This window comes from Arenibacter arenosicollis (assembly GCF_014397245.1).
GTDB lineage: Bacteria > Bacteroidota > Bacteroidia > Flavobacteriales > Flavobacteriaceae > Arenibacter > Arenibacter arenosicollis.
Genome location: NZ_JACLHY010000012.1, coordinates 57,672 through 115,342, shown reverse-complemented (window position 1 = coordinate 115,342; position 57,671 = coordinate 57,672). Strand labels below are relative to the sequence as shown.

48 protein-coding genes (2 of these 48 cut by a window edge) are annotated in these 57,671 nt (G+C 37.9%); 16 read left to right on the top strand and 32 right to left on the bottom strand.

Annotation, left to right across the window (positions count from 1 at the left end):
• Positions 1–735, top strand: the 3' portion of a protein-coding gene (locus H4O18_RS13000) for a sterol desaturase family protein (RefSeq protein ID WP_187585259.1). The gene continues 141 nt to the left of window position 1, outside the view; the window shows 735 of its 876 coding nt (coding positions 142–876); the start codon falls outside the window, past its left edge; it ends in the stop codon at positions 733–735.
• Between the two features lie 68 nt (positions 736–803).
• On the opposite strand, the gene H4O18_RS12995 is transcribed toward H4O18_RS13000, so the two are convergent.
• From H4O18_RS12995 to H4O18_RS12965, 8 genes are all read right to left on the bottom strand, one after another.
• The gene (locus H4O18_RS12995; RefSeq protein ID WP_187585257.1) at positions 804–3,086 is read right to left on the bottom strand and encodes a TonB-dependent receptor; all 2,283 of its coding nucleotides are present in this window, start codon (positions 3,084–3,086) and stop codon (positions 804–806) included.
• Between the two features lie 239 nt (positions 3,087–3,325).
• Positions 3,326–3,658: a hypothetical protein gene (locus H4O18_RS12990; RefSeq protein WP_187585255.1), complete on the bottom strand. Its 333-nt coding sequence runs from the start codon at positions 3,656–3,658 to the stop codon at positions 3,326–3,328.
• A 51-nt stretch (positions 3,659–3,709) separates the two neighbouring features.
• The gene (locus tag H4O18_RS22210; protein WP_246474257.1) at positions 3,710–4,030 is read right to left on the bottom strand and encodes a DUF6787 family protein; all 321 of its coding nucleotides are present in this window, start codon (positions 4,028–4,030) and stop codon (positions 3,710–3,712) included.
• A gap of 30 nt (positions 4,031–4,060) precedes the next feature.
• Positions 4,061–4,516 (bottom strand): DUF6146 family protein, encoded by a 456-nt coding sequence (locus H4O18_RS12985; protein ID WP_187585253.1) that lies wholly within the window; start codon positions 4,514–4,516, stop codon positions 4,061–4,063.
• A gap of 145 nt (positions 4,517–4,661) precedes the next feature.
• Positions 4,662–5,294, bottom strand: a complete 633-nt coding sequence (locus H4O18_RS12980) for a DUF937 domain-containing protein (RefSeq protein WP_187585251.1) — start codon at positions 5,292–5,294, stop codon at positions 4,662–4,664.
• Positions 5,295–5,379: 85 nt separating this feature from the next.
• Complete coding sequence (locus H4O18_RS12975) at positions 5,380–6,330, bottom strand: D-2-hydroxyacid dehydrogenase (RefSeq protein ID WP_187585249.1); 951 nt, start codon at positions 6,328–6,330, stop codon at positions 5,380–5,382.
• A gap of 152 nt (positions 6,331–6,482) precedes the next feature.
• Positions 6,483–7,547, bottom strand: a complete 1,065-nt coding sequence (serC, locus tag H4O18_RS12970; RefSeq protein ID WP_187585247.1) for a 3-phosphoserine/phosphohydroxythreonine transaminase — start codon at positions 7,545–7,547, stop codon at positions 6,483–6,485.
• 218 nt (positions 7,548–7,765) lie between these two features.
• The gene (locus H4O18_RS12965) at positions 7,766–8,827 is read right to left on the bottom strand and encodes an acyl-CoA reductase (RefSeq protein WP_187585245.1); all 1,062 of its coding nucleotides are present in this window, start codon (positions 8,825–8,827) and stop codon (positions 7,766–7,768) included.
• An 86-nt stretch (positions 8,828–8,913) separates the two neighbouring features.
• On the opposite strand from H4O18_RS12965, the gene H4O18_RS12960 reads away from it, so the two are divergent.
• A complete protein-coding gene (locus H4O18_RS12960) occupies positions 8,914–9,264 on the top strand; it encodes a 4Fe-4S dicluster domain-containing protein (protein WP_103441164.1) in 351 nt (116 codons plus the stop codon).
• A gap of 184 nt (positions 9,265–9,448) precedes the next feature.
• Here the strand turns inward: H4O18_RS12960 and H4O18_RS12955 are convergent, their stop codons facing one another.
• On the bottom strand, positions 9,449–12,124 hold the full coding sequence (locus H4O18_RS12955; RefSeq protein WP_187585243.1) for a TonB-dependent receptor: 2,676 nt from the start codon (positions 12,122–12,124) through the stop codon (positions 9,449–9,451).
• Positions 12,125–12,294: 170 nt separating this feature from the next.
• Between H4O18_RS12955 and ychF the strand changes: the two genes are divergently transcribed.
• Complete coding sequence (gene ychF, locus H4O18_RS12950) at positions 12,295–13,389, top strand: redox-regulated ATPase YchF (RefSeq protein ID WP_187585241.1); 1,095 nt, start codon at positions 12,295–12,297, stop codon at positions 13,387–13,389.
• Positions 13,390–13,538: 149 nt separating this feature from the next.
• Here ychF and H4O18_RS12945 read toward each other — a convergent pair whose 3' ends face one another.
• Both H4O18_RS12945 and H4O18_RS12940 read right to left on the bottom strand, forming a co-directional pair.
• The gene (locus H4O18_RS12945) at positions 13,539–14,657 is read right to left on the bottom strand and encodes a GTP cyclohydrolase (protein ID WP_187585239.1); all 1,119 of its coding nucleotides are present in this window, start codon (positions 14,655–14,657) and stop codon (positions 13,539–13,541) included.
• A 68-nt stretch (positions 14,658–14,725) separates the two neighbouring features.
• Entirely contained in the window at positions 14,726–15,802 is a 1,077-nt protein-coding gene (locus H4O18_RS12940; protein ID WP_425489136.1) for a transporter, read from the bottom strand.
• A gap of 88 nt (positions 15,803–15,890) precedes the next feature.
• Between H4O18_RS12940 and H4O18_RS12935 the strand changes: the two genes are divergently transcribed.
• Genes H4O18_RS12935 through H4O18_RS12920 form a run of 4 tightly spaced genes read left to right on the top strand, consistent with a single transcriptional unit; the run spans position 15,891 to position 21,349 of the window.
• On the top strand, positions 15,891–16,154 hold the full coding sequence (locus H4O18_RS12935) for a DUF4834 family protein (protein WP_187585237.1): 264 nt from the start codon (positions 15,891–15,893) through the stop codon (positions 16,152–16,154).
• A gap of 19 nt (positions 16,155–16,173) precedes the next feature.
• Positions 16,174–18,609 (top strand): YfhO family protein, encoded by a 2,436-nt coding sequence (locus H4O18_RS12930; protein WP_187585235.1) that lies wholly within the window; start codon positions 16,174–16,176, stop codon positions 18,607–18,609.
• A complete protein-coding gene (locus H4O18_RS12925; protein WP_187585233.1) occupies positions 18,609–19,889 on the top strand; it encodes a glycosyltransferase in 1,281 nt (426 codons plus the stop codon). Before H4O18_RS12930 ends, H4O18_RS12925 begins: the two co-directional genes overlap by 1 nt.
• Positions 19,880–21,349 (top strand): lipopolysaccharide biosynthesis protein, encoded by a 1,470-nt coding sequence (locus tag H4O18_RS12920; protein WP_187585231.1) that lies wholly within the window; start codon positions 19,880–19,882, stop codon positions 21,347–21,349. Before H4O18_RS12925 ends, H4O18_RS12920 begins: the two co-directional genes overlap by 10 nt.
• Before the next feature lie 256 nt (positions 21,350–21,605).
• On the opposite strand, the gene H4O18_RS12915 is transcribed toward H4O18_RS12920, so the two are convergent.
• Entirely contained in the window at positions 21,606–22,979 is a 1,374-nt protein-coding gene (locus H4O18_RS12915; protein ID WP_187585229.1) for a hypothetical protein, read from the bottom strand.
• A gap of 343 nt (positions 22,980–23,322) precedes the next feature.
• Positions 23,323–26,106, bottom strand: a complete 2,784-nt coding sequence (gene uvrA, locus H4O18_RS12910; protein WP_187585227.1) for an excinuclease ABC subunit UvrA — start codon at positions 26,104–26,106, stop codon at positions 23,323–23,325.
• 243 nt (positions 26,107–26,349) lie between these two features.
• On the opposite strand from uvrA, the gene H4O18_RS12905 reads away from it, so the two are divergent.
• Entirely contained in the window at positions 26,350–26,931 is a 582-nt protein-coding gene (locus tag H4O18_RS12905; protein WP_187585225.1) for an RNA polymerase sigma factor, read from the top strand.
• Between the two features lie 739 nt (positions 26,932–27,670).
• Positions 27,671–28,252 (top strand): RNA polymerase sigma factor, encoded by a 582-nt coding sequence (locus tag H4O18_RS12900; RefSeq protein ID WP_187585223.1) that lies wholly within the window; start codon positions 27,671–27,673, stop codon positions 28,250–28,252.
• Between the two features lie 232 nt (positions 28,253–28,484).
• Here H4O18_RS12900 and H4O18_RS12895 read toward each other — a convergent pair whose 3' ends face one another.
• Positions 28,485–29,150, bottom strand: coding sequence for an endonuclease III domain-containing protein (locus H4O18_RS12895; RefSeq protein ID WP_187585221.1), 666 nt, complete (start codon positions 29,148–29,150; stop codon positions 28,485–28,487).
• Positions 29,151–29,237: 87 nt separating this feature from the next.
• Here H4O18_RS12895 and bcp point away from each other — a divergent pair, with 87 nt between their 5' ends.
• Entirely contained in the window at positions 29,238–29,687 is a 450-nt protein-coding gene (gene bcp, locus H4O18_RS12890; RefSeq protein ID WP_187585219.1) for a thioredoxin-dependent thiol peroxidase, read from the top strand.
• A 72-nt stretch (positions 29,688–29,759) separates the two neighbouring features.
• Here bcp and H4O18_RS12885 read toward each other — a convergent pair whose 3' ends face one another.
• On the bottom strand, positions 29,760–31,220 hold the full coding sequence (locus tag H4O18_RS12885; RefSeq protein ID WP_187585217.1) for a TonB-dependent receptor: 1,461 nt from the start codon (positions 31,218–31,220) through the stop codon (positions 29,760–29,762).
• 88 nt (positions 31,221–31,308) lie between these two features.
• Between H4O18_RS12885 and H4O18_RS12880 the strand changes: the two genes are divergently transcribed.
• Both H4O18_RS12880 and H4O18_RS12875 read left to right on the top strand, forming a co-directional pair.
• Complete coding sequence (locus tag H4O18_RS12880) at positions 31,309–32,073, top strand: MBL fold metallo-hydrolase (protein ID WP_187585215.1); 765 nt, start codon at positions 31,309–31,311, stop codon at positions 32,071–32,073.
• A gap of 65 nt (positions 32,074–32,138) precedes the next feature.
• Complete coding sequence (locus H4O18_RS12875; RefSeq protein ID WP_187585213.1) at positions 32,139–32,633, top strand: hydrolase; 495 nt, start codon at positions 32,139–32,141, stop codon at positions 32,631–32,633.
• On the opposite strand, the gene H4O18_RS12870 is transcribed toward H4O18_RS12875, so the two are convergent.
• The 9 genes from H4O18_RS12870 to H4O18_RS12830 form a co-directional block, all read right to left on the bottom strand.
• Positions 32,630–33,289: an alpha/beta hydrolase gene (locus tag H4O18_RS12870; RefSeq protein WP_187585211.1), complete on the bottom strand. Its 660-nt coding sequence runs from the start codon at positions 33,287–33,289 to the stop codon at positions 32,630–32,632. The genes H4O18_RS12875 and H4O18_RS12870 overlap by 4 nt on opposite strands.
• Before the next feature lies 1 nt (position 33,290).
• Complete coding sequence (locus tag H4O18_RS12865; protein WP_187585209.1) at positions 33,291–33,617, bottom strand: hypothetical protein; 327 nt, start codon at positions 33,615–33,617, stop codon at positions 33,291–33,293.
• A gap of 82 nt (positions 33,618–33,699) precedes the next feature.
• Positions 33,700–34,017 (bottom strand): magnetosome magnetite crystal formation protein family, encoded by a 318-nt coding sequence (locus H4O18_RS12860; protein ID WP_187585207.1) that lies wholly within the window; start codon positions 34,015–34,017, stop codon positions 33,700–33,702.
• 25 nt (positions 34,018–34,042) lie between these two features.
• The gene (locus H4O18_RS12855) at positions 34,043–35,296 is read right to left on the bottom strand and encodes a dihydroorotase (protein ID WP_187585205.1); all 1,254 of its coding nucleotides are present in this window, start codon (positions 35,294–35,296) and stop codon (positions 34,043–34,045) included.
• Positions 35,293–37,215, bottom strand: a complete 1,923-nt coding sequence (locus H4O18_RS12850) for a BatA domain-containing protein (RefSeq protein WP_187585203.1) — start codon at positions 37,213–37,215, stop codon at positions 35,293–35,295. The genes H4O18_RS12855 and H4O18_RS12850 overlap by 4 nt, the downstream gene beginning before the upstream one ends.
• A 132-nt stretch (positions 37,216–37,347) precedes the next feature.
• Complete coding sequence (locus H4O18_RS12845) at positions 37,348–38,355, bottom strand: glycosyltransferase family 2 protein (RefSeq protein WP_187585201.1); 1,008 nt, start codon at positions 38,353–38,355, stop codon at positions 37,348–37,350.
• Between the two features lie 74 nt (positions 38,356–38,429).
• Positions 38,430–39,113, bottom strand: coding sequence for an SGNH/GDSL hydrolase family protein (locus tag H4O18_RS12840; RefSeq protein WP_246474259.1), 684 nt, complete (start codon positions 39,111–39,113; stop codon positions 38,430–38,432).
• Between the two features lie 47 nt (positions 39,114–39,160).
• Complete coding sequence (locus tag H4O18_RS12835; RefSeq protein WP_187585197.1) at positions 39,161–40,864, bottom strand: phytoene desaturase family protein; 1,704 nt, start codon at positions 40,862–40,864, stop codon at positions 39,161–39,163.
• A gap of 49 nt (positions 40,865–40,913) precedes the next feature.
• On the bottom strand, positions 40,914–41,546 hold the full coding sequence (locus tag H4O18_RS12830) for a hypothetical protein (protein ID WP_222942410.1): 633 nt from the start codon (positions 41,544–41,546) through the stop codon (positions 40,914–40,916).
• Between the two features lie 160 nt (positions 41,547–41,706).
• Between H4O18_RS12830 and H4O18_RS12825 the strand changes: the two genes are divergently transcribed.
• A complete protein-coding gene (locus H4O18_RS12825; protein ID WP_187585193.1) occupies positions 41,707–42,153 on the top strand; it encodes a response regulator in 447 nt (148 codons plus the stop codon).
• Between the two features lie 5 nt (positions 42,154–42,158).
• Positions 42,159–45,416, top strand: a complete 3,258-nt coding sequence (locus tag H4O18_RS12820) for a PAS domain S-box protein (protein WP_187585191.1) — start codon at positions 42,159–42,161, stop codon at positions 45,414–45,416.
• 45 nt (positions 45,417–45,461) lie between these two features.
• Here the strand turns inward: H4O18_RS12820 and H4O18_RS12815 are convergent, their stop codons facing one another.
• Positions 45,462–45,899, bottom strand: a complete 438-nt coding sequence (locus tag H4O18_RS12815) for a response regulator (RefSeq protein ID WP_187585189.1) — start codon at positions 45,897–45,899, stop codon at positions 45,462–45,464.
• Positions 45,900–46,461: 562 nt separating this feature from the next.
• Between H4O18_RS12815 and H4O18_RS12810 the strand changes: the two genes are divergently transcribed.
• Both H4O18_RS12810 and H4O18_RS12805 read left to right on the top strand, forming a co-directional pair.
• Positions 46,462–47,751, top strand: coding sequence for a HipA domain-containing protein (locus H4O18_RS12810; RefSeq protein WP_187585187.1), 1,290 nt, complete (start codon positions 46,462–46,464; stop codon positions 47,749–47,751).
• A gap of 86 nt (positions 47,752–47,837) precedes the next feature.
• Entirely contained in the window at positions 47,838–49,055 is a 1,218-nt protein-coding gene (locus H4O18_RS12805; protein ID WP_187585184.1) for a Pycsar system effector family protein, read from the top strand.
• A gap of 115 nt (positions 49,056–49,170) precedes the next feature.
• On the opposite strand, the gene H4O18_RS12800 is transcribed toward H4O18_RS12805, so the two are convergent.
• From H4O18_RS12800 to H4O18_RS12770, 7 genes are all read right to left on the bottom strand, one after another.
• Complete coding sequence (locus H4O18_RS12800; RefSeq protein ID WP_187585182.1) at positions 49,171–49,899, bottom strand: phosphatase PAP2 family protein; 729 nt, start codon at positions 49,897–49,899, stop codon at positions 49,171–49,173.
• Between the two features lie 155 nt (positions 49,900–50,054).
• A complete protein-coding gene (locus H4O18_RS12795; RefSeq protein ID WP_187585180.1) occupies positions 50,055–50,990 on the bottom strand; it encodes a YihY/virulence factor BrkB family protein in 936 nt (311 codons plus the stop codon).
• 3 nt (positions 50,991–50,993) lie between these two features.
• Positions 50,994–52,343: a dihydrolipoyl dehydrogenase family protein gene (locus H4O18_RS12790; RefSeq protein ID WP_187585178.1), complete on the bottom strand. Its 1,350-nt coding sequence runs from the start codon at positions 52,341–52,343 to the stop codon at positions 50,994–50,996.
• A gap of 268 nt (positions 52,344–52,611) precedes the next feature.
• Positions 52,612–54,420 (bottom strand): acyl-CoA dehydrogenase family protein, encoded by a 1,809-nt coding sequence (locus H4O18_RS12785; protein ID WP_187585176.1) that lies wholly within the window; start codon positions 54,418–54,420, stop codon positions 52,612–52,614.
• Between the two features lie 86 nt (positions 54,421–54,506).
• Entirely contained in the window at positions 54,507–55,700 is a 1,194-nt protein-coding gene (locus H4O18_RS12780; RefSeq protein ID WP_187585174.1) for an acetyl-CoA C-acyltransferase, read from the bottom strand.
• Between the two features lie 37 nt (positions 55,701–55,737).
• Entirely contained in the window at positions 55,738–56,118 is a 381-nt protein-coding gene (locus H4O18_RS12775) for a four helix bundle protein (RefSeq protein WP_187585172.1), read from the bottom strand.
• Between the two features lie 35 nt (positions 56,119–56,153).
• Positions 56,154–57,671: the 3' portion of a 3-hydroxyacyl-CoA dehydrogenase/enoyl-CoA hydratase family protein gene (locus H4O18_RS12770; RefSeq protein ID WP_187585170.1), read on the bottom strand. It continues 873 nt past the right edge of the window; 1,518 of the gene's 2,391 nt are visible here — the last part of the coding sequence; its start codon lies beyond the right edge, outside the window — the gene reads right to left on this strand; the stop codon is at positions 56,154–56,156.

Sequence of the window (57,671 nt, the reverse complement as noted above, 5' to 3'; positions counted from 1 at the left end):
GAAATTTTCTTTCCTTGGCGTAAAGAGCAATCTATTTTTAGAAGGGATTTTTGGCTGGACGGTTTTTATATGTTCTTTAATTTTTTCCTTTTTGCCATTGCAATAAGCGGCTTCTATAAGTTATTGGGATTACTATTTGGGGATTTGGGGATTAAGCAAAGTAGCTTGGCCATATTGGATATGTCACAATTTCCTTCCTGGGTGCAATTATTGATCTTCTTTTTAGTTTTGGATTTTGTCCAATGGTTTACCCATATTTTACTTCATAGATATAGGTTTTTATGGAAATTTCATCAAATACACCACAGTGTTAAGGAGATGGGTTTTGCCGCTCACTTAAGATATCATTGGATGGAAAACGTTTTGTACAAACCTTTAAAAACTTTTGGGGTAATGATTCTTGGGGGCTTTGAGCCGGAACAAGCTTATGTAGTCCATTTTTTCGCGATAGCCATTGGTCATTTTAACCATGCCAACATAAAAATTACTTGGGGCCCCTTAAAATATCTTTTAAACAATCCTGTAATGCACCTTTATCATCACGCGCACGATTTGCCGGATGGGAAATACGGCGTAAATTTTGGCATAAGCCTTAGTCTATGGGATTATATTTTTAAAACCAACTATATCCCGGAGGACAGTGGTACCATTGAATTAGGCTTTAAAGGAGATGAAAAGATTCCGAAATCTTTTTGGAAACAAATAACCTACGGCCTAAAAAGGTCTAAGCCGTAGGTATATCTATAATTGGAATAATCGTTGTGCCCAATTTAAAATAAAGACTCCACTTTGGCAAACGTCTTTTACAATAGAATGTTTAGACCTACAACAACCGATCTTCCCATATTAAAAATATCATCACTTTTTAGACGGGACAGATGGGCAATGTATTTTTTATCCAAAAGGTTGTTGGCACTAATGTTGATATTCATAGATTTTTTCAAAAATTGAATGTCCCCCCCTAAGCCGGCATTTAAAAGAGAGTATCCAGGGGTTACTGTTTCAAAAGTGCTTACTTTTCCCTGCTTAAAGTTAGTATTCAAGGAAACAAATGCATTGGATCTAAGCCACCATCCCTTAGCATTGTTAAACTCTACCCTCAAAGTATTGGTCAATTTATTGGCGGGTATCAAAGGTAAGGCATCACCGGTCTGCAATTCACCGAAGACCGTTTGGTAACTACTTTCTATATGCAGCCAATCATACGGATGGGGGTGTAAATGAAATCCAATTTCCCCTCCGTAAAGTGTGGCATCTTGTTGTAGATAGTTGTAAACAGGAGTTTCATCCATAAAGGTTCCACTGGGTGCTATGAAGATATAATCCTTTATACTGTTGCGAAAACCATTTAGAAAAAATTCATAATGTTCATTTTGAAATTCCAAAGCCAGATCAATTTGAAGGTTTTGTTCGTTCTTGAGGTCTGAATTTCCTATTTCAAACCTGTTGGTGCCCTCATGGCTACCATAGGAAGTTAGTTCTGCCAAATTGGGAGCCCGGAAACCTGTAGCAATATTGATTCTACCCGTGAATTGCTCTGAAATATTGTTCTTATATCCCACTGCGCCATTAAAGCTATTAAAATTTCGTTTTAAAGGGGCAATATATCCTTCATCCCCGCTAATACCGTAGGCCTTACCATCTATTTGCCTATGGTCATAGCGCAGTCCCACTTGAAAATCGTTGTTTTGGTCAAGGTGAAAATGTGTGGTTCCCAAAAATCCTATATCTTGGGTAGTTGCATCAGGAATTAAAATTTCTTCCCCAAAATTTCTATTGGTTTGATGAATGCCTTGTATACCTACTACGGTTTCAAACCTATTCCATTCAGGGAAGTGGTACAGCACATTATAATTAAAGGTGTTGAGGCTCATGTCCAAAGCTGCTTCCTCATGGCCTTCTTCTTCTTCTTCTTCTTCATGGGGTTCATGGTCTTCTTCACCTTCCTCATGATGATGGTGGTCCTCAAACTCCTTACGATTATTTCCAATATAACCCAAGGTGATGACCAAGTTAGAGTTGTTGAAGAATATTTTTGTATTGGAACTCAAAATATGGTTGTCCAATTTTTGATAAGGTAAATCGGGTGTTCTGGAGGTGGTCTGTAATCCTACCTCTTCGGGAATCCCTAAATTGGATTGATTGTAATTATACCTAAATTCACTTTTAAAGGAGGTTGCCTGGTAACCCAATCCCGCTTTTAAATCTTTTTCGTTAAATCTGGAATTGGTAACCCTATTGCCATCTCCTCCTAAATAATCCACATGGTTATTGGTTGCCAATCGCAGAAGGTATTTAAATCTTTCTCCTGAAGATCTTATACCAGCTCCACTGCTTATACCTTGAGTATTGCTGTTGTAGTTAAGGTTTATGTCTCCCTCCGTGCTATTAGGGGTGGCAAATTTTTCCGGGTTTAGATAAAGTACCCCCCCCATGGCGTCAGATCCATACAATAATGAAGCAGGCCCCTTAATTACTTCAACACTTTCTATTCCCGCTTCGTTTACTCCCAGACCATGTTCTGCCCCAAACTGCTGGTTTTCTAGCCTAATACCCTGGGTGTACACCAAAACACGGTTGGAAGTAAGCCCTCTGATTACTGGTTTCCCTATTCCCACACCGGTAGAAACTACATCCACCCCGGGAATGGATCCTATACCTTCCACAAGGGTAGGGGCTCCCTGGGTCTTAAGGGATGATAGCTTTGCAAACTCTACCTTCATAACGTTTTCACGTTGCAATTTGTGGAATGGGGTGGATACAATTACTTCTTCCATTTCAATGGCACTTGGAAGCAATGAAATATCCAGGGTATTGCTACCTTTTTCTATTGTGATATTGCCAGAAAAAGTTAAAAATCCGATATAAGAGGCCACTATTTTATAGGTCCCCGTTGGCAAAGCTTCAATTTTGTATTCCCCATCACTATTGGTAATACCACCCTTTTCCATTTGAGGAAAATATATGGTGACCTGTTCTAAGCCTTCTTGGTTCTCTTTATTAATTATTTTCCCCGATAGGGTATTTTGGGAATTTACTGATATATATGTCAAAATGCAGAGCATTGACAGAATTACATTTCTCATTTAATTTTTTTATAGATAAAGGCGGGAACTGCCTGATGGCAATTCACCTCCAAAGTATTGTTTAAAATTGCTTGATGTACTTATATGGTAAGGCTTTAAAACCTACAAATTCCTATAGCTTATGATGTAATACGGCGTATCAACATCTATTTATGTAATGGGCCACCTCTTTATTGCTATAGAGTTTTATGGGCACACAATGTGTATGTCCATGAATATATAAGTCGCGTAAAAAAGTATTAGATGGCCGATGGAGGTCCCCTTCTTGAGAAATGTAGCTTTTGATACTTGCTTAAAAAATTATAAAAGTTTACAATTTTTTTTGATTTAGGTATTTCTGAAAATGTTCTGAATTCTTGTTGTAGATAAGTATAATAGGGTGTGATGTTGAATTTATGATAATCGCAATCCAATTCTACCTCATGTATATGTAGCTTACCTTTTTCTTTACAAATAAAGGTATGGTGCTCAAAGATGGCATGATTCAATTTTATTACTGAAGGAAGTAATATTAAACCGACCAAGAGGGCAGCAATAAAAGAAAATAGGATATTTCTTAAATTTATCTTCACTCTTCAAATCTAGTGGTATGCCAGCAAAATGTTTGTTAAGAAAAATATAATTTATTTAAGCATGAAGCCCAATCCCAAACGGCTTAACATCTTTTTTTCAAATTCCCAAAAGAATTTGAATTGGCCAAATAACCACCCGTATATAACCAATAGGAATTGATATATGGGGAAAATCAATAAAATCCGAAAGAATAAATAAATTAGACCGCCCCAAATAAAATCGGGAGAAAAGTTGTCCCTATTCAATCCTAACCAATTAAGAAAGGGTTTGGCAGCATAAACTGCCGATGAACCTGTAATGGAGAATACTATAAAAATTATCGTTAGCTGCAAATTAGAGCTTACTCCCCAACGTTGTTTTAATTTCTTCATACATTAATAAATCACCACAAAGATAACTTTTTATACGCGAGGAACAAATGGCCCCAATCTTTGATTGTATTTACGCTGGAAATAAATAAAGTAATTATATAGTTTATAATTTACCTCATATCCATAATCTGTATTGGGGTCATAATCGATTTGCAATTCATAAAGATTGGAATTGTATCTATACGGTTGCCTCGCCCTTTGGTTCCACTCCAGGACATAAATTCTGTTTCTATTCTCCAGATAGGATTGGGAATAAAATCCTTCGGGCTTGGCAATGCTCTGCAGCCAAAAGTCGAATCCAGGTTCTATTATAATAATTTCATATTCTGTTTTATCATCCTTGATGGCTATGGTGTCTCCCTGGGTTTGGGAAAAAGCCGCCTTTTCGTCATCCGTAATGGAAATCGCTTTCTTGGAACTGCTACAATTGGCCAAGGACATAATAAACAGGATAAGAATGCCGATAGTGAAAATATTCTTCTTCATTGTATATATTTTTTCAATGGAACTTATTGGAAAGCGAAAAATCAATGCGTTTTGTTTGCACTGTATTTTTTCAGCTTTCTATTTATAAGATACAAAAAAAGCCATTTGGTTAGCAAATGGCTTTTCATAAAATATGTTAAATCTGTTATTTTCCAAAAAGCCCGCCGAGCAAGCCTCCCAGACCACCTTTCTTTTTGCTGGTTCCCATGACCATTCCTGCAACATCATCCAAAACACTCCCATCACCATCGGCATCCAATAGTGTTGTAATTAAGCTCTGATTCTGTTGTGGCTGTCCGCCTAACATACTGCCTAATAAACCATTTAGGCCATTGGCATCATTTACATTGCTTTGGGCCTTTTGTTTTCCCAAATACGCCATTACCAATGGAGCCGCAATTTTTAGTATATCGGACACTGCATCTGCATCCAATCCCGATTTTTGACTTAAAGCATTCTCTACATTGGCTTGTTTTCCTCCAAAGACATGTCCAAGGATTCCGGCACCATCTGCCATAACAGACTGATCTACGCCACCTCCGAATAGACCTCCCAGGTTATCCAATAATCCACCATCGTGTTTGGACGATAGGGCACTCATTAGGCCTTCGGCTCCTTTTGGTGAAGAAACGTTTTTTTTCATGGCACCTAAAAGTAATGGCATGGCCATACTTAATACGTCTGCTGTTTTGTTTTCCGGTTGTCCCGTTTGACCAGCAACCCCACTTATTAATTGTTTACCTAATGGGCTGCTTAATAAATCCAATAATCCTGACATTTTTATAGTTATTACGGTTAGAAACTAATTTTCTTCAAGGTACAAAAAAAAGAGTTTAAAACAGGGAGGTATCACCACTGTACAATTATTTGTAAAGATCTATAATCTGGGATGCAAGATCCAATCCGATCCGATCTTGCGCCTCCTCCGTGGCGGCGCCAATATGGGGACTTAGAGAAATGTCCGGATGCATTAAAATGCGTAATTCCGGGATAGGTTCGGATTCATAAACATCCAAGCCGGCAAAGGCTACCTTCCCGCTTTCCAAGGCATCAACAAGGGCAACCTCATCCAATATGCCTCCACGGGCAGCATTAACGATACCAACGCCATCCTTCATTAACGCAAACTCTCTTTTACCGATGATATATGATTTTTGTGCAGGAACGTGTAAACTAATAAAATCTGCCGTTTTCAACAAGTTTTCCAATGGGGTGCTACTAAGATCAAAAGAAATTGATCGGTTATCAAAAAAAGGTACGGTCACGGTGGCCTCATCCAAAAAAGGATCGGTGAAAATAACTTTCATTCCTATTCCCAAGGCTATTCTTGCAGTAGCCACACCAATTCTTCCAAATCCAATAATACCTAGAGTTTTACCTCTCAGTTCAATGCCTTTGGCATAGGCATTTTTGAGTTTTTTAAAATTACTGTCTCCTTCCAAAGGCATGTTCCTATTGGCATCGTGTAAAAATCTCACCCCGCTGAACAAGTGGGCAAAGACCAATTCAGCAACTGAGGAAGATGAGGCTTCTGGAGTATTGATTACATGTAAACCCTTGGATTTGGCGTAGTCCACATCTATGTTATCCATTCCAACTCCACCTCGCCCTATTATTTTTAAAGTAGGACAAGCATCTATAACCTCTTTGGTGACTTTCGTAGAACTTCTAACCAATAGTACCGAAACCTTATTTTGGTTAATATAGGTAACCAGTTGTTCTTGGGCCACATTGACTGCCAGAACTTCGAAACCGGCATTTTCCAAGGTCTCCTTCCCACTTTTTGATATTCCGTCGTTTGCTAAAATTTTCATTATACAGTCTAATTGTTAAATTCTAAATATTAAGTAATGGAATTAAATTGACCGCGATTGAAAATCTTGGTGACTATTTTATAGATATGCTATATACCTTCTCAATTTAACCAAAATTGGCCGGTAAAAACAGACTTCCATTACCTCCTTTATTATGCTTTCCTCTCCAATTCGCTCATTACGTCTACCAAGGTACCAACACTTTCCAACGAAAGGGCATTATACATAGAGGCTCTATAACCACCAACGGAACGATGTCCATTTAATCCACTTATACCTGCTTCCTTACACATCCCATCAAATACATCTTTCAGCTTTTCTTCGGCCAAGGTGAAGGTGGCGTTCATATTGGAACGGTCCTCTTTATGTGCGTATCCTTTAAACAAAGGATTCAAATCTATTTCTGAGTACAGTAGCTGTGCTTTCTTTTCGTTTATCTCTTCTATGGCAGGAATTCCACCTAGGTTTTTTAGCCATTCCAGGGTTAACATGGAAACATAAACAGGAAAAACCGCAGGAGTATTAAACATGCTTTCCTTATCTATATGCACCTTATAATCCAACATGGACGGGATTTTTCTGGTTACCTTGCCCAGAATATCTTCTTTTATGACCACCAATGTAGTTCCTGCTGGCCCCATGTTCTTTTGTGCCCCGGCATAAATAAGGTCAAACTGGGAGAAATCCAATTGTCTGGAAAATATGTCCGAACTCATATCGCAAACCAATGTGGTACTTGTTTTTGGAAATTTCTTTATTTGTGTTCCAAAAATGGTATTATTGGAGGTAAGGTGCAGGTAATCCAGGTCATTGGGAATGGTATAACCTTTAGGGATATAGCTAAAATTCTCGTCTTTGGATGAGCCAACCTCAATTACCTCTCCAAAAAGTTTAGCTTCCTTAACGGCCTTATCCGCCCAGGTACCGGTATTGAGATATCCAGCTTTTTTTTCCAATAGATTATAGGCTACCATTAAAAATTCCAAGCTAGCGCCTCCCTGTAAGAATAAAGCTTGATAGCCCTTTCCTTCCAAATCCAATAACTCCAGGGCCAAAGACCTGGCTTTATCCATAACGGCTACAAAATCTTTACTTCTATGTGAAATTTCAATAAGGGAAAGTCCCAAACCATTAAAATCCAATACGGCTTCAGAAGCTTTTATGATTACTTCCTGTGGCAATATACAAGGGCCGGCACTAAAATTATGTTTTTTCATTTATCTCTTTTTAAGGTTGTTCAAAGATTAATTTTTATCTCTGGGGTATTAAAATAATTATTGCGATACTTTGGTGATAATTATCTTAATTGATTGATAATCATTAATCTGAGTTGTTGTTGTTATGGAAATATTGTAAAATCCAGTTTTTTATATTTCAAGGGTTAAAGGTCATAAATATTTTAGGAAGTAGGGTACTGCCTCCAAAGATTATTACATTATGTTTTCAACAAAAAATCAACAGTATCAATATTGTCGGCATAATCGTTCAATGATGGTTTCTGGGTTTGGCCAAAAGGTATCTCATCTGCAATAAAGCCTTTGGATACTATGCATTGAATCTTGTCCTGTTCTTGTGATAATCTAATTTTTAAATCTTCCATGGAATCATAGAACTCATAAAAAACGGTGGCAATAGGGGAAGCATAGTTATTATCCTCCTTTAGCATTAGGAAACCATTCTCCAATATCTTGAACAAACTCATTAGGTACACGGCCTTATTATAATCATAATTATTGGCGTATTTATGGTGTTCAATGATGGTATTGTATGGGTAAACAGCTTTAAATAGTGCGTCAAAATTAAAATCTTTGGGCACAAATAATTTGGATACACTTCTACAGCCCAGTCCGTAATACCTGAAAATATCCTCTCCCAAAGCGGTCAGCTCTTCCTTTGTTTCATTACCACTAAGAACGGCCGCCGAATTTCGATTTTTCCTAATGATATTAGGTTTTTTTCCGAAATAGTGCTCAAAATATCGCGAAGTATTGTCGCTTCCCGTTGCAATTACAGCATCAAAATCTTCCAATTTGCCATCTGCAAAAGAAATTTTGTCTTTAAAGGAAGGTTCCATTTCTATTAAATATTGGGCAACAAAGGGTAATAATACTTGGTCGTTTGAGGAAAGTTTCACGATGGCCCTATTTCCAGTAATTAGGGTACTTAAAAAATCATGGAAACCTACCAAGGGAATATTACCGGCCATAATCAGGGCAACCGATTTAGGCTTGTTTTTATCCACTTCATAGGCCATTAACCAGCTTTCGAGCTTCGATGGCGTCAGTAGTTCGGCCCAACTTTCCAAACTAAATAAAATATTTTCAGGGGTAAACCAACCATTCTTGTGTCCGGCCAAGGCTAGTATTTCATCGAATTTTTTTAACCATGCGTGCTGATTATCATCTATTTGAGTTTGGTTTTTTGCATATTTGCAATATTCTTTAAAAAAATCACCAAGTTTAACAAAAGCATCAAGTCTATGTCTAAGGTCAGTCATTATATTTGTAAAAGATTTTATTAGGCTTTACCTTTGTACAAAAGTATTGATACTGAAATTAAATCAGCATAAAGAAATAGAAAAATATGGCAATTATAATAACAGATGAGTGCATAAATTGTGGAGCTTGTGAACCAGAATGTCCAAATACTGCAATTTATGAAGGTGCGGATGATTGGCGTTATAGTGACGGAACCCTTTTAAAGGGTAATGTAGTACTGCCTAATGGTAAAGCAGTTGATGCCGACGAATCACAGGAGCCAGTAAGCGACGAGATATATTTTATTGTTCCGGACAAGTGTACGGAATGTAAAGGTTTTCATGATGAGCCCCAGTGTGCTGCGGTTTGTCCTGTAGATTGTTGTATCCCGGATGACGACCACGTGGAGTCTGAAGAAGTACTTTTGGGCAAACAACGTTTTATGCACCCTGAGTAGGTCATTTAATTATATTTTTCAGCAGTCCCTTTCCAGATTTATGGGTTGATTATTTATTTTTCAATAGGTTGTTGGGGGGGGATTTTGGAATAATTCCTCCTAAGGAGTGAGGGTTGTTGAATTTTATGAAATAAAAAAGGTTGCCTGTAAAGGCAACCTTTTTGCATTTTGGTGTTTTGTTTATCTAAAATGTAAATCCTATTTTGGCATAGTAATACGCTCCTCCAAATCCCATTTGTACGGAGTCCCAGTATCCACCACCTTCTACCCAATCGTCCTGTTGATCTGGATACACATTAAAAAGGTTGTTGGCACCAACATTTAATTTGAGACCATCGCACAATTCATAACCAAAAACTAGATCTGTAATCAGTCTGGCGTCATAGGTATCCGTTGCCTGATTTATTTGGTCAGCAAAACTATCGTAATCCGCGGTGGGTTCCAACATCTGATAATCCAATAATTCTACCTTGCTAAAATGGGTAAAAGCCAGCCCCGCATCAAATTTGTCCTTCTTGTAATTCATATTTAGGGTAAATTTACTTTTAGGGGCCGAGGCTAATAAAAACCCCTTATCCCTTTCTCCAAAAAAGGTTTGCTCGTCCAAATTTCCATTATTAACCTTGTCGATCTTCATGTCATTTATATTACCTGTAAAAGTCGCCGATAGTCTATTGTCATCGAAGTTCTTCTTCCAGGCCAATACAATATCCAATCCAGTGGTTTTGGTATCCACGCCATTGACAAAGAACTGCGCGGCTTCCACGTTGGGAATCTGTGGGGCATCAAAATTACCTGTTAGTACTATCCTATCGTCTACCTTAATATAATATCCATCTACTGTAGCGGTGAAGTCCCCGAAAGTTGCTGTAAAACCTAAACCGGCATTAAGTGCCTTTTCTTCTTTTAATTGGTCTATTCCAAACGAGGCGGTTACTGGACTATTGTTGGGGGATAATAAGGACTCCAATGCGGCGCCTCCCACAAAATTTGTAAACTGTAGGTTGTAATATTTTTGGGCCAAGGAAGGAGCCCTAAAACCTGTACTTACAGACCCCCTAATATTTACGTTGTCGGACGCTTTTAATCTAGCGGCCAATTTCCCGTTCAGGGTACTTCCAAAATCACTAAAATTTTCAAAACGCGCTGCAGCACTTAATAAGAAAATTTCAGTAAGGTCGAACTCGGCATCTGCGTAGAGAGAAAAATTACTTCTACTTCTATCTACTTCGTTTTTAGGACTATATCCTGGGAATCCTTGTGAACCGCCCGGACGTGCATCGCCCGAGTCTGGATCTGTAGGTTGGGTCTGATTGGCAGGGTCTGTTATCAACAGACCATTTACGTCATAAGTGCCCCAAGAACCTTCCTCGCCGGCAAATATGATGAAATTTTCGGTTCTATATTCGGCGCCAAAAGCCAGGTTCATTCCTTCCAAAACATCCTCATAATATTTTGAAAAATCCAAATTCACCGTGTTTTGTGTCAGGCTATGCCCCCCTGCATCAAAATCGGTGGGGGATACATCCTCCAAGGAAGCATTAAGGGTTCCTTGAATGAAATAATGAAAATTGTTTTTCCCATAGGTATTGCTGATATCCACTTTCCAGCCATTAGCCAATTCTGTTTTAAAGCCGGCCGAAAAGGAATTGTCTATGATGTTGGAGGTGATTCTTGGTGTAAAGCCGTTGGGGTATATAGAAGGGATTACCCTATTTCCACCATTTCTTGTAAAGGCGTAGGCATCTGTATCCCTATAGTTCCTGCCACCAAAAGCATATACTTCTGAATTATCGGAAAGGGGGACAGAGGCATTCACCATTAAATTAAATCCATCTATGGCCGCTTCCCCAAAGCCTCTCCTAAAATCGAACCCTGGTCGCAACGTCTTGTTCTTGCTGATATATTCTGTGGTGACATTAACAAATCCACCATCGTTCCCTATGGCCGTTCCAAAATTGACTCCCGCTTTTAAAGAGCCTCCATCAAAACTTTTATCGCTACCAATGGCATTGCCGTCCCTCTCTGTATCTAAACGGTTGCCATCTGTATTGGGTGTTCCGGCAGGAAAATCCCCTTTGGCATTGGTATTGTAAGCTCCATAACTCACAAATCCTGATACTTCATCCGTTTGGTCTTTTAAGACAATATTAATTACCCCCGCTATGGCATCGGAGCCATATTGGGCAGCAGCACCATCGCGCAATATTTCTATTCGTTTAATAGAAGATGCTGGAATAGCATTTAAATCGGTTCCCGTATTTCCACGTCCCCTAGTTCCAAAAATATTGATCAAGGAGGATTGATGCCTTCTTTTTCCGTTTATTAGTACCAAGGTTTGATCGGGTCCCAATCCTCTTAGCGTTGCCGGATCTATATGGTCTGCGCCATCCGATCCGGATTGCTTATTGGCGTTGAAGGAAGGAGCGGCATACTGCAAAAGTTCATTTACTTCAACACGACCAGTTTGGGTTGCAATTTCTGCAATGTCGATTACGTCTACTGGTACCGCGGTATCTGTTGAGGTTCGTTTAGGACTTCTAGATCCCACCAATTGAACCTCGTCCAGCATCATTCCTCCAGCCAATGATACATTGATGACCGATTTCCCCGAAACAACTTCCTCTTGGGTGTTATAACCTATATAGCTAAAGACGAGGATGGCATTATCGAATACGGATATTTGATAATTCCCATCAAAGTCCGTTGTTGTTCCATTGGTGGTACCTTTTTCTACAATGTTTACACCAACTAAGGGTTCGCCACTGTCATCCGTAACGTTGCCCGACACAGAATTTTGTGCAACCAATAAGGTTAGATTGCCCAACAATAGAAGCGTCAATAAATAGAATTTTTTCATATTAATGATTTTAAGTGTTTTACATTTAAATTTAGGTAATTTATTTTTACCTAATTAACATTGGCAATGTATGTTTATAAATGGACATAAATAGTATCTTTGCAGCTGTTAAAAAAAAAGCTGGGAAATAGGTTTTAGTCTACGGTTCCAGTTTGTAATTGATCTTGACCATGAAAGCAGGTATTGTAGGATTGCCCAATGTAGGAAAATCCACCCTTTTTAATTGTTTGTCCAATGCGAAGGCACAAAGTGCCAATTTTCCTTTTTGTACCATTGAGCCCAATATTGGGGTTGTAAATGTACCGGACACCAGATTGCAGAAGTTGGAAGAACTTGTAGTTCCAGAACGGGTATTGCCTGCAACTGTGGAAATTGTGGATATTGCGGGTTTGGTTAAAGGAGCCAGCAAGGGCGAAGGCCTTGGTAACCAGTTTTTGGGTAATATCAGGGAAACAGATGCAATTTTGCATGTGCTACGTTGTTTTGATAATGAGAATATTGTTCATGTCGATGGTTCGGTCAACCCAGTAAGGGATAAGGAAACCATTGATATCGAATTGCAATTGAAGGATTTGGAGACTGTAGATAAAAAGCTTGAAAAAGTAAAACGAGCTGCCAAAACTGGAAATAAGGAAGCGCAGAAAGAGGAAGCAGTTCTATTAAAGATAAAGCAGGGACTTGAAACCGGAACGTCGGTACGGGCTCTAGATATTAATATAGATGATCGTGCGGAGTTTGTGAAGCCCTTACAGTTCATTACCGATAAGCCTGTAATGTATGTTTGTAATGTGGATGAAGATGCAGCTACAACCGGTAACGCCTATGTGGAACAGGTTAAAGCGGCCGTTGCCAATGAAAATGCCGAGGTTATCTTTTTGGCCGTGGGTACAGAAGCGGATATTACGGAATTGGAGAGTTATGAGGAGCGACAAATGTTCTTGGAAGATTTGGGACTTACAGAGCCTGGTTCAGCTAAATTAATTAGGGGAGCCTATAAATTATTGAATTTGGAGACTTATTTTACGGCAGGTGTAAAGGAAGTACGCGCTTGGACAATTCCAGTGGGTGCTACTGCACCACAGGCAGCAGGAGTAATTCATACCGATTTTGAAAAAGGGTTCATCCGTGCAGAAGTTATTGCCTATAATGATTTTGTTTCTTTCGGAAGTGAAGCCAAGGTTAAAGAAGCTGGGAAAATGCGGGTAGAAGGAAAAGAGTATATCGTTAAGGATGGTGATGTAATGCATTTTAGGTTCAACGTATAGTATTGTTCCAAAAGCCGGATGTAAGGCCTAGTCATTGGCAATACTAAAGGCGGAACAAAACTATTTCAACATTTATATAAAAAGCCAACTTATTATTTTAAGTTGGCTTTTATATTTGGGAGAACCTTTGGCAGCTCACGCAAATTAGATTACAAATCTTTTCTGTAGGTCCTTCTTCGCTTATATATTTTTGGGTCGAAATGTTTCCATAATTGGCGAATAGCCACATTTTCCTCCAATTCGGGTGTCCTTACACAATTCTCAATACCCTTTTGTGTGAAAGTTTTGTGATATTCACTGAACATAACGGCTGTAACCCCTTTGTTTTGATATTCTGGATGTACCCCTATCAAGTAAAATATAACCTCTTTACTGTTTTTCTTCGCGTTTAGTAAATGGAATATGCCGAAAGGGAACAATTTTCCGTTAGCTTTCTGCAAGGCTTTGGAAAACGAAGGCATCACTATTCCGAAAGCGATCAAATTATCATCCTTATCCAAAATAAATTTAATATACTCGGGATTTATAAAACTGATATATTTTTTCTTGAAGTATTCTTTTTGAATGTCAGTAATGGGTACGAAGGAAGAAAGGGAGGAATAGGACTCATTAAAAAGATCGAACATTTTATCCGCCATGGGAAGTACATCCTTGGTTTTAGAAAAGTTAAGTGCCTTAACACCGTACCTTTTTTTAACCAAGTCGTTTGCCTTTTCAAAGAATTTGGGTTCCGCATTGCTAAAGGGGAATTTATTTTCCATGTATTCCTTCTCCTTTACAAACCCAAAGCGTTCAAAATGGTTTGCATAATACGGATGGTTATACCAGGTAATCATAGTGCCTATCTCATCAAAACCTTCAGTTAGTACACCAACCTTGTCCAAGTTGGAAAAACCCACAGGTCCTTCCATATAAGATAGCTTATGTTCTTTTCCAATTTCAGCAACTTTATTGAAGAGGGCCTCCGTAACTTCATAATCATCTACGAAATCGAACCAACCAAATCGCATTTTTTTTACTTGCTGTTGTTCTACTTCCAGTCTATTGACAATGGCAGCCACCCTGCCCACAATTTTGTTCTCCTTATAGGCAAGGTAAAACCAAGCATCCGCATCCTTAAAAACGGGATTTTTGCTTTTATCAAAAGACTCCAGCTCATCGTTGATGATAGGAGGAACCCAATATAGGGAATCCTTATATAGTGAAAACGGGAATTTCACGAAATCCTTAAGTTCCGATTTTGTTTTTGCTTCTTTTAGAGTAACCATACTACATTTCTTGTATGGTTCAATATTAGCAATATTAATCTATAGGAAAAAGTACAAATGTTGTTTTGTTAGAAATCTATATCAGAATCGTCCCTATTCTTTTGCTTTTTCTTCAATTTTCTCAATTGTTTCTTTGTGGGTCCTAAGTCTATATCCTCGGCACCTGAGCCTTTGTTTTTTCCTTTTTTCTTTTTCTTCATCGCGTTCTTGCCAATAGGACCTCCATTTTCCCCTGCATCTTGATCTTCAATGGCTTTCACCTTATCCCTGTGCATATCTATCCTATAGGAAAAGCCCATTGCGGCAAAAATCCTACTGGGCGTATTTTTAAAACTGGCCCCTAGGTTCATATCTACCTGCATATTTTCACCCAACAAATGGGCAACGCCACCTCGTAAAAGTACGTCCGAGTACCTATCACTTTTTATACCTTGGTTTTCTACAAAAACACTCCATTTAGGATCCCTAAAGGCATGGGATAAGGACACCGTATAATTCCATTCAGGGAAATCCGTGCCCAATCTGTCATAGGCGATGTTGGAAATAAGGACAAATCTTGGTGTAAGTCTACTTTGGGTCGCCACCATTACCCTTGGGGAGACTATGGGGTCACCACTATAAAAGGGATTGTCGCCGAGAACAAAATTGGCACCTGCGTAGACCGAAATAGCTGGGATCAGGTTTTTCAGCTTAAAACCATAATTGGCCTTCCAACTATAGAGATTAGGCTTATTATTTTCGGGATTCTTAAATGGGTCGTAAATTAAATATTTTAACCCTATCCTGTTTCGGGAGAAATCGGTGTTCTTAATTTCTACCCCAGTGTTGATATATGTTTTATTTTGATTGTCGAATGTACCTTCATAATTCAATTCCAGGGTTTCGAAAAGAATACCATAGCGCAAGGAAAGATCGGCCCCAAAAATATTGGATTCAGTAGCCAGCCTTGTATGGTCCTGTTGTTCATATGCAACACCAAATTCGGCCTGTAAAACGTTGGTGCCAATAGCATATGCACTTACAGATAGGCCTGGTCGGTTGGAGTTGATGACATCGGTATATTGGGAAAAACCTACCAAAGGAATGGTGAAAATTCCAAAAAAGAGCATTTTCATTAGGCGTTTCATTGAAACATTATATTCCATAGGTACTATTTTATTATTATTTTAAGACTTTTGCACTATTATTACAACGTTAGAATTGTACTTTTGATATAAAATTTGTCAACTTATTATGGGTTTTTTAAAAACGATACTAATTGTACTCTTAGTATACTATTTGCTTAAAATTCTAGCTAAATGGTTTGCTCCTAGAATGTTTAGGTATGCCGCAAAGAAGACGGAGGAACATTTTAAGGAAAAGTTTGAGGGTTTTGCCCAACAGAACAATCCAAACGAAGAGCAAATTGGCGACGTTATTATTGAGAAGAAAACGACCAAGAAAAAAAACACCTCAAAAAATGTTGGAGAATATATAGATTTTGAGGAAATTGAATAACCTTTTACCATAACCAAACATGAGAAACGGTCTAAGAGCCTTTTTTATCCATTTTTTTGTCACCGTATTTTTTATAGTTGTCGCACTAGCTTATTTCCATCCTGTCTTACAAGGGAAGGTGATAGAGCAATCCGATATTGTTCAATTTACGGGAATGGCCAAGGAGCAAAATGATTTTCGAAAGAAAACAGGGGAGGAGCCTTATTGGACCAATAGCGCCTTCGGCGGAATGCCTACCTATCAGTTAGGGGCCTATTATCCACATGATTACGTGAAAAAATTGGACCGAATAATCCGTTTTTTACCAAGACCTGCCGATTATCTTTTTATTTATCTTATTGGTTTTTATATTCTGCTCTGCTGCCTTAAGGTTGATTATAAGTTGGCGTTGCTGGGAGCTCTGGCTTTTGGTTTTTCAACTTATATGATTATTATTTTGGGGGTTGGACATAATGCGAAGGCCCATGCAATAGGGTATATGCCTATGCTCCTAGGGGGGATTATTCTGGTTTTTAGAAAGAAATATCTTTGGGGCTTTCTCCTTACCGCAATTGCCATGGCATTGGAAGTGGGAGCCAACCATTATCAAATGACCTACTACTTTATGTTGTTGGTACTTATTCTTGGAGGTGTTTATTTAGTGGATGCCATTAAGGAAAAGAAATTGAAGCATTTTGGCATATCTGTCGGAATCTTAGTTATAGCAGTGTTGATTGGTATTGCTGCCAATGCTACGAGTCTAATGGCTACCAAGGAATATGCGGATTGGAGCACAAGGGGTAAATCCGATCTTACCATAAATGCCAATGGGGAACCCAAGGAAATAGGTTCAGGACTAGATCGGGAATATATAACCCAATTCAGTTACGGTATTGTTGAATCTTTAAATCTGTTCGTTCCAAGACTGTTTGGAGGTTCCGGTGGCAAAGACCTTGGAGCTGATTCCAAAACCTATACTTTTTTAACGGAAAATGGAATATCACGGACCAAAGCTTTGGATTTTACCAGTTCATTGCCTTTGTATTGGGGAGACCAGCCTATTGTTGCCGCTCCGGCCTACATTGGGGCCATTGTGTTCTTTCTCTTTGTTTTAGGATTGTTTTTGGTTAAAGGAAAGGTAAAATGGTGGCTCTTGGGAGGCACTATAATGGCACTGTTACTTTCATGGGGCAAAAATTTTGGACTGCTTACGGATGTAATGATCGACTATTTTCCGCTATACAATAAATTTAGGGCAGTATCTTCCATTCAGGTTATTCTTGAACTTTGCGTACCTGTTTTGGCCATCTTGGCTTTGGCACAGCTTTTTGATAATAAGGTGGACACTTCCAAGAAACTAAAGAATTTAAAACTCACCTTTTTTATTTCTGTGGGAATCGGAGTAGTACTTTTTTTGGTAAAAGGAATGTTCGATTTTGTAGGACAGAGCGATGAAACATATAGACAGTATTATGGTGATGACATTGTTTCCCTAATTGTAGCCGATCGCAAGTCTGTTTATAACTCGGATATATTACGGTCATTGATCTATGTTACTTTAGCAGCTCTGGTTATTTGGTTCTTTCTAAAGGATAAATTAAAACAGAACCTAACGATTGTTATTTTAGGAGTTCTGCTGTTGTTCGATTTGGTAGGTGTTGCCAAGCGTTATGTAAACGAAGATGATTTTGTAGCACAGCGCAGAATGCTGGAACCTTTTCAGGAAACTGAAATGGACAAGCAGATTGCCAAGGATACCACTATATTTAGGGTGTACGACCCTTCCGAGATCGGTGGTGGAGGCCGTACCGCATATTTTCACCAGTCCATTTGGGGCTACCACGCTGCTAAACCGGCAGGTATCCAGAACTTGTTCGACTTTCACATCTCAAAGAACAACGTTCGGGTTTTAAGTATGCTCAATGTAAAATATGTGGTGCAGCAAGACGAAGAGGGTAGAAATTATCCAGCACTAAATCCCGATGCCAATGGTAATGCCTGGTTTATTAATGAATTGGTGCCCGTTTATAATTCCAATGATGAAATAATGGCCCTGAATACTCTGGATGTGAAGCACAAAGCAGTTTTTGATAAATCGAAATTTGCTAATTTGAAAGAGCTTAACTACAAGGCAGATTCTTCTGCTACTATAAAGCTTACTCAATATAAGCCAAATCATTTGACTTATAGTTCCGATAATACCTATCCGGGAATTGCCGTATTTTCCGAAATGTACTATCCCCATGGTTGGAATGCTTATATAGATGGCAAATTGAAGGAGCATTTTGAGGTGAATTATGTGCTAAGGGCATTGGAAATTCCTGCTGGTAAACATAAAATTGAATTTAAGTTTGAGCCGACCCTTATTCAAGTTGGGGGAAAAATAACTATGGCCAGTTCTATAATATTGGCACTCGTTTTATTTTTTGGAATTGGACACACCTATTGGAAATCTAGAAAAAAACCAACGGCTTAATGCAAAAGGTGCTCATCATCACGTATTATTGGCCACCAGCAGGTGGGCCGGGAGTGCAACGATGGTTGAAATTTGTGAAGTACCTAAGGGATTTTAATATAGAACCCATTATTTATACTCCAGAAAATCCCAATTATCCTCTCATCGATGAAACTTTTTTGGATGAAGTACCAAAGGGAATAAAAATATACAAGAAGCCTATTTTTGAACCCTACGGATTTGCCCGAATATTTTCCAAGAATAAGACCAAAAAAATAAGCGCTGGTATAATCAATTCCAAGAATCAATCCGTTTTGGAAAAATTGATGCTATGGGTTCGTGGCAATATGTTTATCCCCGATGCCAGAAAATTTTGGATAAAGCCTTCAGTTGCTTTTTTGACTAATATTATTGAACAAGAAGGTATACGAACAGTAATAACTACGGGACCACCACATAGCATACATCTCATTGGGCTCGAATTAAAAAAAAGTAGCAAAGTAAGGTGGATTACCGATTTTAGAGATCCATGGACCTCTATTGGATATCATAAAAAATTAAAACTTACTGTTTCCTCCCAGGCAAAACACAAACGTTTGGAACAATTGGTGTTAAATGAAGCCGATAAAATTATAGTTACCAGTAATACCACAAAACAGGAGTTTTCTAAAATAACCAATAAGCCCATTATGGTTATTACCAATGGTTTCGATACAGATGGGACAAGTTCGGCTGTATTGGACGTTGATTTTACTGTTTCACATATTGGATCCCTTCTTAGTGGTAGAAATCCCATAAACCTCTGGAAAGCTATTTCTGAATTGATTCATGAAATCCCAGACTTTAAAAAGCATTTTAAATTACAGTTGGCAGGTGTAATTAGTTCGGATGTTTTGGAAAGTATCTATTTTTTTGGCTTGCAACCCTATACTGAGCTATTGGGGTATATTTCTCATGAAGAAGCCCTACAGTATCAAAGAAAATCCCAAGTATTATTATTGATAGAGATAGATTCTGAGGAGACCCAAGGAATTATTCCGGGGAAAGTATTTGAATATATGGCTGCAAAAAGGCCTATATTGGGCGTTGGCCCAGGCAAGTGGGAGGTAGGAAGCCTTATTTCAGAGTCCAATACGGGCAGAACTTATGACTACCAACAGTCCAATGAATTGAAGAACTCCTTGTTGGAGTGGTTTCAAGATTATAAAAAGAATCAATTGTCGTTGCCTTTTGCGAAAGTGGAGCAATATCACAGACGGGAATTAACCAAGAAGCTGTCCAAGTATTTAGCATGGGAATAGTCTTAAAGCAATCGTTGAACAATACATTGATTACCTATGGTGGATTTGCCATAGGAGCATTGAACCTGCTCTTTTTATATACAAGGTTTTTGTCCGATGAGTATTTTGGTTTGGTCAATGTTATACTTTCGGCATCTTCTGTTTTAATGCCAATTTTGGCATTTGGGATTCCAAATACCATGATCAAATACTATTCGGGTTTCCAGGAACTGAAAAGTCGGGATGGTTTTTTGACTCTAATGGTGTTATTACCACTTGTTCTTGTAGTACCTATCGGAATTGTATCCTATTTGGCCAATGAAACCATAGGGAATTTTTTATCCAAGGAGAACCCAATAGTGAAGGGGTATGTTTGGCATATTTTTATTATTGGATTGGCGATGGCTTATTTTGAGGTATTTTATGCCTGGGCCAAAGTTCAAATGAAATCGGTTTTTGGAAATTTTATGAAAGAGGTTTTCAGCCGAATATTGGTTACTATATTGCTTTTATTGGTGTATTGGGACCTTATTTCTGTATTGAGCTTTCTCAATGCACTAGTGGGGATGTATATTCTTAGAACCCTGATAATGCAGGTCTATGCCTTAAGATTGCTCAAATTGAAGTTGGATTTTAACCTTCCCGGCAACACCCGCGAAATTATAAATTATAGCGCCCTTATTATTTTGGGTGGATCGGCAGCAATAGTTTTGTTGGAGGTAGATAAAGTGATGATCAACCAATTTATAGAAATCAAAAATGTGGCCTATTACAGTGTGGCAGGTTACATAGCCACTGTGATTGCCGTTCCGTCAAGGTCCATGCACAATATAACCTATCCGTTAACTGCGGAAATACTTCACAGAAAGGATATCAAAGCGCTAAAAACCCTATATCAAAAGAGTTCCCTGACTTTGTTCATAGTGTCTGGGCTTATATTTATACTGATTATTTTAAACTTAAATGATCTTTATAATCTATTGCCGACTTCTTATCGCGGTGGATATGTAATTGTTTTTATCATTGGCATTGCCAAGGTATATGATGCGCTATTGGGCAATAACAATGCGATAATGTACAATTCCGACTTTTATAGGGCTTTACTTCTTATGGGGGTTGTGTTGGCTATCCTAACTATTTTATTGAACCTGTGGCTTATTCCGAAATATGGTTTGGATGGCGCGGCAATAGCCAGTTTTTTGGCTTTTTTTATTTATAATACGGTAAAATTGTTTTTCGTAAAAATGAAATTTGGTATTCAACCCATTACCAAAGAAACTTTCAAGGTTATATTTCTACTCTTATTATTAACGACCATTTTTTACTTTATATCATTTCCTTTCCATCCTGTTATTAACATGGGCATTAAGAGTATACTTATTGTAATTTGTTATGTCCTTGTTTTATATAAGTTTAGAATATCCGAAGATGTGTTTGGAGCCATTTCATTTTATTTGGAAAAGTTGGGGAGGAAAAAATAGCACAAGCTCAATTTCCTCAGGGCAAGCCCTTTATACGTCGAACGGTAACAACTGTTAATATTCTAACGCCCGCCCGAACGGAACGGGCAGGCCCGTCTGAATGGAACGGGCAGGCCCGCCTGAATGGAACGGGCAGGCCCGACTGAATTGAACGGGCAGGCATGCTTTGGAGCGTTCAAATCTCAATTGAATAGTAAAACCCCGCAGGAACGAATTCACTGCGGGGCTAAACAACTAACCAACCTAAAAACTATTTTTAATTACTTCTAGAACTTCTTCCTCTCGTGGAAGCCGTTGATATTTTTCTTGCACTACTATTGGATGACCTGGCAACTGACCTTTTTACAGTGCTTTTTGACTGTACACTTGGTCGTTTTGCGGAGCTATTCCTTACAGATGAACCGTTATTACTTCTACTTGAAGAACTGCTTCTGACCGAAGTATTTCTTGGGCTTCTGCTAACTTCCTTTTTTACCGTTGTTCTGGTAGTTCCAGAAGGTCTGGATACAACCGCTTTACTCCTTTTTATAGTACTTCCGCTGCCATTACTACTTCTTGTAGTCGTAGTTCTACTTACAGTTCTCTGACCATTTCCTTTGTTGTTGGAACGAATTGAAGAACTTCTGGAAATAGATTTGTCATTTCTAGAACTTGGAGAACTACTTCTAACTGTTGTACTTCTCTTTATAGTACCACTTCCATTACTGCGTTGAGTGGTGGACCTTGAAACATTATTATTTCTACCGCTAACATTATTGCTTCTGGATGTTGTACTTCTTGAGATATTATTGTTCTTTCTGTAACCATCGTTGTTGCTCCTGGATGTGGTACTTCTGGAAACATTATTGTTCTTTCTATAACCATCGTTTCTACTTGCTACAGACCTGTTTGATCTAACGTTACTTTGACTTCTATACCCATGGTCCCTTACAGCAACCCTTTTATCGTTTCGGTAAACCGAGCTTCTCTTGTTATGATGCCCTTTATCGTACTTATAATGGTGACCTATTTTAGCATATGCTTTTCTGTGGTTGTGGTGATATGGCCTATAATAGGTATATCTTACAGGTTCGTAATACCTTCTATAGGGGCTACCAAATACCAGACTAAAGCCTAAAGCCGGTCTTACGAAATAGCTGTGGAAAGGGCTATACACATAATGCCTGTTGTATACGTTTATAAATCCTCTGTGATGGCTATAGTGGCCATTATGGTTATAGTAGACATATAAACCACCAACTCTGGATACTCTACCTCTGTTATAGTTGATATTTACATCCCCAATTTGACTTACCCTTCCGTAATAGTCATAATACACGGGAACATTCTCAACTTGGATAACAGCACCGTAATCGTCATACTGTACATAGGGGTTATAGTCATAACCTGAATTAAAAGTTATATTGGCATTTCCAAAATTTACATTTGCATTTACTCCACCTCTGTTGTCAATATAAAAATCGAATTCCCCATCTGGGTAAACCGAAAATGTAATGCCATCTTCAACAAAAATAAATGAGTTATCATTTCTATAAGTATTGCTTGTGGCAACCTTATTTTCCAATGAAGCAGCCATGGTACTTGTAGTACCTAATATAAGCGCCGTAAAAAGGAGTATTAAATTTCTCATGATATAAGGTTTTAAATTAGAATGCAACTATTCACATTCAGTTTGTATATACCAAACAGCATGCCAAAAAATCGATAACTAGTTTAAGTGATTGACTATTAGATACTTATAAGTTATAAACAATTCTCAGTGATTTTAAGAACAGCCCATAACGAAATTCGAAGTAATTATTTTAAGGACTTAAGTGGGAAAATATTTAGTAACTGGAAATCAGTATTCAGTAAACTGTAAACAGTAAACGAAAAACAGTGGATAGTAATCAGTATATGGTAATCAGTTACCAAAGGTAGCCGATTTTAGGAAATTGAAACTTTAAAACAGAGACTATATCCAATTCCCGTAACTATTGGGGTAATTTTTCTTTTAAATACTTGGCAGTGTAGGAGGTTTTGTTCTTTGCAACGCTTTCTGGTGTACCCTGAACCAAAAGTTGGCCTCCTTTATTTCCTCCCTCTAGACCTAAGTCTATTATGTAATCGGCACATTTGATCAAATCTATATTGTGTTCAATTACAATTATGGAATGTCCCTTGGCTATTAAAGCATCAAACGATTTAAGTAATTTCTTTATATCGTGGAAATGTAGGCCTGTAGTAGGTTCATCAAAAATAAATAAGGCCTTGTCCTTGGTATTTCCTTTTACTAAAAACGATGCCAATTTTATACGCTGGGCTTCGCCTCCGGAAAGGGTAGAGGAGGATTGTCCCAATGTTACATACCCCAAGCCAACATCTTGGAGGGGTTTTAGTTTTGTTACTATTTTGGATTGATTGTTTTTTTCAAAGAAGTCCACCGCATCATCAATGGTCATATTAAGGATGTTGTCTATGTTGGCATCTTCAAATTTTACTTCCAAGACTTCTTTTTTAAATCTTTTACCTTGGCAGGTTTCACATTCCAAATGTACATCGGCCATAAACTGCATTTCCACCGTAATCTCACCCTCGCCTTTACATTTTTCACACCTACCACCATCTACGTTAAAAGAAAAGTGTTTGGGCTGATATCCTCTTAATTTGCTTAATTTCTGACTTGCAAAAAGGTTACGGATATCGTCATAAGCTTTTATGTAGGTGACAGGGTTAGATCTGGAGGATCTTCCTATGGGGTTCTGATCAACGTATTCCACATGCTTTAGGGATCCAAATTTTCCTTCCATGGAGCTAAACTGCCCTGCTTTTTCTCCGTAACCTCCAAGCTCCTTTAAAATTATGGGGTACAATAATTTTTTTACCAACGTACTTTTACCACTTCCCGAAACCCCGGTAATAACCGTTAATATGTTTAAAGGGAAGATTACATCTATATTTTTAAGGTTGTTTTCCCTCGCTCCCTTAATTTCAATATAATTTTTGAAGGGTCTTCTTGTTTTGGGTACGGCAATTTCCATACTGCCATTGAGGTAAGAGGCTGTAAGGGAATCGGATTTAAGAATTTCATCCATGGTGCCATGTGCTACTACCTCACCGCCATGTGTGCCAGCTTTTGGGCCAATATCGATTACCTCGTCTGCGGCATTCATTATATCCTCATCATGTTCCACCACTATAACGGTATTGCCTAAATCCCGAAGCGATTTTAAAACAGTAATTAAGTTTTCGGTATCCTTTGGGTGGAGTCCAATACTGGGTTCGTCCAGGATGTACATGGAGCCTACCAAGCTACTCCCCAATGATGTTGCCAAATTTATGCGTTGACTTTCCCCACCGGATAAGGAATTGGATTTTCTATTTAATGTTAAATAACTAAGTCCTACATTATATAAAAATCCCAATCTACTTTCTATTTCCTTTAGTAATCGCTCTACAATTTTCCGATCATTGGAACTAAGCTTAATCTCCTTAAAAAAGTTGATAAGGTCTTCTATGGGCAATTCTACAAGATCGGAAATTGATTTTCCCGAAACTTTTACATAGTCGGTCTCCTTCCTTAAACGCCTTCCCTTACAGGTGCTGCATTTGGTTTTGCCGCGATATCGGGATAACATTACCCTGTTTTGTATTTTGTAACTCTTTTCTTCCAGTCCCGAAAAGAATTTATGGATACCGGTAAAATAGTTGTTTCCTTCCCAAACCAGTTGTTTTTGTTCATCCGATAACTGATACCAAGGTTTATGGATAGGAAAATCGAATTTGTATGCCACATTCACCAATTCATCCCGGTACCATCCCATACTTTCCCCTCGCCATGGAAATATGGCGTTTTCATAAACGGAAAGTGAAGTGTTAGGAATAACCAAGTCTTCATCTATACCTATAACATCCCCATAGCCTTCACATTTGGGACAGGCACCATATGGGTTGTTAAAACTGAACAGGTGTACATTGGGTTCCAGAAATTGCATTCCGTCCATTTCGAACTTATTGCTAAAATGGGTTCTTTTGCCTGTAGCAAGTTCCTGAACAAGGCATTGGCCCTTTCCTTCAAAAAAGGCCGTATCTATGGCATTGCCCAATCTATTAAAAAAATCCTCGTCGTTTTTATATATGATTCGGTCTACCACTAGTTCAAATTCCCGACCTACGTCCTTTAAATCCTCATCTATTCTGGTAACCTCTCCATTGTGCAGAATTCTGGCAAATCCCTGTTTGGAGAATAATTGTAGCGATTTATAGGGGTCTCTATCTTCACTGATCTTGATAGGGGCAAGCAAAAGCATTTTGGTGCCTTCTTCAAAGGTCTTTATATGTTCCACAACGTCCGAAACCGTATGTTTTTTCACCTCCTTGCCGGATATTGGGGAGAAAGTACGCCCAATACGCGCAAACATTAATTTTAAATAATCATATATTTCAGTTGAGGTTCCAACTGTAGACCTGGGATTGGTAGAGTTTACCTTTTGTTCAATGGCAATGGCCGGAGCTATACCTTTAATATAATCTACCTTGGGTTTGTCCAATTTTCCCAAAAACTGTCGCGCATAGGAGGACAAACTTTCCACATATCTTCTTTGTCCTTCTGCGTAAAGGGTATCGAAAGCCAAACTGGATTTTCCGGAACCTGACAAGCCGGTAATGACCACTAGTTTATTCCGTGGTATTACAACATCTATATTCTTTAAATTATGGAGCTTTGCTCCTTTAATTATAATATTATGTTTGGGATCAACGTCTGTTAAGATGGCCATATGCGTATTTAAGTTTGCAAAGATACGATATGTGAATTTTATTAGCTAGTAGCCTTTGTCTTACATATAAATATTATTCATTATAGGAAAGTGCATTGAATCGAAAGAATTTTTTCTATATTTGATGCGAAATAAACCCTAAATAGCCTATACGTACACAATTACTTTTTTAAAATCCTATTCGCTCTAATGCACTTGTCACAGAAACAGGTATGGCATTTTAGCCTAAAAAAAGTAATTTGTATGGAACTATTAATTGAAGATTCAGTATTAGTAAGAGACTACATGAACGGGGACGAAAAGGCCCTGGAGACATTGATCAACCGTCATAACCAACGACTTAGCAGTTTTATTTATTCCAAAGTCCAAGATCGGGAAACTACCGAAGATATTTTTCAGGATACCTTTATTAAGGTCATAAAGACCTTAAAAAAGGGCAATTACAATGAAGAGGGAAAATTTTTACCTTGGGTAATGCGGATTTCACATAACTTAATTATCGACTACTTTAGGAAGAATAAACGAATGCCTAGGTTTGAAGGCAATAGTGATTTTAATATCTTCTCCATAATAAGTGATGACAAGTTAAATGCAGAAAGACAACTTATTAAAGATCAAATAGATCTTGACCTTAATATATTGATCAAAGAATTGCCCAAGGATCAAATGGATGTCTTGGAGATGCGTTTATATAAGGATATGAGCTTTAAGGAAATATCCGAAAATACGGGAGTAAGTATCAATACTGCCCTGGGCAGGATGCGTTATGCACTTATTAACCTTCGTAAGATCGTAGAAAAGCACAATATAATTTTAACGAATTAATAGGCTTTATAACTGGCTTTAGTTAATTTCTTCATAACACTTGCGTTATTTGTCCATAGACGTATATTATTATGAAGAAATTTACCGTTACTACTAAGAACAAATGCACTATAATGTCCACACGCAGGTCGAAAATAGATTTTTTACTGAATTACTCTAAATCGCTGCACATCATTAAATGTAATGATGAACTGCAGGAACATTGTTTAAACTAGGAAATTCCAATTGTTTGGCCCAGAGTCTTTACTTAGTCGTTAACGTATTGGTTGCTTCTTGGCCATATGTAGTATAGGGAATGGTTATGTAATGGCTTTAAACAGTGCTACAAACACTCCATTCTAGGGTATCATATATTTTTCCAATTACTTTTTGCGCATAAACTCCATAGACAAGGAATTTACTTGTTCGTTACAGTTGGGGTATTCCTACTCCTTATTATATAGGTCTATCTGCCATTAACTGTACCTATAATATTTTATACTCTTTCTGGTAGTCCCTTTAAGCCCATCTAACTTCAATTTTGGCCAATTATTATGTGTAAAATAAGAAAATCGGCATTTGACATCAATTAATGGGGGTTTTACAACATAGTTTTTTTCACACATGAGCATTTATATACTTTTATCCTGTTACTAATCAACAAAGAAGATTTTTAGTCTTCATTTAGAGAAGAAGTAATAAAAAAAAGTCCGAACCGAAAGGGGAGGCCCCCTAGTTTAACCAAAAAACAATAATTTGTATGGAACTGCAAATAGATGACTCAGTATTAGTAAAGGATTACATTAATGGTAATGAAAAAGCTTTAGAGGTTTTGATCAACAGGCACAACCAACGTATTAGTAGCTTTATTTATTCTAAGGTTTTGGACCGTGATGTTTCAGAAGACATTTTTCAGGATACCTTTATTAAAGTAATTAAAACCTTAAAAAAGGGTAATTATAGCGAAGAAGGTAAGTTTTTGCCTTGGGTTATGAGAATTGCCCATAACTTGGTAATTGATCACTTTAGAAGGAACAAAAGAATGCCAATGTTCGAAGGGAATGATGATTTTAATATCTTTTCTGTAATTGGTGATGATAAACTAAATGTTGAAAAGCAGCTAATCAAAGATCAGATTGATTCAGATTTAAATTTATTGATCGAGGAATTACCCGATGATCAAAAAGAAGTTCTGTTAATGCGTATTTACAGGGATATGAGCTTCAAGGAAATTTCAGAAAACACCGGTGTTAGTATTAATACTGCATTAGGGAGAATGAGATATGCGCTTATTAACCTAAGAAAAATCATAGAAAAGAATAATATCGTTTTAACGAATTAACAGGTCATAGGTCGAAGAGTACAATATTTCCAATTTAGTGGCGTTATCTTAACATAACAATACTATAATCCTATGGAAAAAATTTACTCTGAGCATCGAAACAAGTGTAAACTTGCGAAAGCAAGTCCTGAAACTATCAAGTTCCTATTGGGCTATTCCAAATCATTGCAAATAATTGAATATAATAATGTTCAGTTTGAAAATAATTTAAACTAGCACAAAAAATCCCACCTTACGAGTTGGGATTTTTTGCTTTATAATAGGCTTGTAACACTGGTTTTCTGCCAATTTTCTTGGTTATAATGTCTTTTTCCAAATTCCATCCCCTTGCCGGTGAGTATTCCCGTCCGTACCATATAATCTGTAAATGAAGATCGTTCCATATTTCTTTTGGAAATAATCTTTTGGCATCCCTTTCAGTTTGAACCACATTTTTTCCGTTGGAAAATCCCCATCTGTACATGAGTCTGTGTATATGGGTGTCTACAGGAAACGCAGGAATGCCAAATGCTTGGGAAACCACTACGCTCGCAGTTTTGTGTCCAACTGCTGGCAATTGTTCCAATAATTCAATCTCTTTAGGAACTTGTCCTTCATATTTTTCAATTAAGATTTTAGAAAGTCCGTAAATTCCCTTCGATTTCATTGGGGATAGACCAACAGGTTTAATTATTTCCCTAATCTCATCGGCTGTCATTTTTACCATATCATAGGGATTGTCCGCTTTGGCAAATAATAATGGCGTAATCTTATTGACACGGACATCCGTACTTTGCGCAGATAATAATACAGCAATTAAAAGGGTATAGGGATCTTTGTGGTTTAGTGGAACAGGAATGGTCGGGTAAAGTGCTTGTAAAGTTTCAATGGTAAAGTTTACTTTTTCCGCTTTCGTCATTTATTACGTAATTTTATAACTCTAAAACTAAGGAACGCCCATAAAAACGGGTTTCTTTTTCGATATAAATTTAATTAAATTTTAACTATGAACACTTTAAAAGTAGGGGATAAGGTACCCTCGTTTTCAGCCAAGGACGAAAATGGCAACGATATAAAATTGTCCGATTACCAGGGGAAAAAATTAATAGTCTTTTTCTATCCTAAGGCAAATACACCAGGATGTACGGCGGAAGCTTGTAATTTAAGGGATAATTATTCCGAACTAAAAGCCCAGGGTTATGAGCTGCTTGGCGTAAGTGCGGATTCGCAAAAAAGGCAGCTTAGTTTTAAGAATAAGTATCAATTTCCATTTCCCTTGTTGGCAGATGAGGACCATACATTACTTAATATATTTGGTGTTTGGGGACCAAAACAGTTTATGGGAAAAAAATATGATGGTATTCATAGAATGACTTTTGTGATTGATGGGGACGGAGTAGTGGAAAAGGTGATTGAAAAAGTTAAAACCAAAGATCATGCCGCTCAATTACTGTAAAAAGTAGGAAATAAAAAGAGGCTGCCTTAATCTTTATGTTTAGGACAGCCTCTTTATATGCATACTAATAAATTATACTTTTTCCTGTTCTTCCTCTTTGGGTTTACGGATAAATAATTTCTTCTTTTTTATTATTTCCGCAATACCCTCTGGAAGTACAGATTCCCATCCTTCTTCACCATTAATTATTTTTTTGAGAACATCCCTTGAGAAAACATGTAAAATTTCCGGATCGTAATCAATAATATCCATCACCTTTCCATTGTATTTAAAGAATTTGTACAATTCTTTCATTCTCGGATGTACTTTTATGGTATTACTGGTCATGATTTGGCCGGTTTCCTCATTGCGCATGGGATATAGGTACACTTTAAGGTCCTTAAAGAATAACTTACCAAAAGCTTCTAGGATACCGCCGCTCAAATGACGGTAATATTTCTCATCAAAAATATCCACCAAATTATTTACCCCCATGGTAAGACCAATTTTGGACTTGGTATAATTGCTAAAATATTCTACTAGCTTAAAGTACTCCTGGAATTTGGAGATCATTACGGTATGGCCCAAGGAACATAAAAGTTCTGCTCGGTCCATAAAATCCTGTTCATCTATTTCCCCTGAAGCCCGGAGGTTGGAGAGTGTAATTTCAAAAATAACAATGGTATTTTCTTCCTCGACACTAGGTTCCCTAATGAATATTTCATAGGATTTTTTAAACATATCCATATTCACATTGGTCACAGGTCTAAAGCTTCCGCGCAGGGCCAAAATATTCTTTTTGTAAAGAAGGGTCGCCGGTAAAAGATTATTGCCATCGGGACCAAACATTACGGCGTCCGTCATATCATTTTTAACAAGCTGCAAACTCATTAATCTATTATCGACTTCCGCAAAATTGGGACCTGAAAAATTAACCATGTCTATTTCAACCGTATCCTTGTCGATATGGTCGTAAAGGTACTTCAGTAACTTTCTAGGTTTATCGTACTTATAAAATGCACCATAGATAAGATTTACCCCAACAATTCCCAAGGTTTCCTGTTGCAATCTCGCCTCATTCTGTTTAAAACGGATATGAAGGATAATTTCATTTAATTCCTTTTGTTTGGGATCCAGTTGATAACGGATACCAATCCACCCATGACCTTTATACCTTTTGGAGAAATCAATGGTAGCCACTGTATTGGCGTAGGAAAAAAATAATCGGTCAGGGTGTTGTTCGCGGCTGATCCTATTGTCCATGTTTTCCATTTCATGGGCCAACATTTTTTTTAACCTGGACTGGGTTACATATCTTCCGTCTTCCTCTATTCCATATATAGCATCGCTAAAATCTTTGTCATAAGCACTCATTGCCTTGGCAATGGTTCCCGAAGCACCTCCCGACTTGAAAAAATGTCCTGATGTCTCCTGTCCGGCGCCAATTTCAGAAAAGGTGCCATAAATATCAGGATTTAGGTTTATCCTTAAGGTTTTCGCCTTTATTGAGGGAACATTAGTAAAAGCGATTTCTTTCTTGAAAATAGTGGACATAGGGTCTTTTTTACTTGTAGCAAAGTTAAAAAGTTTGGGCTATCTATTAAATAAATTAGTTATAAATTTGGATTAAATAGATATAAGATTGAAAATAACTTTTCTAGGAACTGGAACTTCACAGGGAATCCCGGTAATTGGGAGCAAACACCCCGTATGTTTAAGCAATAATCAAAAGGATAAAAGGCTTCGAGTATCCGTAATGATTTCTTGGGACTCCTACAATTATGTAATAGATTGTGGCCCCGACTTTAGGCAGCAAATGCTTACCAACAATGTGGTAAAGATCGATGGAATTTTATTTACGCATGAACATTCCGACCATACTGCAGGGATCGATGATATTAGGCCATTTTTTTTCAGGCAAGGGGATATCCCCATCTATGGCCATGAACGAGTTGTTGATTCCATTAAAGAGCGATTCCATTATATATTTGCCGATGAAAATCGATATCCAGGTGCACCCGCAGTAGAGATCAACACCATTAAAAATAATAAGCCATTTAAGATCGGGAACTTAATGGCAATACCCGTGGAGGCACAACACAATAGATTGCAGGTTTTTGGGTTTAGAATACAGGACTTCGTGTATTTAACCGATGTGAAAAGTATGGAAAAAGTAGAAATGGAAAAAATAAAAGGAGTAAAGACCTTGGTGGTCAACGCCTTGAGGATGGAGCCCCACCATTCACATTTCAACTTGGAGGAAGCTTTGGAGTTTATTGAAATCATAAAACCAGGCAAAGCGTATTTAACCCATATAAGCCACTTATTGGGTTTTCATGATGAAGTTGAAAAACAGTTGCCACCAAATGTGCATTTGGCCTATGACAATCTAGTTTTGGATGTCTAAGGAACTTTAGGGTTCCTGAAATAATTTTACTAAAAACAATAATTTATAACTGATAAAACCAAGGAATGAAACATAAAATTTACCTGTATTTATTCATATTTGTTTCCTTAATAGCACTATACCAATTTGTAAGTACCAACAATATGGTAAAGGCGAAAAATACTAAAATAGAATCGCAGTCGGCCGAGCTCGTCCAATTGGAAGATTCTATTCAGAAATTGCATTTAAAAGTGCTGGACAACCAATATTTTTCGTTGGAAAATAATGATGATGCCTTGGCGTATTACGATCATCTAAAGTTAAAGGATCCAAGCCTTTATATATCGGATAAGTTATTGGAGACCAATGAGAGTAAAGGAGATAACCCCCTTATTCCTTATGAGGGTATGGAAAATGATTTTAAAATCAATAAAATTAAGATTTTAAACCATAAATGGATATTGGCCGATTTCTCGGATGGGAAATATTGGGGCGAGGTGCTGATCAAATATGAACTGAAAGATGATCTTGGTGTCGATTTTTCACTAATAGATCATCTTTTGTATACCCGTAGTAATTAAATTTTATCCTGAAGCCATGTTTTGAAGGAGTAAAAATTTTGTGGAGCCACACCGTGGCCTACCGGAAATTCCTCATATACATGCTCGATTTTTAAATCTTTTAAAATAGTGGGTATTTTCTGTGCCCAAGAAACAGGAATTACTTGATCAACGCTGCCATGGGACGCATAAATTTTTAAATCTTTAAAGTCGTTTTCCTTATAATTTTCCACTAACAGGTTTTCATTGATATAACCGCTTAAAGCAATTACATTCTTAACCATATTGGGGTAGGATAGGGCCAAGGCGTAACTTAGTATTGTACCTTGACTAAATCCTAGAATGGTAACATTTTTTTCGTCCAGTCCATAGGTTTTGCAGGCTTCTTCTATAAAGACCTTGATTTTATCCCTGGACAAAACTGCTTGTTCCTCATCGTTCCACTTGCCCTTATCAGCTTCAAAATTAATAGCATACCAAGCATTGCCATACGGTTGCATTGGATATGGTGCCCTTGCCGATATTATACATAGTTCTTTTGGAAGTTCGGGGGCAAAGGAAAATAGATCATCCTCGTTGCTTCCATAGCCGTGGAACATAAATAGCACGGGCGGTTTGCCAGAGCTAATGTTCGAAGGTCTAATGAGGTGTTCCAGTGATAAGGGAGCTGTAGTCATTTTAAGATATAAAAGTGAACCATTTTTGAAAATAGGGGCCTAGTACAGGCACCTCTTGTTTCTTGTTGTTTAAGGCGCCAAGAAAGCCATAAAACCATAGTACAACATAAAAAACATAAAGGCCGTACCAAGCATACTCATTATACCAATTGCTCAAAAAAATGGCAAAGCCAAGAAATACAAGATGTAAACCAAATGCCTGTCTTGTATGAAAGCGGGCAAATTCGTTCTTGGGATCCGAATTCATCGAAATGGCAATCAAAGCCCCAACCATGGTTAAATAAGCCACAATAGCAGTGGTTTTTCCTTCCTTAATAACATTCTCCATAGTGGCAAAGTTAGATCAAGTTTAATATGTGTACAAAAAAAGAGGCCTATTTAGACCTCTTTAAATAGGTTAATAATAAATTTTATTCTCCAATAGATCCAATAATTGGTAATTTTTCAACTTTACCATTATTTGCATTTATAGCACCCATTATTGCCAAAATCCATGGCGCCCATTGCAAAATTCTTAGGAATCCCATTCCCATTAAAGCAGCAATAATTCCAAGGACAATGGATAGGGCAATGGCCAATATCCAGACCCTTAATGATTGGCCAATATGGAATTTTACAAATTCATTTTTTTTATCACTGTTAACGATAAAGGCAATGAGTAGGCCAATTACTGTAATGTAACTGATTATTGCCATCGTTTTTCCCTCACTTATAGTATTCTGGTCCATCTTATAGATTTTAGTTCCTATAAATTTAGTTAATTATTTGGTTGTTGGACACAATACCATACACCTTTCCTTTAAGTTTACTTCCTAGAAAACAGCTATTTTTGGAAGTGGATAGAATATCTTTCTCTTCAAAGATATATTCTGGGTTGGGATCAAATAAGGTAAGATTGGCATTTTCACCAACTTTAAAGTATGGTGTTTTAACTTTATACCTTTCCCTACCTTTGGTCAATAGGGATATGGTGGTTTCAAGATCAAAAATTTGATTCAACATTCCGAAGGCGCTTTCCAAGCCAATGGTACCATCGGAGGCATTGTCAAATTCCACTCTTTTATGCTCAATATCCATGGGTCTGTGATCCGTGGTAACAAAATCTATAGTTCCATCCTTTAAACCTTTAATCAAAGCCTTGGCATCCGACTTGGTCCTTAGTGGGGGCATCAATTTAAAATGTGAGTCGAATTCAACCAAAGTCTCGTCCGTAAAACATAAATTATGTACTGCCACACTACAGGTAACATCCAAGCCCTTTTTCTTGGCTTCCGCGATTAGCTTTACGGAATTGGCAGTTGAAATAGTGGGGATGTGCATTTTCCCTCCAGTATATTCCAGTATAAAAAGATCTCTGACAATACTTAGTTCTTCAGCCAAATGGGGAATTCCCTTTAGACCTAGCCTGGTAGATACTTCACCCTCATTTACAATTCCTTTTCCGGCAATCTGCATATCCATAGGGAAAGAATGTACAAGTCCATCAAAATTATGGGCATATTGAAGTGCAACCTTTAAAAGGTTTGAATTTTTAAGGGGTAATTTGTAATCATAGTAACCTACGGCACCAGCACTCTTCATATCATAAAGTTCCGCCAAACTTTCACCTTCGGACCTTATGGTCAAGGTTCCCAAGGCATGGAGTGTTGTGGCACTTTGTTTTGAAGCATTCTTTAAAAAAACAATATCAGAACTGCTATCGGGGAGTGGATTGGTATTGGGATTTAAAACAATATCTGTAAAACCACTCTTTGCAGCAGTGTATAGCCCATTTTGAATGGTTTCCCTTTCCTCATAGCCTGGTTCCCCAAAACTTACACTGGAATCAAACCACCCAAGGGAGATGTGTAAATTCTCGAAACTGATCACCTTAGTTCTTCCTTGAACATCCAAATTGGCGGCAATATTTTCTATCACCCCATTCTTTATAAAAATATCCCGCTTTTTTAAATGAAGATCCTTGTTGGTAGGGTCTACTATCTTGGCGGATTTTAAGAGTATGTTCATTTTAAAAATTTTTGGATAAGAACTTCAGCAAATATAAATGCCAATGCTAAAATAACAAACCATTTCCAAAGCTCGTTTATGCTATTGTCTTTTTCTATACTTTGGAATAAAGTTGCTACATTGTCATTAAAACTATTGCCTTTAAGGTCATTTATGTCCATATAATATAGTTGGCTTTCCGCTCTTGGAAAATTAAAACTTATGTTTTTAATGGCCCTTCCTTGGTCGGTAATGTTAAATATTCCTGCTGTTACAGGATAATCGTCAAAAGTGAGGGTTGTTTTATTGGTAAAGGATTGTTGAAAGGGAATAAATTCATCATTTTCATTGGAAACTTTTAAAATCCGATCCTTAGTAAGATTAACAGGTATATCCACTGTGGTTTTGCTACCTATCATTTCATAAATTCTTGGAATCCTCAGGCTGCCCATTCCCATATTGTAAAACGTTGGGACTATTAATGGGGAATTAATAATATTGGAATTGTCCTTGGAAATGGATGCCGTAAACAAATAGGTACCGTCTTCCCCAACTAAAAAAGGATCACCACTTTGGTATGAGAGGATTTTGGGCATGTTGGATTTAATATTATAAAAAGACTTAATGGAGGGGTACTGGAAATTTGTAACTTCCTTTTCAAACACATTTTTGAACAAGGGATGGGAAAAGGCTATCTCACTAATTTTTCGTTCCTCTATAACGGAAGAAATTAGGGAGGAGTTGGAAAAACTTCTTAGAAACGCATTGTAATTATCCATATCCACTTGGATACCTGGAATAACAACCAAATTTCCGCCAGCAATTTTAAAGGCTTTCAATGCATTTTGCAAGGCTATTGGAATAGATTTAAGTTCATTGAGGATAATCAAGTTTTGCGATTCCAATAGGCTGTAGTTTAAAGAATTTACATTAAAATTGGAATATAGGAAGACGTCTTCAGTAAATATACGTCTTAAGTAATTGCCATTGATATCACCAATGGATAGTACTTTGATTTTATCTTGTTTGTTTGTGTTGAAGTAAAGTTGATTGTCATAATTGAGTCCTGAATCGGAGATTAAAATTTTCCCATCGATAACCTCGCTTGCCGGAATAGTAAAAATAGCCTCGCCTTTTTTGTTTTCATCAAAGGTAGCGGATGTTTTTGCAATCAATTTTTCTCCATTATATAAAGAAACCGGGGTATTGTCTATTTCGTTATTAGCGGATAATATAGTTTTTAGATCTACATTTTCCGAAGAAACGTTGCTAATAAATACGGTGTCAATTGAAACATTTACAAGCTTATCCGGTAAAGATTGTACCAAATGTCTATTTATATTTGGCAATGAGTCAATGGTTGGCGAATAGATACTTTTTTGAAAATCAGAAATCAAGACCAGGTCGTTCCGAGAAGCTTCACTATTGGTGAACAAAGTCTTGGCCTTTAAATAGATTTCTTCCAACTGTAATTGGTTCTTGGAATAGGTCAGGGAAAGCAAATCGTTCTTAATATCGGCAATACGAACCTCCCTATATATATTATCATTGGTGAAAATACTAAAAGTGTTTTCTTCGGGCACTGATTTTAATATCTCCTGAACCATATTTTCCAACAAAGTACCACTTCCCGTATTGGCTTGCATGCTCAGTGAATTATCAAGATAAATTACAGTTTCATTTCTTTTTAGCGCTGATTTGCCTGGGATAAAGGGTTGGGCAAAGGCTACTATCAAGGCACTTAAAATCAAGAGGCGGGTACATAACAGGAGCCATTTCTTAAGGGTATTGCTCTTCCTGGATTCTGCAACAACTTTTTTTAAGATTTTTACGTTCGTAAACGGGGTCTTCTTAAATCTGCGAAGCTGAAAAAGATGAATTAAAATAGGAATAAGTAGAAGAAAAAGGGCCCAAAGGAGTTCCGGATGTTTAAAAAGCATTCCTAAATTTAATTTTTCAAATATAAGAAAAGAAATTCGAGGCCGCCTTAATTTTATTGTGGATAGATGGACTAATTCTATAACCGTTTAAAACATTCTTATTTTCTTGCCAAGTGCATATATATACAGGGGTCAACAAAAAAATATATAATCCTTAACCGGATTTTTTCCTTTTCCCAATAAATACTCCCTTATAAACTCTTGAGCTTCGCTATTGGCTACAGTAATTATTATTTGAGGTTGTTGAAGCTTGTTTAATTCCAGATAGTGGTGCATCTTTTTATCGTAAATATCCAAACCAATTTTATTGGTATTGTTACAAACCCAAGTAAAATCTATATCCTGCCCAATAAGATTTTTCGCCAATTTTTTTCCCTTGTTACCAGCTCCCCAAAGTACAAAGGGTCTTTGATTATTATGGTCAAGTTTTAGAAAATAATAGAGTTTAATATCCAAGAAATAATTTTGGGCATAGTGTTCACTGGTTCTGGAAGTTCTATAACTATAATCGCGCCAGTGGTGCAGTATCTCATTACTGGGAATACATTTTAGCCCTTGTTCATAAAAGCGAAAAGCAAGGTCGTAATCTTCTGGATAACGATCGGATAAAAATGACCCCACCTTGTCCAGGTCATTTCTAAATACCATCCAACATGGGGAGGGTATCACGCATTCCTTATAAATTTCTGAATAATTTGTTCCTTGTTCCGTTAAGCGGTTTAACCACTTTTCATAGCCTTTGTACCCACCGCCAACACCTTCCTTGGAAAAGTATTTTACCTTGCCAAGGGCCACATATCCTTCTCCATGAATTTCCAAGGCATTTACCATGGTTTCCAGTTTATTTCTAGACATTAAGTCATCGGAATCCATTCTGGTTATAAAAGTGCTCTTGGAACGGGAATAGGCCGTTCTTAAAGCTTCTATAATTCCCTTACCCTCATTTTCCAGAACTTTAATTCTGATATCCCTCTTGGCATAGGAATGCATAATCTTAAGGCTGTTGTCTGTAGAATTATCATTTACCGCCAGAATTTCCCAGTCGTCATAAGTTTGGTCAATAATAGACTGTATGCAATCCGGTAAAAATTCCTCGGTGTCCTTAAAAGGAATAAGGATACTGATAGTTCTATTGTCCATTTGCCTAAAATAGAAATTTATCTCCCAAAAAATCTTTCAAAGAGCATCTAAGAATAATAGGGGATAAGCTGAATTTAATTTTGTAGAAGGGCTTTTTGTATTGCCGCCTCGACCATAGGTTCCATTACCGCATAACCAGCCGCTGTAGGATGTACTTCATCTTCTGCATATTTTTTTGGAAGTCCATTTCTGTCATCTACCATAGTCGTAAAATAGTCTAGATAAATATGGCCATTGGCTTCGGTATATTCTTTTAATAGACTGTTTAAAGCGGGTATTTTTTTATTGGGATTGAGTCCTGGTCTCCAAGGGTAATCATAGGCAGGTAGTACGGAAGAGATAATAACTTTTATCCCATTGGTTGTTGCCAATTCTGCCATCGATTTAATATTGTCCACTATCATTTCCAAGCTGGAAGGCCCTGTGTTTCCAGCAATGTCATTGGTGCCGGCTAAAATAACCACTACTTTGGGTTTTAGGTCTATTACATCCTGTCTAAAGCGCAAAAGCATCTGAGGTGTGGTCTGTCCTCCAATTCCCCTGTTGATATAGGGTTTACCTTTGAAGAATTCCGGTCTGGTATTTATCCAACCAATGGTAATGGAATTGCCCATGAATACTACGCGATTTTCACCAGCAAGTGGTGGTCCTATTTTTTTATTGTCTTCGGAAAAGCGTTCTAGATTTGGCCAATCCTGAGAAAAACTATTATTCATGGTAAAAATGGTCAGTACAAAGAGGGCAATGGATAATTTCATGGTTTTCATATTGGTAAAAGTGGTTAAAGAAAATATTAATACTTGAACTAGTCTGGAATTTTCACTGATTTTTTTTCATTTGTGATCAATCGCGCTTTTCTCAGCTTTATTTTTTGTTGAATATCTGTTGGATAATCGGTATCGTCTTCAGCCTCAAAGATTCTTATATTCTGTAATTCATCTGGCTTTATTAAATCCTGTTGCTTGCAATTTAATATGGCAGCCGCTGTCTGAACTCCGGAATAACTAGCGCCTGCCACTCCATGGGATTGAATGCTTGCCCCGCACATGTATAAATTTTCTATTTCGCTCTTTGCCCTAAACGCAAAGGGGCCAATCTGCCTAAAAGTCTTTTCAGTGCCATATACACTTCCATTGGTGGAATTTATATAATATTTGTTCGTTATGGGAGTCCCCAACTCTTTATGAACAATGTTTTCCCTTATTCCTGGTACGGCCAGTTCCAAGGTATTGATCATTTTGTTGGTCAATATTTCTTTGAATTCCATGTATTCCTTGGATCGCTGTTCGTTTTCCTTGTTAAATTGGGCAAAAGAATCAGGATTAATGTAAGTAATAACTTCAAGGGAGTGGTGTTTGCCGTCATAGCTTGTGGGATCTTTGAGCGTGGTACAGCTTACGAATATACCGGGAAACACTTCGCCGCTGGTAATATCCACATCTGTCATCTCCTCATATATCTTATCCATGTCCTTGTTATCCATCATCCATATATTTCCAGAGTCCATTCCTAATTTTCGAACATCTATATCCACCGTTAGGAAAAGCATTAGGGAACTACAGGAGTACTTTGTTTTATTCAGTTTTTTAAGAAGTTTAGCACTGAGGTTTTGTTCTTTCACCAAGTTTAAATAGGTGACCCCGGGATCGGCATTGGAAATGATTCTGGAAGCGTAGATTTTCTCACCATTTTCTAGTTCTACTCCAATGGCTTTCTTTCTCTTGTCCCCTTCCAAAAGAATGCTCTTTACTGCCGTGCCGGTACGTATTGTTCCACCGTTTCTCTGTACAGCCTTTGTCATGGACTTAACAATGGCGGCTCCGCCGCCCATTGGGTAGTATCCCCCGCTAAAATAATGATCCATTACGGCACAGTGCAAGGGGAAACTTGCCTTTGCAGGGGCCAAACCATGGTCGCCCCATTGTATATTTAGCACTTTCTGCAGTAGGGGGTCTTTTATATGCCAGTTGATCACTCGCTTTAAGCTGAACAAAGCATATTTCCCCATATGCTTTGTTCTAAAGGGGATGGTGATATTGTCCCAAAAACCGCTCATCTTCGGAATCAGCTGAATTTGACGAGAAACATTTCTGACTAACTTTAAATAGTGATTTAAACGTTTTTTTTCCTTGGGAAACCTTTGTCCTAGAGAAGCGTTTAAATCTTCGAAATTTCCAGGCAGATCTATTCTTTCTTCTCCAATAAAGCAATGCTCATATCCCTCTGGATTCATTCTAAAAAAAACCAAATCGTTAGCTATTCCCAAACCTTCATATAGCTCCCTGGTTGATTCGCCTTCACCTAGTAAGCCAATATAATGTACTCCAGGAGAAAAACGGTGACCGTTTAGGTAAAAGCTATGGCACCAGCCACCAGGAACATCATGTTGCTCCAATACCAAAACCCGCTGTCCTGCTTTGGATAGGCAAATGGCTGCCGACAATCCACCTGCACCGGAACCGATAATGATGGTATCTATTTCTTGAAGCGGTTTTTTTTTGATGTTCATTGAACAGGGATTAATTATGTCTGGTTGTATTTAATGGGGCAATATTATTCTATTCAGGTTTCTTGTTCTCTATTTGGAAATACTGCTGCTCTTCCAGACTCAGACTTAAATGACCCATTACCTTTTTCTTTGTAGGCCTAAGCTTAATAAGATAAAGAATTAAAAGTAATGAAATTACTAGGTAAAATACATTGTTGTTTATCATAAAGCTAACTGAACTCAAAAATGCTGCCCCTTCCAAAAATGCAAAACGTACAATTGACGCCTGTAGGTAGGGCATTAATTTTCCTTTTAAAGATTTGCTTTTGACTATACTGGTCAATTGTTTATTGAAAAAGTAATTGCTTCCAAAATAGCTGATCATGGCAATTATGGGTACTAAGTAAATAAAAACACTTTCACTGTCTGTAGACCCCAGGACCACATTATCGGCCCTCATAAAAACAATGATGGTAAATAAGAACACACTAAAAGTAAATACGGCGTGGATGATGGAAAGCGTAAAAAAATAGCTTTTGGCAGTTAAGGTTTTGGCTTTGGAATTGATCATATGGCATTGTACAATAAAGTGGTGCTTGGCAATGCCATAACTAGTAAATTTTATGTTGACCACACATTTGCACCTAAAGGTATAAGCCTTTCTGTTTTCATGCAAGGAAGTTATGCCAAAAATTATAGCCACTTCAGGAAAGGACTCTTATTCGTTGTCATTATGAAGCCAATGAATATAGGCATTTTAAACAATCTCAATGGAAATTAAATTAGCAAGTCTTTTTGTTTATTTTTATATAAATAGAATTAAAGGGGATAAATGTTAACTTTAGTATCTTAATAAATAAAAAATGACTAAAAGCAATTTTCAAATACTTCTGGCAGACGATGATGAAGACGATTGCATGTTTTTTAAGGATGCCTTGGACGAGCTCTCTTTATCTGCAACTTTGAAAACAGTAAGAAATGGGGTAGAACTTATGGATTTTCTTGAAAATAATTTATCCAACCTTCCTCAAGTTCTTTTCCTGGATTTGAATATGCCCCGTAAATCAGGAACAGAGTGTTTATTGGAAATAAAGGAAAGTGAAAAATTGAGGCGATTGCCAGTAATAATTTATTCCACTTCTTCCAACCTTGAGGTAATGGATATGCTATATTGTAAAGGTGCGCAATACTATATTAGGAAACCAGCAGATTTTGCTGATTTAAAATTTGTTATAAACAGGACTATTTCATTGTTAAAAGAAAAGAATGTACAACATCCCACCAGAGAAGAATTTGTAATACAAACTTGAATTGAATGAAATTGAATACTACTCATAAAAATAAGGACCGATTGTTTCTTGAGGATGGAGGGCAAATGGGCGAGCTAATTAGTACAATGGACTGGGATAACACAAGCCTGGGACCCATAAGTAATTGGCCTGTAAGTTTACGTACTACCCTTGCCATAATTTTGCACTCTTCTTATCCCATGTTTTTCTTTTGGGGAGATGAGCTTATCTGCTTTTATAACGATGCCTTCCGACCAAGTCTGGGGATAGATGGAAAACATCCTGCTATTGGTAAAAAGGGTAAAGAGGTTTGGCCAGAGATATGGGATTTTATTGGACCATTGATCGATCAAGTAATCACTACTGCCAAACCTGTTTCATATAGTGACCAATTGGTGCCATTTTACCGAAACGGGAAAATGGAGGACATATATTGGACATTTTGCTACAGTGCTGCTTTTGATGATTATGGCAATGTAAATGGTGTAGTAGTGACCTGTACGGAAACTACTGAAACCGTATTGACAAAAAAGGAACTACAAGAAAGTGAACGTAGGCTTCGCACAATGATTTCACAAGCACCGGTTTCAATAGCTATTTTTCAAGGCAAGGACCATGTAACTGAAATGGCCAATTCTCTGGCTCTGCAAATGTGGGGTAGAAAGGAAGAAGACGTTTTGGGCCAACCAATTTTGGAAGCAATGCCAGAACTAAAATCGCAAGGCATTAAAGAGTTATTGGACGAGGTTTATTTTACTGGTAACACTTTTTCCACTTCAGAATTTCCAGTGCAGATCATTAGGAAGGAAAAATTGGAAATGGCTTATCTCAACTTCAGCTTCGAACCACTCTTAGATACTACCGGGGAAATTGAAGGTATAATGGCATTGGGCATTGAAATTACAGATCAGGTAAATGCCCGCAAGGAAATAGAGGAAAGCGAGAAAAAATATAAAGAACTAATTTTTGGTTTACCAGTAGCGGTATATACTTGTGATGCGGATGGATATATACAACTCTATAATGAATCTGCCGTTAAACTTTGGGGGCGAACCCCAGAGGTGGGAAAAGATTTATGGTGTGGATCGTGGAAGATTTTCACGAACAGTAGCACCCCTTTGCCCCTTGAGGATTGTCCTATGGCAATTGCCTTGAAAGGAGGTGATATAATTAACCCGGAACTGGAAGTGGAACGTCCTGATGGAACCAGGGTCAATTTTGTTCCTTATCCCCAGCCCATTTATAATAGCGAAGGAAAAATTACCGGTGCAATAAATACACTTATTGAAATTACCGATCAAGTGGTTGCAAGGTTAAAAATCAAAGAAAGCGAAATACGTTTTAAGGCAATTGCAGACAATATTCCCAATCTAGCATGGATGGCACATGAGGATGGGTCTGTCTACTGGTTCAATAATAAATGGCACGAATATACGGGTACGTCACCTGAAGAAATGGAGGAATTGGGTTGGGAATCTTTTCATGACCCCGAAATTTTACCTGAAGTATTGGTTAATTGGCAGTATTCTGTAGAACATGGAAAGAAATTTGAAATGATTTTTCCGATAAGGGGTGCCGATAATACGTATAGACAATTTCTTACCCGAGTATTACCTGTTTATGATGATAAGGGTAATATTTCCAAATGGTTTGGTAGCAATACCGATATTACAGAACATGTACATGCCAAAAGAAAACTTGAGGAAAGCGAAAAAAAATTCCGACTTCTGGCCGACTCACTTCCGCAATTTGTTTGGACCGCGGACCCACAGGGTAATCTGAATTATTTTAACAAGTCAGTTTTTGAGTATTCGGGACTGTCCCTGGATCATTTAATAGATCGAGGATGGTTACAGATGGTACATCCAGACGATAGGGAAAAAAATATTAAAACCTGGGAGGATTCCATTGCAACTGGAAAGGATTTCTTATTGGAGCATCGCTTCCGCAGACAGGATGGCGAATACAGATGGCAGTTGAGCCGAGCAAAACCACAGCGAAATGAAGGTGGAAATATTCAAATGTGGGTAGGAAGTAGTACCGATATACAGGACCAAAAAATTTTCCGCGACGAATTGGAAAAACAGGTTAAGGAACGTACTGCCGAGCTTTTGGAATTGAACGAGTCGCTTAAAAAAAGTGAACAGCGTTACCATCTAATGGTAGAAGAAGTGCAGGACTACGCCATAATTTACCTAAACCCGGAAGGTATTGTGGAGAACTGGAATACTGGAGCAGAAAAAATTAAAGGCTATAAAGCCGAAGAAATAATAGGTAGAAATTTTTCCAATTTTTATACCGAAGAGGATAGAAAAATCGGACTCCCAAAAAGGTTATTGGGCCTGGCTGCCAAAAACAACAAGGCGGTACAGGAAGGATGGCGAGTAAAGAAAGATAAGACCCCGTTTTGGGCAAGTGTAGTAATTACGGCAATACACAATGAAGAAAACGAGGTAATAGGATATTCTAAAGTAACACATGATCTAACGGCAAAAAAAGCATCGGATGATGCACTTAAGGAAAAAAAGGTTGAACTTGAACAAAAAAATAGTGAGCTTCAGAAAATGAACAAGGAACTCCAATCCTTTGCTTATATATCAAGCCATGATTTACAAGAGCCCCTGAGAAAAATTCAAACCTTTGCCTCCAGAATAATCGAAAAGGATAAGGATACCCTTTCCGAAAATGGAAAATATCTATTTAAAAGGATGCAATTGTCTGCAGAACGTATGCAGTCGCTCATAGACGATTTGTTGGCCTATTCCCGAACACATAATTTGGAAGGTGATTTTAAGAAAATCAATATTAATGATATCATTGAGCAGGTGAAACAAGATCTTAGTGAAGAACTACTGCAAAAAAATGCCACAATTGATACAGATAAGACTTGCGAGGTCAATATCATTCCATTTCAATTTAAACAGCTCTTTTACAATCTTATTAGTAATTCTTTAAAATTTTCAAATCCAGAAATACCTGTGCACATTACAATAAAAAGTGAGCATGTTAATGGTAAAGAATTGGAAGGTGAAGATTTTCACGATTACAAAAATTATTGTCGCATTACTTTTTCTGATAATGGGATTGGTTTTGAACAAGAATACAGTGAAAAGATATTTGAACTATTCCAGCGCCTTCATGGAAAGACAGAGTATCCAGGAACCGGAATAGGACTTGCTATAATAAAACGAATTGTAGAAAACCACAATGGCATTATTACGGCTAATGGCGAATTGGGCAAGGGGGCAACTTTTAATATATACCTACCCGTAGGAAACCAATAAAATCAGGCATAAGAAACTATGTAAAGCGTTGTGTTATTATTTATCCTAGACAATAACCGAAAAATTTAAAGCATCATTTTTCCTTGAAGATGTATTTTGAAAAGGTCTTAAAGATTTATATAATATGGTTTTCAATTGATTGTACGAGTTGGGTTTCTTTATATATTGATTAGCCCCGCCTTCTTTCAATTGGTCCACTTCATTTTGATTATAGGATGTGGAATAAATGATTATTTGGATTTCAGATAGTTCAGGAATGTTGCGGATATCGGACAGGCATTCAAATCCGTCCATAAGTGGCATTCGAAGGTCTAAAAAAATGGTATCGGGCAAAGGATTGCCAGAATACAATTCCGCCATTAAATCAACACCGTTTTCAAATTGTTTTACCGAGGTTTCAATGGGTAATTCGGACAAAGCGTCCATAAAAATTTCGCGATCATCCCGATCATCGTCTGCTAGAAAAATGCTAATAGGATTCATAACTGTATACATTAAATGATTATCTACCGGCTAAAGAATATTATATTTTAGTTGTTTTAAGCACTTCAATTTTGATTTTTACATGTACATATGTTTGTGTCCATTTTAATTAAGCTCATTCATTTTCCGTTTCGGTAATAACTTTATTTGGAGCATTGTATAGGGACTTGTTTGTTCGTTGTTCTTATCATATCTCTAAATTTAGGCATAGTTATATTTTTAGAATGCATCTATTGAATAGAAAATTAACTCTAAACATCTTCGAGTCGATCAGTATAAAAGAAATTGTCCTAAAATTGGATCGATAATTAGCCCATATTTTTTAAGCTTCTATTCTGCATCTTCAATTTGCAAATTTCTAAACGGCTAAAGTTCCCTACATTTTATTTTCTGTCATTTTATAGGTCTCTGGATTCAACGGCCGTTTATAACAATTGTCCCTGGCGATAAGGATTTGGAAGTAGAATGAATAGCATTAAAAATAAATTTGAATAGATACGCTTTAGCTATTGTATTGACTTAGTTTTAGGTGGGAAACAAGAACCTTTAAGAATCGGGACCTATGAAAAAAATATTCCTTGGCATTGGTATTATCCTCTTAATTTTATTGGGACTAACTTATTGGTCGGTGTCTACTACCCCTAAAAATCTTGGAAGTCGCCAAATTTCGGGTATGGGAGATATTGAAAAAATAAATTTTAGGCAACATGATTCCATTGTTATGGCAGCCAATACTTTATACGAAGGCACCAATTTAAAAGAACTTATGCAAGGGGAGCAATATAGGGATGCTTGGGCAATGCCCATAAAGGTTCCAATAGTTTATTTGGATACCTTATTTGGAGGTATGAAGGTAATTGAGGAAGGTGGCGGTAAACAGACCCATTCCTTAAAGCTTGAGTCGGCCAATGGAATTATATATACCTTAAGAAGTATTGTAAAAGACCCTGAACCATTAATTCCCGAAGTAGCTAAAACCCTAGGCCTTGAAAATATAATTATCGATGGAATTTCGGCACAGCATCCTTACGCAGCCGTTGTGGTGGCAGCCCTTGCGAAGCATGCTGATATTTTAAGTACCCATCCGAAAATTGTCTTTGTTCCAAAACAACCGACCCTAGATAAATTTAATGACAAATACGGGAATCGTATGTTTCTGTTGGAATATGAAACGGAAGGGAAGTCGACCTGGATAGGCTATGCAAACCTAACCGAAATTATGGATACAGAGGATCTTCAGGAATTTAAGAGGGATAACCCTGATAAAATATCCATTGATCAAGCGGCTTTGGTGAAGGCGCGCTTATTTGATCTATTGATAGGCGATTGGGATCGGCATGCTAAACAATGGGGCTGGGCCATTCAAAAAAATGGGAATTCATATAATGCAATTCCACTTCCTTGTGATAGGGACAATGCTTTTTTCAATCTTGAAGGCGTAATTCCAACCATAATAGCCAATAAAAAAATCCATCCCAAAGTACAATCCTTTAAAAACGAGGTTGAATTTCTTAACGGTCTTGTGGGCCCTTTTGATGTTTATTTCTTAAAAAACGTACCCGAATCGGTTTTTATCAGTCAAGCCGAAAACTTACAACACCGCATGACCAACGAAGTTATTACTAGGGCTTTTCAAATTTGGCCACGACAAATTTATGATTTGGATGGAGACGAAATAATATCCAAAATTATAAGTAGAAGGGAAAATATGACAGAATATGCCAAGCAATTTAAGAAAATATTGGATGAAAGGGAGTTGATTTTGGAACCGCTTATAGGTTCGGAAGATTTGGAGTTAAACGAAGAGCTCATGGGGTGTTTTGATTGTATGGCCTCCAATTCCAAACCTTAAGAAATCCAATTATTTAATTTGGTTCAAATACCTTCAACCTTAAAGAAAAGAAACATTTCAATACTAATTGAAAAAAGACAGTAATCATGAGTGATATAGTGAATAAAGCAGAGCAATACATAAGTGTTCTCTTAACCGAAAATTTGGATGAAAAATATCTCTTCCACAACTTGGGCCATACCAAAAGTATCGTTAGCAAAAGCATTGAATTACTGGAGGCAAATAAAAATAAAGAGGTAAACGATCAACAGGTACTTTTGGCGGCTTGGTTTCTATATTCTGGTTTTTCATTGGATTACAAAGAACCAATGGAGAATAGCTGTGAACTTGCCAGAAAATTTCTAACCGAAAATGAATATGAAAATGAGGTTATTGATAAAGTTTGTCAACTAATCCGTTCGGCATGGACTAAGGATGAGCCTTTGAATGAAGAAGAAAAAGTAATAAAGGACGCCCGTCTGTCCTTCTATGCTTCCAAGGACTTTGAAGAATTGCTGGTACTACTGCATATGGAGCTTCAGAATTTTGAGAAGAGTATCCCGACTATTGAGGAATGGCGAAAAAGATATATCGAAATTCTCCGTACCGAGCATCATTTTTATACCGATTACGCAAAAGAAAAATGGCAAAAGAAAAAAGTATCCAACGAACTTGATCTGATCGGTTCAGCTGCCAAGGCCCTTAAAACTAAAAAGAAGGAAAAATTAAAGGCCAAACTCAAGGATAAAAGTCCGGGTCGTGCCATACAATCCCTTTATAGAATTCAACTCAGAAATCATCTTAAATTGAGTGATATTGCCGATACTAAGGCCAATATATTACTCTCGGTAAATGCCATTATCATTTCTTTGCTAATGGCAAACCTAATCCCAAAGTTAGGTGTCCCTAACAACTCCTACCTAATTTACCCAACTGTCATTTTTGTTATGTTCAGTATTGCCTCAATGATCATGTCGGTCTTGGCAACCCGCCCTAAAATTGAAAATAAGGATGTTGTGGAAGGGGAAATAAAAAAGAAAAATACGAACTTTTTATTCTTCGGAAATTTCCATACCATGGAACCTCAGGATTTTAAGAATAAAATTAGGGACATAATAAAAGACACAGAAACAATCTATGATTCGCTAACAATGGACCTCTATTACCTGGGGAAAGTACTGCAAAAGAAATATAGACTGCTTAGTTGGACGTATACCGTTTTTATAGTGGGTGTTGTTTTATCGGTTTTGGCCTTTGCCATAGCCTTAAAATATTATGGTATGGATGATGAAATCTTGGATGCCGTAACCCCGCTACCCAAGTAGTATTCTTAATTTGTAAGGGGACGTCCAAGTAGTCAGAGATACCTTAATTCAGTGCAGAAAAGTATTGGACTAAGGGTAGGTACAATAGATTCCTGTAAGTTGTCACCAAATGGAATTAGGTTTGTGGATCTCTTCTAAAGACTTCGATCAAATCGAACACAAGTACACAGAAGATTACCCATATCAATCCAGCGATATAGCCACCGACGATATCCGAAGGATAGTGAACCCCTAAGTAAATTCTGCTTATTCCTATGCTCAAAATAATCAACACCAAAAGTCCGATTAGACTGGATTTCAGATATTTGTTCCAACTAAACTTATAGACTATAAAAATTAGAAACCCGTAAAAAGCCATAGCACTCATAGCGTGACCACTTGGGTAGCTCAAGGTCTCCACCGAAACCATATGTTCTATACCAGGTCTTGCCCTATCCACAAACCTTTTGAGCATCATGTTGGAAACTGTTGCCAACAACAGAACAAGTGAGGTTTGGGCCACATATTTCCATTTCTTAAATACAAAAAAAGAAATGAAAAGATAGATGGCCAGAACAATAAGATAGCCATATACATCCCCTAAATAAGTCATGAACAGAAAATAGTTGGTAAGGGCTGGCTTCCGAAAGGACAATACATATTGGGTAACTTCATGATCAAGGTTGATCAGCATATCCGTAGCTAAGGTATCAGTAAGCTCTATGAACAGATTTATACCGCCAACCACAAGGATCAATGCTATTATAAGCGTTATAATATAAGGTAGTTTCTGATCATATTTAAGGAACAATGGTCTTAAATATTCTCTTATTTTGTTAATAAAAGTGAAAATGGCCTGCCTCATAATTCTAATATTTTAAATAGTAGTTATCGTGTTAATATATAATTGAGTCAAAAACTAAGCACTTTAAATTGACTCTCAAAAATTTAGAAAAAACCAACATATCTGTGTGCTATATAGATATTCTGGCGACTATAATTGTTACACTTTAGAATGTTCTAGGACTCACTTGTTAGTGTTTTTTTAGTAATTTTTTTGTTGATGTTTGAGGGATTGGCTTTAATACCAAATCCATATCGATTGGCATATACCCATGTAAACTCGGCCCCAAAAAATAATATCAGACATGAATAAGAAACCCATAATAGTATTAAGACAACGGTGCCTGCCGCGCCATATGTAGAACCGGGATCTGCTTCACCAAAATATAGTCCCAATAAAAATTTACCGAAAACAAAAAGTATAGCAGTAATCAGGGCCCCGATCCAAACTGTCTTCCATCGTATTTTAGTGTCTGGCAAGAATCTGAAAATAAGGGCAAAAAGCACGGTAACGATTCCTAGGGAAATTAAAAAATCGAGAACAAAGGCAAGGTAAAGGATAACATCAGGTAATACGCTTCGGATGTAATCGTTCAGTGCCGAAATGGCAGCGGTCACCAAGAAACTGACCAATAATAGAAAGCCGATCACCAATATGAAGGCAAAGCTCCTGGCCCTATCAATGAGCATCTTCACTATGTTGGAATCTGGGTCTGGTTTAATTTGCCAAATCTGATTTAAGGAAAGCTGTAGGTGGTAAAATACACCTGTAGCTCCGAATATCAAGGTGCCAAAGCCTAAAATACTCGCCATCATGCTTCTGTTCCCATTCTGTGTCTCCATCATCATAATTTGAATGGATTCTGCTGCATCGCGGCCCAATGCCCTAGAAATCTCACCTGTGAGTTCACCTTGAACAATCTCAACGCCCCAAATGGCACCCACCAGATTTATGATAATGACCAAAAGTCCCGGTAGGGAAAGGATAGCATAATAAGCAACAACCGCACTCAGTCGAAATGGGTCGTCTGCATTCCAGGCCTTAAAGGTATCAACTACCAATGAGGGTAGATGTTGTAACTTGAATTTATCGCTATTTCTCTCCTTGGTCATAATCTATAACATGCTTTTTATATCGTTCGCCCAGGAAGGAAAGGTAAAAATCATACCTTTCAAGGCCTCGGTTGTCATTTTTAAGCTTATCGCCATGGCGAACATGTTAATCGTTTCCCCTGCATGGGGCGACAATAGGTGTGCCCCAACTATTTGTTTTGTACGCTCGTTGATTACAATTTTATAGGCATAGGCAGACGCATTTATTCTTTTGGCGTTATACCAGTCCGGAACAGATTTATAATTGACCGTTACCTTTTTGTATCTACTTTTAGCCTCCTCTTCCGACAAACCCACGAAAGCCAAATTGGGCAAAGTGAAAACCGCTGAAGGAATCACTGGTGTCTCTATTTTTCTTTTATTACCCTGAAGTATATTTTCCGCTACAATAGCCCCTTCCACTCCTGATAAGGGAGTCAGGGGCAGGCCATGTGCCGATACGTCACCGCAGGCATAAACATTTGGATTGCCAGTATTTTGTAGGTACTCGTTTACTTGTATGCCTTTATCGGAATAGGATACATTGCCTTTCTCCAAGTTCAAGGTATTGATAGCGGGAACCCTTCCGGCTGTGTTGAATATTGATCGTGTTTTTAGCGTTTTTTCCTTACCACCCTGTTTATAACGAATACGCAGATTTTTTTTCAGCTTCTCTATTTTAGTGACCTCGGAATTCAGTATAAAGTTTATACCCAGGTCCTCGGAGACCTTCCTTAAGTGGGATACCAAGTCGCTGTCAAAAGCTTTGAGGATGTTTTCTCCATGCTCGATGATGGTTATTTTACTTCCTGCCCTGGCTGCCATATGGGCAAATTCCATTGCAATATAACCGCCACCGATAAAGACCATATTTTTTGGCAATTTCCCCAATTGTAGAAAATCGTCACTATTTTTAAGGAACTTGGCACCCTTGAATTCAAGTTTTCTTGGGATCTGTCCCGTAGCTACAACTATTTTTGTGGCTTTAATGGATTTACCTTCAACGGATAAAGTCTGTTCGTCCAAAAACTTTGGTGATTGGTGGTAAAGTTGAATTCCCAATTCCTTTAATTCCTTTTCAGTAGCCATAGGAATCGGCTTGGTGAATTGCCGTTTAAATCTTTGCAGTGCTTTCCAGTCCAAGGTTGGTTCTGAGGAAATACCTTTGTCCGTTAAATTTGCGGCCAATTCATAAGTCTCTGTGGGTGCCAAAAGAATCTTTTTGGGAATACAGCCCCTGTTGCCACAAGTGCCGCCATATTCGCGGTTATCCGCTATGGCCACTTTTAATCCACTTTTGACACAGGTTTCAGCCACCTTTCGGCCCGCACTGCCACTTCCTATTACAAAAACATCTACTTTCTTCATAGCCATTAAGGTATTTAGTTTTGAATTTATTGGTTGATTTATTTGGTTAATATTTTAATCCGATAGACACGGGATTTATAAAAAGGAAAACTACCCATTTGGGGAAGACGCTTTAGGAAGGCGATGGAAATTCCATTTTGATTGTTGCCTATTGTTTGAAATAGGGGGGAGGCTAAAAAAAGGAAAGTAATAAGCAAAAAGAAGAACCGCTCTTTTGGAGCGGTTCTTCTTTTTGCTTATTAAAGAAGCATGGGCTTGAGTTAGCTACTCTTTACTAAAAACAATACTTGTTTTCGGCCTTAAGTTTTTCTGCAATGGTGTTACGTAATTCAACAACATTGGGTTGATTTGCATATTTTGTAAAGCGTTTTAGTCCCATAAGCATCATACGTTGCTCATCACCTTCAGCCATAGAAACTATTGCTTCCTTACCATTCTTTATAATAATGTCCACAGCATTGTACAAATATAATTTGGACATGGATATTTGTTCTTTATGAGCCGCTTCACCAAATCGTTTTACATTTTTCTCGGTTCTGAGGATTGCAGATTCTGCCAAATAAATTTCAATTAAAATATTGGAGGCAGCCAAGAGTAACATTTGATGTTCATCCAAAGCTGGTCCATATTTTTGTACTGCTGACCCGGCAACCATTAAGAATACTTTCTTAAGTTTTCCAATCATTTCCTTTTCTTCAGCAAACAATTCGGAATAATCCGGGGTATCAAAAGAGGGAATGCCCATTAGTTCATTTCCTACTTCCGTAGCCGGACCTAAAAGATCTACATGCCCTTTCATGGCTTTCTTGATCAACAGGCCAACGGACAACATTCGGTTTATTTCATTGGTACCTTCGTAAATACGGGCTATACGGGCATCTCTCCAAGCAGCTTCCATGGGTGTTTCTTCGGAAAAGCCCATGCCACCAAAAATTTGGATACCCTCGTCCGAGCAGTTTTGCACGTCTTCGGATACCGCAACTTTTAAAATAGAACATTCAATTGCATATTCCTCAACTCCTTTAAGCTCAGATTCTTGATGACTATTACCCGCTTCCAAACGCATGGCAATACGATCTTCAATATTTTTAGCCGCTCTATAGGAGGCAGATTCCCCGGCATATAAACTAGTTGCCATTTCTGCCAATTTCGATTTAATGGCTCCAAAATCGGCTATGGCAGTTTTAAATTGCTTGCGTTCTGTAGCGTACCTTAATGAGTTGGTAGTAATTCGCCTTTGGGAATCCAAACAGGCGGCAGCTAATTTTATCCGTCCAATATTTAAAGCGTTCATGGCAATTTTAAATCCATTACCTCTGTCGGATAGCATATTTTCCACAGGAACTACGGTGTCATTAAAGAAAACCTGCCTGGTAGAAGAGGCACGAATTCCCAATTTATGTTCTTCCTCTCCTAAAGTAATACCATTACTTGGGTCGTTTTCAACAATAAATCCAGTAATATTCTTGTCCTTTTCTATACGGGCAAATACTATGAATAATTTACAGAACCCAGCATTGGAAATCCACATTTTTTGGCCATTGATTTTGTAACTTTTGCCGTCTTCGGATAAAGTAGCTGTGGTTTTACCTGAATTGGCATCGCTACCTGCACCGGGCTCTGTTAAACAATAGGCACCGAACCATTCACCGGTAGCCAATTTAGGCACGTACTTTTGTTTTTGTGCTTCAGTGCCATATAGGGTAATCGGCATGGTTCCTATTCCGGTATGGGCTCCAAAGGCAGTACTGAACGAGCCACTTCCGCTAGAAATATATTCGCATACAATCATAGTAGAAATGAATCCCATTCCCAATCCTCCGTAGGCTTCAGGAACAGCAACTCCCAAAAAACCCATTTCTCCGGCCTTGGTCATTACCTCTTCAGTTAGGGCATAATCTTTTGCCTCGAATCGATCTCTATTGACCACTATTTCGCGGTCATTAAACTCGATAACGGAATCGCGCATCATTTTCTGCTCCTCGGAAAAATCCTCAGGGGTAAAAACATCTTCGCAATTGGTTTCCTTGACAAGGAATTGTCCACCTCTTAATATTTCTTTAGTTGTTGTGTCTGTGCTCATTGTTAGTCTTGTTAAGTTTTTTACAGCATAGATAGAGAAGATATTTTAGAAAAAATTATCTCTACAATCAATAGACCGTATGTTGTTTAATTTAAAAATTCAAATATCCCTGCAGCACCTTGACCTGTACCTACACACATGGTTACCATGCCATATTTGCCTTGCATTTTTCTCTTTCTCATCTCATCAAAAAGTTGAACGGATAATTTACCTCCTGTACAGCCCAAGGGATGGCCCAGGGCGATTGCTCCTCCATTCACATTGACAATATCATTATTTAAATTAAGTTCACGAATTACGGCCAAGGATTGTGATGCGAAAGCTTCATTTAATTCTATCAGTTCAATATCTTCTTGTTTAAGTCCGGCTTGTTTTAAGGCTTTCGGGATTGCTTTTACAGGGCCAATACCCATAATTCTGGGTTCCACACCGGCCACGGCATAGTTCACCAATCTGGCAATAGGCTCCAAGTTCAATTCTTTTACCATATCCTCGCTCATAACCAAAACAAATGCCGCCCCATCGCTCATTTGTGAGGAATTACCTGCGGTAACGCTTCCACCTGCCGCGAAAACGGGTCTCAATCCGGCCAAAGCTTCCTTACTGGTTCCTTTTCGAGGTCCCTCATCTTTGGTTACGGTATATTTTTTACTGGCTTTCTTACCATTGTCATCAACATAGATTTGCTCCACTTCAATAGGCACGATCTGACTTTGAAAACGGTCTTCAGCCTGTGCCTTGAGAGCTTTCATGTGCGAATTATAGGCAAATTCGTCTTGGTCTTCACGCGAGACATTAAATTGTTTTGCTACTGCTTCTGCAGTATTTCCCATTCCCCAGTAATAATCCTCATGTCCGGATTTTGCAAGATCATAGTTGAGTTCTGTTTTGTATCCCGTCATGGGAACGGCACTCATGCTTTCTGCTCCACCGGCAATGATACAATCTGCCATACCAGCCTGGATTTTTGCTGTGGCAATACCTATAGTTTCAATACCCGATGAACAGAATCTGTTGACTGTAACTCCTGGGACATCAACTATATTAAGTCCCATTAACGAAATTAAACGGGCCATGTTAAGTCCCTGCGATCCTTCGGGCATAGCGTTTCCGACGATTACATCATCAATTCGCTTTTTGTCCAATTGAGGCAGCTCATTCATCATATAGGCTATGGTTTCAGCAGCCAATTCATCTGTTCTTTTAAAACGGAATACACCTTTTGGAGCTTTCCCTACTGCTGTTCTATATGCTTTTACTATAAAGGCTTGTTTGTTCATAGTTCTATTTTTGTTTTGACAATGAGAGTTTAGACTGCTAGATTCTAGAGTCTAGACTTTGATTACCTAGATTATCGATAAAGGAGGCAATCATTTTTTGAATTTGTAAAATTTTATTTTCAAGTTCTTCGAACTTTTCTTTGTCTAAATAATTTTCATTATGAGAAACAATTAATTGAGTTTCCCATTCAAATGCTGACCCCAGGCTATTCTCTAAATATATTATGAAATGCCTATTTGTACTTTTACTTGAACCTTCAGAAATATTTGATGGAATGGAAACTGCGCATCTGTTCATTTGACTGATTAAATTAAACCTTTCAAAATCTGGATATGTTTTTGTCAGTTTAAAGTTTTCACTTACAAGTTTCATTCCCTCTTGCCATATTTTCAATTTCTTAAAATTATGTCGTCCCATTTGGTCTAGTCTCTAGGGTCTAATCGTCTATCATTTTAATTTCGCAACGGCTTTCCTGTCTTCAGCATGTGTTGTATCCTCTCCAAGGTTTTCCTTTCCGTGCATAGGGATAAGAAAGCTTCCCTTTCCAGATCCAATAGATATTGCTCCGTAACCAGCGTTGGCTCCGACAAGTCGCCCCCAGCCATTACATAGGCCAATTTGTTGGCAATCTTGTGGTCATGTTCGCTTATATAATTACTGTCTTCCATGGCATCCGTGCCTACCAAAAACATTCCCAGAGCTTGTTTTCCCAAAACCTTAACGTCTTTACGCTTTGGTGGTTGGGTATAGCCTTGCTCTGCCATTAGTTTGGCGTAGCCTTTTGCGGTCGCAATCTGTCTATCCTTGTTTACGACTACTATATCCTTTCCCTTTTCAAGTACTCCCATATCAAAGGCCTCGTATGCGGAGGTTGATACTTTTGCCATTCCAATGGTCATGAAATATTCTTGAAGGACATTAAGTTCCACATCATTTTTTCTAAAGGTATCCGAGGCTCTTAAAGTCATTTCTTTGGAACCACCACCACCTGGTATTACCCCAACACCAAATTCTACCAATCCCATATAGGTTTCTGCCGCTGCAACCACCATATCTGCGTGCAGGGATAATTCGCAACCCCCGCCCAAAGCCATTCCGTGTGGGGCAGAAATTGTGGGAATTGCAGAATAGCGCATACGCATCATGGTATCCTGGAACATCTTAATGGCCATATTAAGCTCATCGTATTCCTGTTCCACGGCCATCATAAAAATCATTCCAATATTGGCTCCAACGGAGAAGTTAGGGGCTTGGTTGCCCACTACAAGACCTTGAAAATCCTTTTCTGCCAAATCGATGGCCTTGTTTAAGCCGGCCAAAACATCACCTCCGATGGTATTCATTTTGGATTGAAATTCCACATTCAATATACCATCACCCAAATCTTCTACTACAACACCTGAGTTTTTCCATACCTCATTGGATTTTCTAATATTATCCAATATGATAAAGGAATCTTGACCTGGTATTTTTTCCATGGCCTTTTTAGGGATATCATAATAATAGGATGCCCCGTCTTTAATGGTATAGAAGGTTTTATTCCCAGTGGCAAGCATCTCGGTAACCCAAGAGGCAGGCGTAAAGCCTTCGGCCTTCATCATTTCAATTCCCTTTTCAACGCCTATTGCGTCCCAAATTTGAAACGGACCATGCCCCCAGGCAAAACCAGCCTTCATGGCGTCATCTATTTTATATAACTCTCCGGTTATTTCTGGAATCCTATTGGAGGCATATTCAAATAATGAAGAAAAACTCTTTCTGTAAAAAGCACCGGCCTTATCCTTTCCCGTTACCAATACCTTGAAGCGATCAATTACATTTTCTATGGACTTGGTGAGTTCAAGGGTGGCAAAACTAGCCTTTTTGCTAGGTCGGTATTCCATGGAATTTAAGTCCAACGCCAATATTTCCCTACCTTCTTTTTTATAAAATCCTTGGCCGGTCTTACTTCCGAACCATTTGTTTTCCAT

Coding starts and splice junctions, on each gene's coding strand:
- H4O18_RS12915 (WP_187585229.1), bottom strand. CDS start 22,979: ATGAGAAATTTAATACTCCTTTTTACGGCGCTTATATTAGGTACTACA.
- H4O18_RS12975 (WP_187585249.1), bottom strand. CDS start 6,330: ATGAAAATTTTAGCAAACGACGGAATATCAAAAAGTGGGAAGGAGACC.
- H4O18_RS12875 (WP_187585213.1), top strand. CDS start 32,139: ATGAAACATAAAATTTACCTGTATTTATTCATATTTGTTTCCTTAATA.
- H4O18_RS12920 (WP_187585231.1), top strand. CDS start 19,880: ATGGGAATAGTCTTAAAGCAATCGTTGAACAATACATTGATTACCTAT.
- uvrA (WP_187585227.1), bottom strand. CDS start 26,106: ATGGCCATCTTAACAGACGTTGATCCCAAACATAATATTATAATTAAA.
- H4O18_RS12930 (WP_187585235.1), top strand. CDS start 16,174: ATGAGAAACGGTCTAAGAGCCTTTTTTATCCATTTTTTTGTCACCGTA.
- H4O18_RS12895 (WP_187585221.1), bottom strand. CDS start 29,150: ATGACGAAAGCGGAAAAAGTAAACTTTACCATTGAAACTTTACAAGCA.
- serC (WP_187585247.1), bottom strand. CDS start 7,547: ATGAAAAAACATAATTTTAGTGCCGGCCCTTGTATATTGCCACAGGAA.
- H4O18_RS12785 (WP_187585176.1), bottom strand. CDS start 54,420: ATGAGCACAGACACAACAACTAAAGAAATATTAAGAGGTGGACAATTC.
- H4O18_RS12825 (WP_187585193.1), top strand. CDS start 41,707: ATGACTAAAAGCAATTTTCAAATACTTCTGGCAGACGATGATGAAGAC.
- H4O18_RS12835 (WP_187585197.1), bottom strand. CDS start 40,864: ATGAACATCAAAAAAAAACCGCTTCAAGAAATAGATACCATCATTATC.
- H4O18_RS12840 (WP_246474259.1), bottom strand. CDS start 39,113: ATGAAATTATCCATTGCCCTCTTTGTACTGACCATTTTTACCATGAAT.
- H4O18_RS12815 (WP_187585189.1), bottom strand. CDS start 45,899: ATGAATCCTATTAGCATTTTTCTAGCAGACGATGATCGGGATGATCGC.
- bcp (WP_187585219.1), top strand. CDS start 29,238: ATGAACACTTTAAAAGTAGGGGATAAGGTACCCTCGTTTTCAGCCAAG.
- H4O18_RS12935 (WP_187585237.1), top strand. CDS start 15,891: ATGGGTTTTTTAAAAACGATACTAATTGTACTCTTAGTATACTATTTG.
- ychF (WP_187585241.1), top strand. CDS start 12,295: ATGAAAGCAGGTATTGTAGGATTGCCCAATGTAGGAAAATCCACCCTT.
- H4O18_RS12860 (WP_187585207.1), bottom strand. CDS start 34,017: ATGGACCAGAATACTATAAGTGAGGGAAAAACGATGGCAATAATCAGT.
- H4O18_RS12945 (WP_187585239.1), bottom strand. CDS start 14,657: ATGGTTACTCTAAAAGAAGCAAAAACAAAATCGGAACTTAAGGATTTC.
- H4O18_RS12960 (WP_103441164.1), top strand. CDS start 8,914: ATGGCAATTATAATAACAGATGAGTGCATAAATTGTGGAGCTTGTGAA.
- H4O18_RS12925 (WP_187585233.1), top strand. CDS start 18,609: ATGCAAAAGGTGCTCATCATCACGTATTATTGGCCACCAGCAGGTGGG.
- H4O18_RS12795 (WP_187585180.1), bottom strand. CDS start 50,990: ATGACCAAGGAGAGAAATAGCGATAAATTCAAGTTACAACATCTACCC.
- H4O18_RS12845 (WP_187585201.1), bottom strand. CDS start 38,355: ATGGACAATAGAACTATCAGTATCCTTATTCCTTTTAAGGACACCGAG.
- H4O18_RS12985 (WP_187585253.1), bottom strand. CDS start 4,516: ATGAAGAAGAATATTTTCACTATCGGCATTCTTATCCTGTTTATTATG.
- H4O18_RS12810 (WP_187585187.1), top strand. CDS start 46,462: ATGAAAAAAATATTCCTTGGCATTGGTATTATCCTCTTAATTTTATTG.
- H4O18_RS12940 (WP_425489136.1), bottom strand. CDS start 15,802: ATGGAATATAATGTTTCAATGAAACGCCTAATGAAAATGCTCTTTTTT.
- H4O18_RS12775 (WP_187585172.1), bottom strand. CDS start 56,118: ATGGGACGACATAATTTTAAGAAATTGAAAATATGGCAAGAGGGAATG.
- H4O18_RS12800 (WP_187585182.1), bottom strand. CDS start 49,899: ATGAGGCAGGCCATTTTCACTTTTATTAACAAAATAAGAGAATATTTA.
- H4O18_RS22210 (WP_246474257.1), bottom strand. CDS start 4,030: ATGAAGAAATTAAAACAACGTTGGGGAGTAAGCTCTAATTTGCAGCTA.
- H4O18_RS12820 (WP_187585191.1), top strand. CDS start 42,159: ATGAAATTGAATACTACTCATAAAAATAAGGACCGATTGTTTCTTGAG.
- H4O18_RS12955 (WP_187585243.1), bottom strand. CDS start 12,124: ATGAAAAAATTCTATTTATTGACGCTTCTATTGTTGGGCAATCTAACC.
- H4O18_RS12885 (WP_187585217.1), bottom strand. CDS start 31,220: ATGTCCACTATTTTCAAGAAAGAAATCGCTTTTACTAATGTTCCCTCA.
- H4O18_RS12780 (WP_187585174.1), bottom strand. CDS start 55,700: ATGAACAAACAAGCCTTTATAGTAAAAGCATATAGAACAGCAGTAGGG.
- H4O18_RS12965 (WP_187585245.1), bottom strand. CDS start 8,827: ATGACTGACCTTAGACATAGACTTGATGCTTTTGTTAAACTTGGTGAT.
- H4O18_RS12900 (WP_187585223.1), top strand. CDS start 27,671: ATGGAACTGCAAATAGATGACTCAGTATTAGTAAAGGATTACATTAAT.
- H4O18_RS12855 (WP_187585205.1), bottom strand. CDS start 35,296: ATGAACATACTCTTAAAATCCGCCAAGATAGTAGACCCTACCAACAAG.
- H4O18_RS12865 (WP_187585209.1), bottom strand. CDS start 33,617: ATGGAGAATGTTATTAAGGAAGGAAAAACCACTGCTATTGTGGCTTAT.
- H4O18_RS12805 (WP_187585184.1), top strand. CDS start 47,838: ATGAGTGATATAGTGAATAAAGCAGAGCAATACATAAGTGTTCTCTTA.
- H4O18_RS12870 (WP_187585211.1), bottom strand. CDS start 33,289: ATGACTACAGCTCCCTTATCACTGGAACACCTCATTAGACCTTCGAAC.
- H4O18_RS12850 (WP_187585203.1), bottom strand. CDS start 37,215: ATGCTTTTTAAACATCCGGAACTCCTTTGGGCCCTTTTTCTTCTACTT.
- H4O18_RS12980 (WP_187585251.1), bottom strand. CDS start 5,294: ATGTCAGGATTATTGGATTTATTAAGCAGCCCATTAGGTAAACAATTA.
- H4O18_RS12995 (WP_187585257.1), bottom strand. CDS start 3,086: ATGAGAAATGTAATTCTGTCAATGCTCTGCATTTTGACATATATATCA.
- H4O18_RS12790 (WP_187585178.1), bottom strand. CDS start 52,343: ATGGCTATGAAGAAAGTAGATGTTTTTGTAATAGGAAGTGGCAGTGCG.
- H4O18_RS12905 (WP_187585225.1), top strand. CDS start 26,350: ATGGAACTATTAATTGAAGATTCAGTATTAGTAAGAGACTACATGAAC.